General features: G+C 53.6%; 46 protein-coding genes, 2 tRNA genes and 4 pseudogenes. 19 read left to right on the top strand and 33 right to left on the bottom strand.

The window, feature by feature from the left end:
• The first annotated feature begins 316 nt into the window (after positions 1 to 316).
• The 3 genes and pseudogenes from ygjG to fusA all read left to right on the top strand — a co-directional run bounded on the left by ygjG (position 317) and on the right by fusA (position 4,625).
• Complete coding sequence (gene ygjG, locus BIY29_RS12845; RefSeq protein ID WP_205680342.1) at positions 317 to 1,735, top strand: putrescine aminotransferase; 1,419 nt, start codon at positions 317 to 319, stop codon at positions 1,733 to 1,735.
• A gap of 227 nt (positions 1,736 to 1,962) precedes the next feature.
• Positions 1,963 to 2,181: pseudogene (locus BIY29_RS12840) on the top strand (Rpn family recombination-promoting nuclease/putative transposase); the annotation flags it as partial.
• Between the two features lie 341 nt (positions 2,182 to 2,522).
• Positions 2,523 to 4,625: an elongation factor G gene (gene fusA, locus BIY29_RS12835; protein WP_121575506.1), complete on the top strand. Its 2,103-nt coding sequence runs from the start codon at positions 2,523 to 2,525 to the stop codon at positions 4,623 to 4,625.
• A gap of 17 nt (positions 4,626 to 4,642) precedes the next feature.
• Here the strand turns inward: fusA and BIY29_RS12830 are convergent, their stop codons facing one another.
• The 6 genes from BIY29_RS12830 to BIY29_RS20050 all read right to left on the bottom strand — a co-directional run bounded on the left by BIY29_RS12830 (position 4,643) and on the right by BIY29_RS20050 (position 8,801).
• The gene (locus BIY29_RS12830; RefSeq protein WP_121575505.1) at positions 4,643 to 5,527 is read right to left on the bottom strand and encodes an arginase family protein; all 885 of its coding nucleotides are present in this window, start codon (positions 5,525 to 5,527) and stop codon (positions 4,643 to 4,645) included.
• Positions 5,528 to 5,551: 24 nt separating this feature from the next.
• The gene (locus BIY29_RS12825) at positions 5,552 to 6,244 is read right to left on the bottom strand and encodes an ABC transporter permease (RefSeq protein WP_121575504.1); all 693 of its coding nucleotides are present in this window, start codon (positions 6,242 to 6,244) and stop codon (positions 5,552 to 5,554) included.
• Entirely contained in the window at positions 6,241 to 6,930 is a 690-nt protein-coding gene (locus BIY29_RS12820) for an ABC transporter permease (RefSeq protein WP_121575503.1), read from the bottom strand. Before BIY29_RS12820 ends, BIY29_RS12825 begins: the two co-directional genes overlap by 4 nt.
• Positions 6,931 to 6,935: 5 nt before the next feature.
• Positions 6,936 to 7,700: a transporter substrate-binding domain-containing protein gene (locus BIY29_RS12815; RefSeq protein WP_121575502.1), complete on the bottom strand. Its 765-nt coding sequence runs from the start codon at positions 7,698 to 7,700 to the stop codon at positions 6,936 to 6,938.
• A gap of 97 nt (positions 7,701 to 7,797) precedes the next feature.
• The gene (locus BIY29_RS12810) at positions 7,798 to 8,406 is read right to left on the bottom strand and encodes a helix-turn-helix domain-containing protein (RefSeq protein WP_121575501.1); all 609 of its coding nucleotides are present in this window, start codon (positions 8,404 to 8,406) and stop codon (positions 7,798 to 7,800) included.
• 167 nt (positions 8,407 to 8,573) lie between these two features.
• Complete coding sequence (locus BIY29_RS20050) at positions 8,574 to 8,801, bottom strand: hypothetical protein (protein ID WP_147437157.1); 228 nt, start codon at positions 8,799 to 8,801, stop codon at positions 8,574 to 8,576.
• Between the two features lie 239 nt (positions 8,802 to 9,040).
• On the opposite strand from BIY29_RS20050, the gene proP reads away from it, so the two are divergent.
• Positions 9,041 to 10,543, top strand: a complete 1,503-nt coding sequence (gene proP, locus BIY29_RS12805; protein ID WP_121575500.1) for a glycine betaine/L-proline transporter ProP — start codon at positions 9,041 to 9,043, stop codon at positions 10,541 to 10,543.
• Positions 10,544 to 10,625: 82 nt separating this feature from the next.
• Here proP and BIY29_RS12800 read toward each other — a convergent pair whose 3' ends face one another.
• The 6 genes from BIY29_RS12800 to BIY29_RS12775 form a co-directional block, all read right to left on the bottom strand.
• Positions 10,626 to 12,086 (bottom strand): AMP nucleosidase, encoded by a 1,461-nt coding sequence (locus tag BIY29_RS12800; RefSeq protein ID WP_121575499.1) that lies wholly within the window; start codon positions 12,084 to 12,086, stop codon positions 10,626 to 10,628.
• A gap of 172 nt (positions 12,087 to 12,258) precedes the next feature.
• Positions 12,259 to 14,034 carry an ABC transporter permease subunit gene (locus BIY29_RS12795; RefSeq protein WP_121575498.1) on the bottom strand — a complete coding sequence of 592 codons (1,776 nt, stop codon included), beginning with the start codon at positions 14,032 to 14,034 and terminating at the stop codon, positions 12,259 to 12,261.
• Positions 14,031 to 15,551 carry an ABC transporter substrate-binding protein gene (locus tag BIY29_RS12790; protein WP_121575497.1) on the bottom strand — a complete coding sequence of 507 codons (1,521 nt, stop codon included), beginning with the start codon at positions 15,549 to 15,551 and terminating at the stop codon, positions 14,031 to 14,033. The genes BIY29_RS12795 and BIY29_RS12790 overlap by 4 nt, the downstream gene beginning before the upstream one ends.
• A gap of 13 nt (positions 15,552 to 15,564) precedes the next feature.
• Positions 15,565 to 16,809 carry an MDR family MFS transporter gene (locus BIY29_RS12785; protein WP_121575496.1) on the bottom strand — a complete coding sequence of 415 codons (1,245 nt, stop codon included), beginning with the start codon at positions 16,807 to 16,809 and terminating at the stop codon, positions 15,565 to 15,567.
• 36 nt (positions 16,810 to 16,845) lie between these two features.
• Positions 16,846 to 17,694 carry an ABC transporter ATP-binding protein gene (locus BIY29_RS12780; RefSeq protein WP_121575495.1) on the bottom strand — a complete coding sequence of 283 codons (849 nt, stop codon included), beginning with the start codon at positions 17,692 to 17,694 and terminating at the stop codon, positions 16,846 to 16,848.
• A complete protein-coding gene (locus tag BIY29_RS12775) occupies positions 17,691 to 18,494 on the bottom strand; it encodes an ATP-binding cassette domain-containing protein (protein WP_205680341.1) in 804 nt (267 codons plus the stop codon). The genes BIY29_RS12780 and BIY29_RS12775 overlap by 4 nt, the downstream gene beginning before the upstream one ends.
• A gap of 146 nt (positions 18,495 to 18,640) precedes the next feature.
• On the opposite strand from BIY29_RS12775, the pseudogene BIY29_RS21005 reads away from it, so the two are divergent.
• The 10 genes and pseudogenes from BIY29_RS21005 to urtE all read left to right on the top strand — a co-directional run.
• Positions 18,641 to 18,733: pseudogene (locus tag BIY29_RS21005) on the top strand (hypothetical protein); the annotation flags it as partial.
• A 337-nt stretch (positions 18,734 to 19,070) separates the two neighbouring features.
• Positions 19,071 to 19,508, top strand: coding sequence for a VirK family protein (locus tag BIY29_RS12765; RefSeq protein ID WP_170158934.1), 438 nt, complete (start codon positions 19,071 to 19,073; stop codon positions 19,506 to 19,508).
• Positions 19,509 to 19,899: 391 nt separating this feature from the next.
• Complete coding sequence (gene atzF / locus BIY29_RS12760; protein WP_121575493.1) at positions 19,900 to 21,702, top strand: allophanate hydrolase; 1,803 nt, start codon at positions 19,900 to 19,902, stop codon at positions 21,700 to 21,702.
• Positions 21,695 to 25,315, top strand: a complete 3,621-nt coding sequence (gene uca / locus BIY29_RS12755; RefSeq protein ID WP_121575492.1) for an urea carboxylase — start codon at positions 21,695 to 21,697, stop codon at positions 25,313 to 25,315. Before atzF ends, uca begins: the two co-directional genes overlap by 8 nt.
• Positions 25,316 to 25,317: 2 nt before the next feature.
• Positions 25,318 to 26,049 carry a GntR family transcriptional regulator gene (locus tag BIY29_RS12750; protein WP_240630131.1) on the top strand — a complete coding sequence of 244 codons (732 nt, stop codon included), beginning with the start codon at positions 25,318 to 25,320 and terminating at the stop codon, positions 26,047 to 26,049.
• A 10-nt stretch (positions 26,050 to 26,059) separates the two neighbouring features.
• Positions 26,060 to 27,259 (top strand): annotated as a pseudogene (gene urtA, locus BIY29_RS12745) (urea ABC transporter substrate-binding protein); the annotation flags it as partial.
• A 399-nt stretch (positions 27,260 to 27,658) separates the two neighbouring features.
• The gene (gene urtB, locus BIY29_RS12740) at positions 27,659 to 29,233 is read left to right on the top strand and encodes an urea ABC transporter permease subunit UrtB (RefSeq protein ID WP_121575491.1); all 1,575 of its coding nucleotides are present in this window, start codon (positions 27,659 to 27,661) and stop codon (positions 29,231 to 29,233) included.
• Positions 29,233 to 30,309, top strand: coding sequence for an urea ABC transporter permease subunit UrtC (urtC, locus tag BIY29_RS12735; RefSeq protein ID WP_121575490.1), 1,077 nt, complete (start codon positions 29,233 to 29,235; stop codon positions 30,307 to 30,309). Before urtB ends, urtC begins: the two co-directional genes overlap by 1 nt.
• The gene (urtD, locus tag BIY29_RS12730) at positions 30,302 to 31,093 is read left to right on the top strand and encodes an urea ABC transporter ATP-binding protein UrtD (protein ID WP_121575489.1); all 792 of its coding nucleotides are present in this window, start codon (positions 30,302 to 30,304) and stop codon (positions 31,091 to 31,093) included. The genes urtC and urtD overlap by 8 nt, the downstream gene beginning before the upstream one ends.
• Complete coding sequence (gene urtE / locus BIY29_RS12725; RefSeq protein ID WP_121575488.1) at positions 31,094 to 31,792, top strand: urea ABC transporter ATP-binding subunit UrtE; 699 nt, start codon at positions 31,094 to 31,096, stop codon at positions 31,790 to 31,792. It abuts the gene before it with no gap.
• A gap of 407 nt (positions 31,793 to 32,199) precedes the next feature.
• On the opposite strand, the gene BIY29_RS12715 is transcribed toward urtE, so the two are convergent.
• Both BIY29_RS12715 and BIY29_RS12710 read right to left on the bottom strand, forming a co-directional pair.
• Complete coding sequence (locus tag BIY29_RS12715; protein WP_121575486.1) at positions 32,200 to 32,490, bottom strand: chorismate mutase; 291 nt, start codon at positions 32,488 to 32,490, stop codon at positions 32,200 to 32,202.
• Between the two features lie 68 nt (positions 32,491 to 32,558).
• Complete coding sequence (locus BIY29_RS12710) at positions 32,559 to 32,705, bottom strand: transposase (RefSeq protein ID WP_121575485.1); 147 nt, start codon at positions 32,703 to 32,705, stop codon at positions 32,559 to 32,561.
• A gap of 213 nt (positions 32,706 to 32,918) precedes the next feature.
• Between BIY29_RS12710 and BIY29_RS12705 the strand changes: the two genes are divergently transcribed.
• The gene (locus BIY29_RS12705; RefSeq protein ID WP_121575484.1) at positions 32,919 to 33,896 is read left to right on the top strand and encodes a chemotaxis protein; all 978 of its coding nucleotides are present in this window, start codon (positions 32,919 to 32,921) and stop codon (positions 33,894 to 33,896) included.
• A gap of 106 nt (positions 33,897 to 34,002) precedes the next feature.
• Here the strand turns inward: BIY29_RS12705 and BIY29_RS12700 are convergent, their stop codons facing one another.
• The 17 genes from BIY29_RS12700 to BIY29_RS12625 all read right to left on the bottom strand — a co-directional run bounded on the left by BIY29_RS12700 (position 34,003) and on the right by BIY29_RS12625 (position 52,577).
• Positions 34,003 to 35,010 carry a FecCD family ABC transporter permease gene (locus tag BIY29_RS12700; RefSeq protein WP_121575483.1) on the bottom strand — a complete coding sequence of 336 codons (1,008 nt, stop codon included), beginning with the start codon at positions 35,008 to 35,010 and terminating at the stop codon, positions 34,003 to 34,005.
• Positions 35,007 to 35,963 (bottom strand): ABC transporter substrate-binding protein, encoded by a 957-nt coding sequence (locus BIY29_RS12695; protein ID WP_121575482.1) that lies wholly within the window; start codon positions 35,961 to 35,963, stop codon positions 35,007 to 35,009. The genes BIY29_RS12700 and BIY29_RS12695 overlap by 4 nt, the downstream gene beginning before the upstream one ends.
• 25 nt (positions 35,964 to 35,988) lie before the next feature.
• Positions 35,989 to 36,768, bottom strand: coding sequence for an ABC transporter ATP-binding protein (locus BIY29_RS12690; protein ID WP_121575481.1), 780 nt, complete (start codon positions 36,766 to 36,768; stop codon positions 35,989 to 35,991).
• A 63-nt stretch (positions 36,769 to 36,831) separates the two neighbouring features.
• On the bottom strand, positions 36,832 to 38,358 hold the full coding sequence (locus BIY29_RS12685) for a sugar ABC transporter ATP-binding protein (RefSeq protein WP_170158933.1): 1,527 nt from the start codon (positions 38,356 to 38,358) through the stop codon (positions 36,832 to 36,834).
• 56 nt (positions 38,359 to 38,414) lie between these two features.
• Positions 38,415 to 39,638, bottom strand: a complete 1,224-nt coding sequence (locus BIY29_RS12680) for a sugar ABC transporter substrate-binding protein (protein WP_121575479.1) — start codon at positions 39,636 to 39,638, stop codon at positions 38,415 to 38,417.
• Between the two features lie 53 nt (positions 39,639 to 39,691).
• A complete protein-coding gene (locus BIY29_RS12675; protein ID WP_121575478.1) occupies positions 39,692 to 40,729 on the bottom strand; it encodes an ABC transporter permease in 1,038 nt (345 codons plus the stop codon).
• Positions 40,726 to 41,736 (bottom strand): ABC transporter permease, encoded by a 1,011-nt coding sequence (locus BIY29_RS12670; RefSeq protein WP_121575477.1) that lies wholly within the window; start codon positions 41,734 to 41,736, stop codon positions 40,726 to 40,728. Before BIY29_RS12670 ends, BIY29_RS12675 begins: the two co-directional genes overlap by 4 nt.
• A gap of 129 nt (positions 41,737 to 41,865) precedes the next feature.
• Complete coding sequence (locus BIY29_RS12665; RefSeq protein WP_121575476.1) at positions 41,866 to 42,351, bottom strand: nitrile hydratase accessory protein; 486 nt, start codon at positions 42,349 to 42,351, stop codon at positions 41,866 to 41,868.
• Positions 42,352 to 42,372: 21 nt separating this feature from the next.
• On the bottom strand, positions 42,373 to 42,726 hold the full coding sequence (locus BIY29_RS20870) for an SH3-like domain-containing protein (protein ID WP_276310293.1): 354 nt from the start codon (positions 42,724 to 42,726) through the stop codon (positions 42,373 to 42,375).
• The gene (locus BIY29_RS20865; RefSeq protein ID WP_276310292.1) at positions 42,723 to 43,040 is read right to left on the bottom strand and encodes an SH3-like domain-containing protein; all 318 of its coding nucleotides are present in this window, start codon (positions 43,038 to 43,040) and stop codon (positions 42,723 to 42,725) included. The genes BIY29_RS20870 and BIY29_RS20865 overlap by 4 nt, the downstream gene beginning before the upstream one ends.
• A 24-nt stretch (positions 43,041 to 43,064) precedes the next feature.
• On the bottom strand, positions 43,065 to 43,679 hold the full coding sequence (gene nthA, locus BIY29_RS12655) for a nitrile hydratase subunit alpha (protein WP_121575475.1): 615 nt from the start codon (positions 43,677 to 43,679) through the stop codon (positions 43,065 to 43,067).
• A gap of 379 nt (positions 43,680 to 44,058) precedes the next feature.
• Positions 44,059 to 44,670, bottom strand: coding sequence for an ANTAR domain-containing response regulator (locus tag BIY29_RS12650; RefSeq protein WP_147437156.1), 612 nt, complete (start codon positions 44,668 to 44,670; stop codon positions 44,059 to 44,061).
• A 20-nt stretch (positions 44,671 to 44,690) separates the two neighbouring features.
• On the bottom strand, positions 44,691 to 45,854 hold the full coding sequence (locus tag BIY29_RS12645) for a transporter substrate-binding domain-containing protein (protein WP_240630128.1): 1,164 nt from the start codon (positions 45,852 to 45,854) through the stop codon (positions 44,691 to 44,693).
• An 11-nt stretch (positions 45,855 to 45,865) separates the two neighbouring features.
• Positions 45,866 to 47,584, bottom strand: coding sequence for a nitrilase-related carbon-nitrogen hydrolase (locus BIY29_RS12640; RefSeq protein ID WP_205680340.1), 1,719 nt, complete (start codon positions 47,582 to 47,584; stop codon positions 45,866 to 45,868).
• A gap of 526 nt (positions 47,585 to 48,110) precedes the next feature.
• On the bottom strand, positions 48,111 to 49,511 hold the full coding sequence (locus BIY29_RS12635) for an amidase family protein (RefSeq protein ID WP_240630125.1): 1,401 nt from the start codon (positions 49,509 to 49,511) through the stop codon (positions 48,111 to 48,113).
• Between the two features lie 388 nt (positions 49,512 to 49,899).
• Positions 49,900 to 51,261, bottom strand: coding sequence for a type III secretion system effector XopQ (gene xopQ, locus BIY29_RS12630; RefSeq protein ID WP_240630122.1), 1,362 nt, complete (start codon positions 51,259 to 51,261; stop codon positions 49,900 to 49,902).
• 158 nt (positions 51,262 to 51,419) lie between these two features.
• Entirely contained in the window at positions 51,420 to 52,577 is a 1,158-nt protein-coding gene (locus BIY29_RS12625; protein WP_121575472.1) for a hypothetical protein, read from the bottom strand.
• A gap of 488 nt (positions 52,578 to 53,065) precedes the next feature.
• Between BIY29_RS12625 and BIY29_RS12620 the strand changes: the two genes are divergently transcribed.
• Positions 53,066 to 53,608, top strand: coding sequence for a chorismate mutase (locus BIY29_RS12620; RefSeq protein WP_121575471.1), 543 nt, complete (start codon positions 53,066 to 53,068; stop codon positions 53,606 to 53,608).
• Between the two features lie 494 nt (positions 53,609 to 54,102).
• Here BIY29_RS12620 and BIY29_RS12615 read toward each other — a convergent pair.
• Positions 54,103 to 54,178: transfer RNA gene (locus BIY29_RS12615), tRNA-Asn, on the bottom strand.
• Positions 54,179 to 54,558: 380 nt separating this feature from the next.
• Here BIY29_RS12615 and BIY29_RS12610 point away from each other — a divergent pair.
• Together BIY29_RS12610 and BIY29_RS12605 are read left to right on the top strand one after the other, a co-directional pair.
• Positions 54,559 to 54,825, top strand: a pseudogene (locus BIY29_RS12610) (LysR family transcriptional regulator); the annotation flags it as partial.
• 462 nt (positions 54,826 to 55,287) lie between these two features.
• Complete coding sequence (locus BIY29_RS12605) at positions 55,288 to 55,554, top strand: sigma-S stabilization anti-adapter protein IraP (RefSeq protein WP_121575470.1); 267 nt, start codon at positions 55,288 to 55,290, stop codon at positions 55,552 to 55,554.
• 186 nt (positions 55,555 to 55,740) lie between these two features.
• On the opposite strand, the gene cycA is transcribed toward BIY29_RS12605, so the two are convergent.
• Entirely contained in the window at positions 55,741 to 57,144 is a 1,404-nt protein-coding gene (gene cycA, locus BIY29_RS12600) for a D-serine/D-alanine/glycine transporter (protein ID WP_121575469.1), read from the bottom strand.
• 330 nt (positions 57,145 to 57,474) lie between these two features.
• On the opposite strand from cycA, the gene BIY29_RS12595 reads away from it, so the two are divergent.
• Positions 57,475 to 57,550: transfer RNA gene (locus tag BIY29_RS12595), tRNA-Lys, on the top strand.
• The last annotated feature ends 121 nt before the right edge of the window (positions 57,551 to 57,671 follow it).

Below are 57,671 nucleotides of genomic sequence, written 5' to 3'. Positions count from 1 at the left end.
CTTCCGCTGACAATTTTCCTCCCGCCGATAATATTCGCTATTTCGAAACGCTGCATCATTAAGCCTCTTTTTGCACTAAAAGAGGGCTTAATGCTCATTTTTGGTGCGTTTTTGTCTCCTTTTTTGATATTTCCTCTGAATTTATGACACTCATTGGATTTTAATTCTGAATGTAAGATTTGGTTTTTATTTTTATTTTGATTTTTTATGTTAACTCAGATTTTAATTTTTTATTGGTGCCTGGGGCTGCTAATTGGCGCGTTATGTGCATTAATTAAATTGATATCGCGTGATATCAGTTATCAAGGAGCGCATTTTGTCCAGACCAATGGTAAACCTTAACCCGCTAGAGTGTACTCAGCAGGCATTACATTTGATTAAGAGTGAAAAATTGACTACCGAAGAGTTGTCCGCATTAAATCGGGAAGTCGTGCATTGTTTTCGTGAATACGTCAATCCGGGTTTTCTTGAATACAGGAAATCCGTCACCTCCGGGGGTGAGTACGGCGCAGTTGAATGGCGCGCCAGCGGCCCAAATACACTAGTTGATACCCAGGGAAATGAATACCTGGATTGTCTGGGTGGTTTTGGTATCTTCAGTGTTGGTCATCGCAATCCCACCGTTATTGCCGCTGTTGAACAGCAACTTGCCAAGCAACCCCTGCATAGCCAGGAGCTTCTTGACCCACTGCGGGCTATGCTGGCAAAAACATTGGCGGCATTAACGCCAGGCAATCTTAAATACAGTTTTTTCTGCAATAGTGGAACAGAGTCGGTTGAAGCGGCGCTGAAGTTGGCCAAGGCCTACCAGTCCAAGCGTGGTAAATATACCTTTATCGCCGCGTCGGGCGCATTTCATGGTAAGTCTCTCGGTGCGCTGTCCGCCACCGCCAAGGCTGAATTCCGTCGTCCTTTCATGCCATTACTTCCTGGTTTTCACCATGTTCCTTTTGGCGATATCAGCGCTATAAGGAAGCAGGTTCATCAATGCCAGAAGACCGGAGATGACGTAGCCGCTATCATCCTTGAACCCATTCAGGGAGAAGGCGGTGTTATCATTCCCCCGGACAATTACTTGCCTGCAGTCAGAGCATTATGTGATGAGGTTGGGGCATTGCTGATTCTGGATGAAGTACAGACCGGCATGGGGCGGACGGGCAAGATGTTTGCCTGTGAACATTATGGTGTTCAGCCCGATATTCTTTGTTTGGCTAAAGCCCTGGGCGGCGGTGTGATGCCAATTGGCGCAACGGTGGCGACGGAAGAAGTGTTCTCCGTGCTGTTTGAAAACCCGTTCCTGCACACCACTACCTTTGGTGGTAACCCGCTGGCCTGTTCGGCGGCGCTGGCAACCATCAATGTGTTATTGACCGATAATTTACCTGAAAAGTCCGCACAGCAAGGCGCTTTCTTACTGAATGGACTGAAGCAGCTTGCCGCCAGCTATCCGGAATTGATTTCCGATGTTCGTGGTCTTGGCCTGTTGCAGGCTATCGAGTTCAAGAAAAACGAGATTGGTTATGCATTTGCGAAAGAACTTTTCCATCGTCATATCCTGGTTGCCGGTACGCTGAACAACGCTAAATCGGTACGCATCGAACCGCCGCTGACCATCACCCGCGAACAGTGCGCTCACGTGCTGAAAGAAGCGGGCGAGGTGTTAAAAAAGCTCAAGGGCATGATGGTAGAGGAAGACACGGAAGAGAATAGAATGAAGGAATTTGTCGTCGAGTAAGGCGAGTAATACCAACATACAGCATTTTCTTCACTTCATTGAAACCAGTCGGATGTTATCTGACTGGTTTTTTTATGAGCGTGTTACCCTCGCTTTTCCCTATGCTCCTTGAGCATAAAAATCGGGAATGTTTTCGAACTGCTTTCCAGTTTTCCGCTTTTCAGCTAGTTACCCGCGTCCATTCCACTACTATGCCGGGAGATAATCAGGGATGGAGAGGACAATCGATGCAAACGCATGATGCGATCTTTAAGCAATTTCTCAGTGATATTGAGGTAGCGAGGGACTTTCTCTCTATCCATCTTCCGTCGGACATTCGTGAACGCTGTGATTTCAGCACATTGCAGTTGGAGTCAGCTTCGTTTATTGACGAAAAGTTGCGCACAAGGGTATCGGATATGCTCTATTCGCTGCATACCAGAACGGGGACAGGGTATCTTTATTGCTGTCATCATGCCTGTATTAACCAGCATAATGACAGCAGTACCTGTCTAAATAACGTTAATGGGTGTTATGAACGGCCAGTTTTTCAATCAGATTCAGCCGGTTTCCCCAGGGATCGGCCTGTTCCGCTTTGCGCCAGTCTTGATTAGGCACCAGATTATGCCTGCCGGAGCCGGATTGAATAATGGCTTTGCGAAACGGTAGTCAGGAAAACCCCAGCAATTAAATAGTTCGAGTATACTCGTACAATTGTACTATACTGTTCGTCGATATCAGTACCGAGTTCTGCCGCAGACAGTTAACTGCCAGCCCCAGAATTAGTTTAACTAATTAAGGATGTTATATGGCTCGCACGACCCCTATTGAACGCTATCGTAATATTGGCATTTCGGCTCACATTGATGCCGGTAAAACCACCACAACGGAACGCATCCTGTTTTACACCGGGGTGAGTCACAAGATGGGGGAAGTCCACGATGGCGCGGCAACCACTGACTGGATGGCGCAGGAACAGGAACGCGGCATCACCATCACCTCTGCGGCGGTGACCTGTTTCTGGCAGGGGATGGACCGCCGTTATTCCCAACATCGCATTAATATTATCGATACTCCCGGCCATGTGGATTTCACCATTGAAGTCGAACGTTCAATGCGCGTGCTGGATGGCGCGGTGATGGTGTATGACTCTGTCGGCGGCGTACAGCCGCAGTCGGAGACGGTATGGCGTCAGGCCAATAAATATCATGTGCCGCGCCTGGCGTTCGTTAACAAAATGGACCGCCCCGGCGCCAACTATTTCCGTGTCTGTCAGATGATGATTGACCGGCTGAAAGCCAATCCGGTGCCAATTGTTATCCCGATAGGCAGTGAAGAAAACTTTATCGGCGTGGTTGATCTGATCAAGATGCGCGCCATTATCTGGGACGACGCCTCACAGGGAATGACCTTTAGCTATGAGGCGATCCCGGACGAGTTGCTGGCTACGGCGCAGGAATGGCGGGAGAAAATGGTCACGGCGGCGGCAGAGGCTTCCGATGAACTGATGACCAAGTATCTGGATGGCGTGGCGTTGAGTGAAGATGAGATTACCCTGGGCCTGCGCACCCGCACCATTGCCGGCGAAATTCAGCCGATGTTGTGCGGCAGCGCATTTAAAAATAAAGGCGTGCAGCGCATGTTGGACGCCATCATTGAACTGATGCCTTCTCCGCTGGATATTCCTCCGGTCAGCGGTATTGATGAAAAAGGCAATGTGTCGGTACGTCACGCCGATGACAACGATAAATTCTCGGCGCTGGCGTTCAAGTTGATGACTGATCCCTATGTCGGGCAGTTGACTTTCGTGCGGGTTTATTCTGGCGTGCTGAACAAAGGCGACAGCGTTTATAACCCGGTGCGGGGAAAAAAGGAACGTATTGGGCGTATCGTCCAGATGCACGCCAATGCCCGTCATGAAGTGGATGAAATCCGCGCCGGGGACATTGCGGCCTGCGTCGGCCTGAAAGAAGTGACCACCGGGGAAACCCTGTGCGACCCGGATGCCGTTTTGACGCTGGAACGCATGGAGTTCCCTGAACCGGTGATTTCGCTCGCCATTGAACCCAAAACCAAAGCCGATCAGGAAAGAATGGGGATCGCCCTGCAACGGCTGGCGTCGGAAGATCCGTCATTTCGGCTCAGAACGGACGAGGAATCCGGCCAGACCATCATTTCCGGCATGGGCGAGCTGCATCTGGAAATTATTGTCGATCGTATGAAGCGTGAATTCGGCGTGGCGGCTAATATCGGCAGACCGCAGGTCACCTACCGTGAAACGATACGCAGCAAAGTGACTGATGTAGAAGGGAAGTTTGTCCGTCAGTCCGGTGGTAAGGGCCAGTATGGTCACGTTGTGCTGACGGTGGCGCCCCAGGAAGCTGGCAAGGGTTTTGCTTTCGAGGATGACACCAAAGGTGGGGTGGTGCCGCGTGAGTTTATTCCGTCGGTTGAAAAAGGCGTGCGCGAAGCGATGATGACCGGCGTACTGGCGGGTTATCCGATTGTCGACGTCAAGGTCACGCTGACTTTCGGTTCCTATCATGAGGTGGATTCCTCGGAAATGGCGTTCAAGATGGCGGCGATTTTCGGCTTCCGCGATGCAATCAAACGCGCCAATCCGGTGATCCTGGAACCGGTTATGCAAGTGGAAGTTGAAACGCCGGAAGAGTATGCAGGTAGCGTAATGGGGGATTTGTCTTCCCGCCGTGGTCTGGTGCAGGGCATGGAGGAGATGATTACCGGGCGGATTATCCGCGCCGAGGTGCCTTTGTCCGAGATGTTTGGTTACTCTACCGCGCTGCGCTCGATGTCTCAGGGGCGGGCGACCTACACTATGGAGTTCAAACATTACGTGGAAGCGCCACGTAATGTGATGGAGGAAATTATTGCGGCCCGCAGTTCCCGGTAAAAATAGCGCCAGGCGGCTTATTTCGCCTGGCTACCGTAAACCGCAAAGGTAAAGGCCAGATAGGCAGCCAGCGTCGAGGTCATATCGCCGACGTCTTTGGTTGGGTTAACCTCGGTAATCGCCATCGCCGCGCAGTGCGGCGCCAGCAGTTCCACCATGTGCAGCGCCTGATCGGAGCTAATGCCGCCGGGTTCGTGCGCACCGGCGCCGGGCGCGAAGGCCGGATCGACCGAATCGATATCAAACGACAGGAACAGGTGGTCAGCCCCGGCTACCCGTTGCAGGATGCGTGCGACCGACTCTTCCGCCCCGAGGCGCAGCACGTCGCGTGCGGACAGATGCACCAGATCGTTGTCGTGCTTGAACTGGCCGGAAGCCGGAAAGTTAAAGTGACGCTCACATACCTGGATGCAGTCGGTGGGTGCGATGCGCTCCAGCTCCAGCGAGCGCCGCATACCGCTCGACTGACTGTGGCGCCCCTGTCGTTCGCTCTCATCCATCAAATCCAGATGGGCGTCGAAGTGAATGATGCCAATCCGGCCAGGCAGCGCATCATGTACGCCGCGCGCCACCGGGAAGAGCAAGCTGTCGTCGCCGCCGACCACTACCGGGACGCGCCCGTTGCCGATGGATTCCTGCACCGCCTGCGAGGTGGCGTCGAAGGTTTTCAATGTGTCGTTCAGAATCACGTTGATATCGCCTCGATCAACCAGCAACTGTTCTCCCACTTCCATCTGGCTGTCGGTTTCCAGGCAGTAGACTTTGCCCTGCTGGATACGCATATTAATCCAGCGTGCGCATTCGCGCACTCGCGCTGGCGCATAGCGAGAGCCTGGCCAGCCGAGCGAGGACTCGCCATCGAAAGGAACGCCCCATAAATCAAACTGTCTTTTGTTGTTCATACCAGCCTCTAGTACAGAAGAATATTAACCACGCGGCGACTGTAGATAACCCCCCCAACGCTGCGCGGCGTAGCGAAATAGCGTCAACATCAGCAGCGTCAGCGCCAGATAGATCAGTCCCGCAGTCACGTAGGGTTCGAACTGAATGTAGTAATTCAGACTGATGTTGCGTGCGGCGCCAGTGATTTCCATCAACGTGACGGTGCTGGCCAGCGAGGTGGCGTGCAGCATCATGATGGTTTCATTGCTATACAGTGAGAGCGAACGCGTCAGCATGGCGGGCAGCAGGATGCGTCGCACGCGAACCGGGAACGACATGCCGTAGGCTCTGGCCGCCTCAATTTCGCCGGGCGGCAAATGGCGCAGCCCGCCAGCGAAGATCACCGTGGTATAGGCGGTGGTGTTGAGCACAAAGGTCATCAACACACAGACCAACGGACTGGATAACCACGGCCACAGCAGGCTGCTGCGCAGCAACTCGAACTGAGCCAGTCCGTAATAGATCAGGAATAGCTGAACCAATAGCGGCGTGCCGCGAAAAATCAATGTATACAGTTCGATCAGCGCACGGATCGGCCTCGGCGCGTTGTTGAGCGCCAGCGCCAGCCCCAGCGACAGGAAGAAACTGATGCCCAGCGAAGCCGCCGTCAGCAGCAGCGTCAGGCGGGTGCCGTCGGCGTACATCCAGAGATTGTCGGCGATGATATCCCAGTTCATAGATCTACCTCGCGCACGCCCAGCGCATAACGTTTACTCAGCAAGCGTAGCGCCAGCACCGACAGCAGAGTGATGACCAGATAAAAAGCGCCGGCCAGCAGATAAAAGGTGAACGGCTGGCCGGTCGATTCCGCCGCGCTGCGGGTACGGAACATGATGTCCTCCAGCCCCAGCAGGGAAACCAGCGCGGTGGCTTTCATCAACACCAGCCAGTTGTTGGTGAAGCCGGGCAGCGCCAGACGGATCATTTGCGGCAGGACGATGCGGTAAAAGGTTTTGCCGGCGCTGAAGCCAAACGCCTGCGCGGCTTCAATTTCCCCGTAAGGGATGTTGGTCAGCGCATTGCGGAAAGTCTCGGTCATGTAGGCGCCAAAGATAAAACCCAACGTAACAAAGCCTGCGGTGAACGGGCTGAACTCCACGCGATACTCCCCGCCAGCCAGTTCGATCCCGTTATTGAGCAGCGCCGGCAGGCTATAAAACACCAGCAGCATCAACACCAGGTCCGGGATGCCGCGTGCCAGCAGGGTATAGGGCGCGATCAGATAGTTCAGCCAGCGGGCGCCGGATTGTTTGCCCAGCGCGCACAGCAGGCCAATCAGCACCGCCAGCAGCAGAGCGGCCAGCGCCAGTTGCAGCGTTACCCATCCCGCCCCGATCACCATGAAAAAGTAGTTACCAGACATGGCGGTCACTCGGCTGAGAAGTATTTCTTATTCAGCGCGTCCAACTGACCGTCGGCCCGGACTTTAGCCAGCCCCTGATTAATTTTCTCCAACAGAGCGGTATTCTTTTTGTTGATGGCGATCGCTACGCCTTCGCCGAACTCGGGCGCGTCTTTGCCGGTCAGGCGCGGCCCCACCAGCTCATAATCCTTGCCGCTCTCTTTTTTCAGGAAGCTATGGATAATCTGCGCCTCGTAGCTCATATGCACATCGGCGCGACCGGCGGTGAGGTCAAGATAGGGCGCGCTGCCGCCGTCATAGCGTTTGATAGTGCTCTGGCGGTAATTTTTTGACACCCAGGCATCCATCGGCGTACCGGTCTGCACCGCGATAACCTTGCCCTTCATGCCTGTCGGCGATGTGTCGGTAATCGCCCCTTTACGCGCCACGAAACGAAACACCGGACGCTCGTAGATATCGCTGAACGCCATCACCTTGCGGCGTGCGTCGGTTACCGTCAACTGCGAAATCAGCGCGTCATACTTGCCGCTGATCAGGCCGGGGATCATACCGTCCCATGCGGCGTTGATAATGTTGCAGTTAAGCTCTGCCGCCATACACACCGCTTCCGCCAGCTCAATGTCGTAGCCGACCAGCTTGCCGGAATCATCCACCGACTCAAACGGCGGGAAGGTTGCGTCGGTGGCGATAGTGATCGGCCCTTTGGCCAAAGCCGGGCCTGCCAGACTCATTGCAGCGACAGCCAGCAGCACTGTTGATATTTTTTTCATCGTTACATCCTCTGGTTGGTTAGTTTAATACGTTATCCCGCAGCAGGCTGCGACCTGCCGATATGTCGTCTGGCTCGCTATTCTCCACCGCTTGGATTCAGGTGCCCATCGGAGGCGGTACAATCACCCAGATGGCGGTGCATATCTCCGTGGCCGACGTGTTGCGCCACGTATGGGGCAGCGTGGGTTTGAAGGTCAGCGTGTCGCTTTTTTTCAGCACATAGCGCTGCTCTTCAATCACCAATTCCAGGCTGCCGCTCAGGACATGCACCATATCCACCGCCGCTTTCAGGGTATAAGGCTCGGTGCCGGAACCCCCCAGGGGATCGATCTCGGAGAACAGCACCATCATCTCTTCGTTGCCGGCGCCGCTAATCAAATACTCGCGCATGTTCTCGCCGCCGAGGCTGATCGGCGTGCCCTGGCCTGCCGGGACAAAGTTGGTTGACGGCGGATCAAACAGTTTTGACGGCGTAATGCCCACCACTTCGCACACACGCAGCAGCGTGGCGATTGACGCTTGCGTCACATTGCGTTCCAGTCGGCTGATAAACGATTTACTCACGCCGACCTTTTGCGCGACTTCTTCGATACGCATCCCTTTGGCTTTACGCAGGGCGCGCAGACGCACGCCAACGTTAAAGTCTTCGACCGCGTCGTTTTTCCTGCTACTCTCAGATTGGTCATTATGTTCTGAACGAGGCATCCTGATCCCTTTTGTTGCGTATTAGGTAACTTTAACCCTTTCATGCATCTTCCATGCCATTTCCCGAAATTCGGCGTTTTTGTCATGCGGTTGATCCGGTCTGCCAATACGATGGTCTTTGCCACAAAGCAACAAGAATCAGAATAACTACAGCTAATTAAAATTCTTCATTCGGCGAAAAGCGACGGAAAAACCAGAAAGAAAGGTAGGGAAAAAGTTGCCGTATAGTCATTTTTTTTGCAAAAAAATGACCCGATGCGACAGAGAAGGGTTGCCTGATAGTTCACTTTTCGCGGTATGCGCCGGATAATTTGCCTCATATTGGAACGGCCTGCTGCTATTTGGTGCAAAACGGGCCAGCGCATCGCGTTGTATCCGGCCTCGTCTTCCGTCATCAGCCTGTCCAGAGGGAATTTGGCGTAATGACAACCGTTGTATTTAATATGCTAATAATTGAATGTGAAATTATTAATCTGTTATTTATCCATAAAAACGTAAATCAATTTTAATTATCGGGCGTAATATGCGTTACTTTTTAAAATATCCTATAATCAAGTCGTTTCGGAAAAGTTTTATTGCAGCGGCTTTAAGTAAAGTTATTGGAGCGGTTGTTTTTAAACAGAGGAAGTCATAAATGGTATTAAAAAAGAAACGAACTGTGCCAATGGAAATACAGGATATTACCATCATTGATGATGCCAAACTAAAGAAGGCTATAACGGCGGCGGCACTTGGAAATGCCATGGAATGGTTTGATTTTGGCGTATATGGTTTCGTTGCTTATGCTCTTGGGCGGGTGTTTTTCCCTGGCGCGGACCCAGGCGTGCAAATGATTGCCGCTCTGGCGACCTTTTCCGTTCCTTTTCTTGTCAGGCCATTGGGTGGGATATTCTTTGGCGCTATGGGCGATAAATTTGGTCGCCAGAAAGTATTATCAATTACCATTATTATTATGGCGGTAAGTACTTTCTGTATTGGTTTGATCCCGTCATATGACTCGATAGGCATCTGGGCGCCGGTATTATTATTGCTGGCGAAATTGGCGCAGGGTTTTTCGGTTGGGGGCGAATACACCGGCGCGGCGGTATTTGTTGCCGAATACTCACCCGACAGAAAGCGCGGGTTTTTAGGCAGTTGGCTTGATTTTGGATCGATCGCCGGCTTTGTTTTAGGGGCGGGTGTTGTTGTTCTGATATCGTCGATTGTCGGTGAAGAGAATTTCCTTGCATGGGGATGGCGTATCCCGTTCTTTATTGCCGGGCCTTTAGGGCTGATTGGCATCTATTTGCGGCATGCGTTGGAGGAAACCCCCACCTTTCAACAACATTTTGATAAAATTGATAAAGCATCGAAAGATAGCCTACAGTCGGCCCCGAAAATTTCCGTCCGCGAAATTGCCACTACTCAGTGGAGGAGTTTAGTGCTTTGCGTCGGTATAGTCATTGTCACCAACGTCACCTACTATATGTTGCTGACGTATATGCCGAGCTATCTTTCCCACAGCCTCAATTATTCTGAAGATCATGGTGTAATGATTATTATCGCCGTGATGATTGGTATGTTATTTGTACAGCCGATAATGGGATTAATGAGTGACAGATATGGACGCAAGCCGTTTATTATCTGCGGGAGTATTGGTCTTTTTATTTTATCCATCCCAAGTTTCATGCTGATTAATAGCGGCGTGATCGGTCTGATCTTTTGCGGGCTGTTAATTCTGGCCGTTTTGCTTAACTCTTTTACTGGTGTTATGGCGTCAATTTTGCCCGCGATGTTTCCGACGCATATACGCTATAGCGCGTTGGCGACTTCATTCAATATTTCCGTTCTGGTGGCGGGTTTTACACCGACTGTGGCGGCATGGCTGGTGGAATCAACGAAGAATCTCTATATGCCAGCCTATTATTTAATGGTTGTCGCCATCATTGGTTTGATCACGGGGATGTTGATGAAAGAAACAGCCAACCGGCCATTAAAAGGCGCGACGCCTGCGGCTTCAGACCGAACTGAAGCGAAAGAACTGTTACAGGAGCACCACGACAATATTGAACAGAAAATAGAAGATATTGATGAACAAATTGCCGCGTTGCAGAAGAAAAGAAAAAACCTGATCGATCAGCATCCTGAAATAAATTAGGCCGGGAAACGAAGCCAATACCCCTGCGACTTGAATAAATATGAAATGCCGGCAGTAAGCTCGAAAGCATACTGCCGCAAGTTTAGCGGAAAGGGGGTTCGTTGAAGGTACGCAGCTTGCGTGAATGCAGACGGTCGCCTTCCGCGCGCAGCAGATCGATGGTGCAGATGCCAATTTGCAAATGCTCGGAAATCGCGCCTTCATAGAAGCGATTAGCCTGACCGGGCAGTTTGATTTCGCCGTGCAACGGCTTGTCAGAGACGCAGAGCAACGTGCCGTAAGGCACCCGGAAGCGGTAACCCTGCGCGGCAATCGTCGCGCTTTCCATATCAACGGCAACCGCACGGCTGAGATTAAAGCGCAGTGCGGAGGCAGAATATCTCAACTCCCAATTGCGATCGTCGGTGGTGACCACCGTGCCGGTGCGCAGACGCTGTTTCACTTCCTCGCCGGGCATACCGCTTACCATTTTGGTTGCGTCGTAAAGGGCGCGCTGCACTTCGGCAATGCTGGGAATAGGAATATCGGGCGGCAGCACCGAATCAAGTACATGATCGTCGCGCAGATAGGCATGGGCCAGCACATAATCGCCGATAGCCTGACTTTCACGCAGACCGCCGCAGTGGCCGATCATCAGCCAGGCGTGTGGCCGCAGCACCGCGAGGTGATCGCAGATGGTTTTGGCATTGGACGGGCCGACGCCAATGTTGACCAGCGTAATGCCTTTGCCGTGGCGTGAAATCAGATGGTAAGCCGGCATCTGGTGGTTTTTCCAGGCGAGATCGGAAACGCTTTGATCAGGATCGGATGTTTTGGCTGTGATGTAGATACCGCCTGCGCAGGAAAGAGCTTCATAGGGGCTGTCTGGATCGCAAATCTGGCTACAGGCCCAGCGCACGAATTCATCAACGTAGCGGGTATAGTTGGTGAAGAGAACGAAAGGTTGAAAATGTTCAACCGGTGTGCCGGTATAGTGGCGCAGACGCGCCAGCGAAAAGTCGGTTCTCAAGGCGTCGAAATGCGACAGCGGCGAGGTGGTAGTGGCATGAAATAACCCGTCGGCGGTTTCATCACCGATCTGAGAGAGTTCCGTGGTCGGGAAATGTTTGGCGATCCCGGCGCTCATTGAACGATCAAGAATAAGGTCTGAACCATCCAGCACGTAAGGGAAGGGGATTTCCTGCTGTGAGGGAACCACTTCAATACTGGCGGCATACTCCTCCTCAAGCAGGGCTAACTGTTCGGCCAGATAGTGACGGAAAAAGCCGGGGCGGGTAATGGTGGTGGCGTAGCTGCCCGGCCGGGTAAAGCGGCCATAGGCCCGATGTTTGGGGTGGCCTGGCGTTACGCCATCCCATTTTACGCGCAGTTCAGGATAAGCAAAGCACCCTGCGGCGCGTGCTTTTACCTCAGGCAACGTGCCGTGGCGGATGAAATCCCCTATGGCGTCACGCAGCGCTGAAACCGCGTCGTCGTACAACCCTTCCAGTTTATCAAGCGCCTCTTCGGTCGTGAGGTTTATGCTGGATCCGTTGTTATGCATACTTTTTTCTCCGTTTGCATTCTTCATTCTTTTACGGTTAACCCTGCTGTAACAGGCTAGCTGAAAATAAAAGTAAAAACGAACTTTCAAGGTTGATGACAAACCTGTAGCGGCCTCAGTACGCTGTCCTTAATATCGGACGTTGTCAACGCGGGCTGAACTTTCGGGGTTACTATTTTTCCTGACCGGACAAATTAGCGGCGCTGACGGCCAGCACCGACAGTACGCCCAACGCCGCTGCGGGAGCCAGTACGCTCCAGAATCCCCGCTCAATATACGGCATACCTTCCGCCAGAACGCGGCCCCATTCCGGTGTTGGCGGCGACGCGCCTAATCCTAAAAATCCCAGCGAGGCCAGCGCCAGCGCGATACCGGGCAGGCGCAGCATGGCATGGCGGAATAATGGCCCGATTAACGCCGGTAAAACGTAAAACAGACGACGGCGCAGGGGGCCGACACCGATCACCGGCAATATACGCACATAGGGACGCGCATCAATTTCCGCCAGCAATGCCGCAGTGTGCGCCGCCAGTGGCGCCCAACTGACTGCGGTGACGGCAGCCGCCGCGCCCATTGATGTCGGGCCATTGATTGCCGCCACCAGCAGACCGGCAATAACCGGGGGCAGGGCGTTGGTCACTTCAACCGGGCCGGTAAACAGGCGGGGGAATAGACCGATAAACAGGCCAATTGCCAGACAGGCCAGCGATATCATTAATGCCAGTATGCAAGTGTGCAGCGTACCGTGAGCGACACGCGCCAGCAGATCGCGCCCCATAGCATCGGCACCGAAAGGCAGAGTAAATGAGGGTGATTGTAAGCGTAAAAAAGCGGAAGTGTAGGGGTCGCGCGGCAGTCCGGCGATCAGTAATACCGCTAACAGCAATAGACAGCATACCGGTAGCCAGATGGCGTAGCGCGATAACGTCATCTGCGTTTCTTCCGGTACCGGCATCGTGCCGCTGTTCAGCGCTCGTCCAAGAATAAGCAGTCGCACACCACCCGCAGTCATACCGGCCAGGGAGGCGATAATCAGCAAAATGAGTACGCCAGCCTGTAACGCGGGGAGATCCTGCGCCGCCGCCGCCCCCAAAATTGCCCGGCCAAGTCCAGGTATGGCGAAGACTTTTTCCACGGCGATGGCGCCGCCCGTCAGGGAGACCAGCACCAGCCCGAACAGCGGCATTACGCCGGGTAGTGTCCGTTTCAGTACCGCCAGCGCAATATGCCGACGGCTAATACCCGCCACGCTCCAGGTGGTCAGCCAGCTTTCGCTGAATGTCGCCGACAGCGCGTCGGCGATAATCCGACCAAGATAACCGCCAGCAGGTATCCCCAACGCCAGTGAGGGCAACACGGCATAATGCGCCCCCTGCCAGCCGTAAGGCGGAAACCATTGCAGCCAGACCGCCCCGATAATCAGTAACAATGATGCCAGCAGAAATTCCGGCATGGCAGTGAACCATGCGGCAAACAAGCCGTTAGAGCGTTGCAACTGGCCGCGTAGCCCCCGCATAAAGGTGGCGGCGCACAGAGCGCTCGCCAGCGAGAATGCCACCAATGCGGAACAGAGCATCAACGTCAGCGAGACGCCGGTCGCCTGCAACATTCCTGGCAGCACCGGACGCCCGGATACCCATGACGTTCCCGCGTCGCCGCACAGCAACCCGTTAAGCCAGTTGAACAATAACTGCACCGGCCCCTGATCCAATCCCAGCGACTGGCGGATTGCATTCAATGTTTCTGCGGTGGCTTCCTGATCGCCGGAACGGGCGCGCAGCAGCGCCAGAGCCGGATCCTGGCCGGATAGCCACGGCAGCATACCAATCAAGGCGATAATCGCCGCCAGCGTCAGCAGGCGCGAAAACAGCGGGATCAGAACGCCACAGCGGGGGTAACGCTGGCGGTTGACCGTGGCGCAGGCCCGGCAATATAACGATTCGCTCATTGATGCGCGTCTGCTGCCGTAGCCCGTTTTGTCGAGGCGTTGATCAGAGCGCGTTCACGCGGATCGCGCAGCGCGCCTTGTATCTGCGCGCTTTCGCCCTGAATAACGCGTTCATGCAACATCGGGATCGCTGCGTCGCTGGCAAGAATCAGGTTTTCCGCCCGCATGATGGCTTTCCGGCGTTCATCACCAGCCGGAATAACGGCGGCCTGCTGTAATGCCTGATCGATTTCCGGGCGGCACAGTTGGGCGATGTTGAACGATCCCTCGCAGGAGAAATCACTGTAGAGATAAGCAACGGGATCGCCGGAATCCAGCACGGTCGCCCGGGATAAAATAAAAGCGTCAAATTTACCGGCCAATGCATCGGCTTCAATCTGTGCATATTCACGCACTACCTGCCGCACGGTAAAGCCCGCCGCAGTGAGTTGCTGTGCCAGATAGACCGCTACCTCTGGCAGTTCAGCGCGATCGCTGAAGGTCGCCAGGGTAATGCTGGCGCCGTTGGGAGCCGCGGCCTGCACCGGGTCGGCAACCGGCTGGCGTAACGCAGCGGCCCACGGCAGGGCGGGGCCAAGCAATCCCTGCGCAATATCCGCACGTTTCTCATAAACGTTATCCACCAGTTGTTGCCGATTAACGGCAACACGCACCGCCGCCCGCATGGCCGGGTCGGCCATTACGCCGTGTCGGGCATTGAGATACAGTGTGTTGGTGCGGGGCATCGGTACTTCATGGATCAGCTTTTGATCCAGCAACGGCGCCTGGGAAACCGGAATGGCTTCTACGATATCCGCCGCGCCGGTACGTAAAGCGGCGGCTCTGGCGGTGCCGTCCGGCACGAAGCTGACATCAATGCCGCTGGCCTGCGCTTTCTCGCCCCAGTAGCCGTCGAATCTGTCCAGTGTTGCGCCGCTGGTGCCGTTTACGCTGCGTAGCACAAAGGGGCCGCTGCCGGTATTGATCGGGTTGACGACGTCATTTTTTGCATAAGCGGCGGTGGATAAAATGGCTAATTGCGGGCTGGATAAGCGCTGTGGCAGCAGAGGGTCCGGTTTGGCGGTTGAGACAATCACCGCGTTATCGCCATCGGCGGCTACGGTCATCTGCACGCCGTCAAGAATACGCGGTTTCGGCGCCGCGTGGGCGGCGACGGTCAGCGCATTGACCACGGCGGCGGCGGTCAACACGCTGTTATCGTGAAAACGCACGCCGGGACGTAGCTCAAAGCGCCAGGCGCGATCATCAACGGGTTGCCAACCAATTGCCAGCGCTGGCCGGGTTTCGCCGAGCGGATCGAGAACCACCAGCGTTTCCGCCGTACTCCAGCGGGAAAGTTTGAACGCATCGTCGCTGAGTGGCGTCAGCCCGGAGCGTGGCGGTTGGAGCATGGCAAGTTTCAGGCGAGCATCTCCATCGTCGATCTGTTTTTGCTCAGGCTCATTGAAACAGCCTGACAGCAGCAGGGAAGCCGACAACAGGCTGGCAACAGACCAAAGGGAAATTCGCATATTCATTTGACAGTCCTTATCAGCTTTGTGAGGAACGGGAAGTAAAGGGGCGGCAAATCAGCGTCATGGCTATTGCGCTGCACAATGGCGCCGCCGCCAGCAGCAGCCAGGGGATCGCCGCTTGCGGCGACGGTGTCAGCGCCCGGTCGAGCTGCCCGCCGAGCAGGAAATTGCCGACCAGTACCGCCACGCCGCCCATCGATGCCAGCGCGCCGTAATGAGCGCCCAGATTGTGGTTGTTGGCGAAACGGGGAACCAAATCCATGCCTACCGGGACAATCAACATCTGCCCCAGCGTCAGCAGCGTAATGAGCGAAACGGCTGGCAGCAGGCGCTGCCAACCTTCCGGCGGCGTGGTGTGGGCGAACAGGGCCACACTGATGAAAGACAATGCCAGCAGCGCAAACCCCAGCGGCAGCATACGGGCCGCGCCGTGACGGCGGGCAAAACGCGCCAGCGGCAGTTGTAGGAAAATCACCAGCAGCGAAGCCAGCACAAACAGCGGGCCGAGGTCTTTTTCATCGCCTCCGGCGCGGCGCAGTTCGACCGGCAACGCCAGATAGAGCTGGTTGTAGCTGAACAAATAGGCGCTATAGGCAATGATAAACGCTACAAAGCGAGGCTGGCGGAATGTCTGCCACCACGGCGCGATGCGCAGCGCAGCATGATGACGCGGGGAGGCGGGCAGGCTGAAAAACAGGATGAACAGCGCCAGTAAAAACACACTGGCGCCAGCGAGCGCCACGCGCTGAAAACCGTATCCCACCAGCAGCGATCCCAGCAACGGCCCCAGCACCGCCCCCAATTCGCCGCAAATGGCAAACAGCGCGAACCATTCCGAACGGCTGCGTTTGCCTGCTTCCTCGCTGTGCGTACCGGCCTGCGCCATCAGCGCTTCAATGGCGGGCGAGAATAGCGCGCCGCCAATGCCGGTCAGACAGGCGCCGAGAATAATCGGCCACAGGGTATCGCCCAGCGCCAGCAGCAGGTAGCCGATGATCCGCACCACGCAGCCGCACAAAATCACGCCGCGTGCGCCAAAGCGATCGGCCAGCGCGCCGCCGACCAGAAACATGCCCTGCTGTGAAAAAGTTCTCAGGCCGATAACCAGCCCGATCGCCCAGCCGGAAAGCAACATATCGTCACGCAGGAAAATGGCCAGAAAGGGCACCACGGCATAGAAGCCAATATTGAAAACCAACTGGCTGCCCAGGAGTAACGGCGGGTAAGGCCGCAATGTACGGTCATGAGTGGGGTCTGACATAGAATTATCCATTAATTCAAATATGCCCTTCATCTTTCAAGTTGCAGCGATAGGGGCTGCGCGTTGAAATCCATTGAGCGTCGTTAAAGAAGGAATAGCCTGTAATAACCGTTGAGTGTGTATATGGTGCGGCGATGCCAGCACGTCAGCTGTTGGGCGATCTTCGATAATCCGTCCATCGTCCATGACCAGCATTCGTTCGCACAAACCGGCGATCGTTGAGATATCGTGCGACGCCATCAGCAATCCCATATTATTTTGCGCTGTCACCTGCTGTAGCAGGGTTTTTATTTGCTCTCGCAGCGGTAAATCCAGCCCGCTGGTGGGTTCGTCAGCCAGTAAAAAATCGGGACGCGTCACCAGCGCACGGGCTATCGCCACCCGTTGGGCCTGTCCGCCCGACAGCAAGCTGGCAGGCCTTGCCAATAAGCTGACGCTCAGGCCGACCTGATCCATCACGTCTCGCACGCATAATGAAATATTTTCGCCGCATCTCAAGCGTTTCAGGGGTTCCGCAATCAATGCGGCGACACACTGACGAGGATCCAGCGAGCCAGCCGGTTCCTGCGGTATGTACTGTACACGGCGGCGATACCATAACAGTGAACGTACTGAACCGGGCCGCACCAATTGGCCGTCGCAGTGTATCGTGCCGTTATCCGGCGTGTCCAATGCCAGCAGGGTTTTCAGCAACGTGGATTTACCGCAGCCGGAGGCGCCAACCAGACCAACGCATTCACCGCGTTGCAGGTTCAGTGACAGGTCGAGAAAAATGGCGCTGGCGGGATCGGCTTTTTGCCACGGGAAACGTGGTCGCTGGCGGTAAAGACTGACTCGCTCCATGCTCAGAAAAGGCGTTGATACGGCGTGCAGGCGGTGACTCATCCGGCGAGCGCTCCAACGGCGGACAGTAACAGGCTGGCATGGCGAGCCGACTTAACCAGGTTGCGGGTATACGGGTGCCGGGGAGCATTCAGTAATTGCAACATGTTGCCGGACTCAATCAAGCGGCCATTTTCCAATACCAGTCCACGCTGACAAAGCTGCGCCGCAACGGCGATATCATGAGTAATGAATAACAACGCGGGAGCTTTGGGTGTCGCACACTTTGCCTGTAACACCTGCAAAACGTGCTGTTGAGTAATAACATCAAGCGCGGTGGTCGGCTCATCGGCAACCAGCAAACGGGTGCGTCCCAGCAGCGCGAGTGTGATACAGATACGCTGGCGTTGACCGCCGGATAGCTCGGATGGAAAACGTTGTTGCAGATTGGGAATATCACCCAGCCCCATCTTTTCCAGCAGCATCGTGAGTTCATCCTGCGATGATGCGCCCAATGCCAGCGACAACTGTTTACCCAGCGTCATAAGCGGGTTGAGCGCGGTGGCGGAGTCCTGAAAAACCGCAGACACCCGCGCAGAAACTGGTCGGGCAAGGGCATTCAGATGCGTCACATCTTCACCGTTGACCCAAATTTTCCCACTTATCCGGCCGCCTGCCAGCGGCGTACCGATAACCATTTTGGCGGTTAACGATTTACCGGAACCGGAGGCGCCGATCAGACAAACTTTTTCCCCAGCACACAGGCTAAAGGTGAGGTTGCTGATTTTGATATCCGCACCGATGGACAGGCTAAGATTATCCACCGCTAATACGGTATCTGCCGGTTTGCCGCTGTTTGTCATTATCGTTGCACTGCGTTGTAGTGTTTTGTTATGTGATAACATAACAAATTGAAGCGAGATAATGCAAAGGAAATGTTTGGTGACGCGGTGGCGTTAACCTATTCCCGTCTTCTTCCTCCCCCAGCTTTAAACCGATGTCCAGGAATGGGGGTATCTCTGTTGATACCGATCGGCAAATTGCCGTTGCCAACCCGATGGCGCTGGCGTTGGTTTCCCTGTTCATCCCGCGTGGCCGGGGCGGGCAAGTAGGTTAGCCCACCATAATATATCTTTCCCTCACTGAAAATATATTGACCGCTTTATTATAAAGCGGGATGTGAAATTAATTTAGAATGAATTATTCGCTACCTATTAGATTGCTTATAATCTTTGTTAATATTATTTTTTTATTACAATCATGTTTTTGTTATATAAAATTAACTATTTAAATTATCCGTTCGACAATAAAAAACGCTTGTTTTTTATGCCGAAAGATGGAATATTTATTTTGCCATTTTTTGTTTTTCGTTTATTTACTTTCATAATGCGGAGAAAAGAAAAATGCTTTTTGCCAAATCTTTTTTTAAAGGAAACAGGATGTCCTCTTTTTTAACTGTAAGAAAAGTCATTTATACCACGCTGTTACTCAGTCTTTCCCAATACAGCTTTGCCAGTCCGCTAAGTACTTTGTCTGACGTTAAAAGCGTACTGGACAGAGGCCAGCGAATCAATCTGACGATAGATTTAACACAGTGCTCCAACCCGGACACCGGCGCCACTGGCACCATGAAAGGCGGTCTGCTGGTTAATTCCTATCTGATCAGGCCGGATGGTTCTCTGGCTTTTTCTGACACCCGTCAGACGGTGAGTAATGAAAAACCGGTGGCGCAAATTCTGCGCTATCGGTCGAAAGATGAACATACGATAACGTTTACAATGCATTTATTTTCACTGCCTGATTGGAAACCTTCCGGTAATCCCGTGCAATATGATTGCGTGATTAATCAGGGCATCATATTTTACTTGCGTGGCTGATACTGCGCTACGCACGCCACGCCTTTGTCGTGGCGTTTTATTTTCATCTCTATTCCGTTATCCGCACGCTATTCACCCGGTGTTTGTATAAATAACTGCAACGGGCACAGACGCATATGTTGCAGCACTCTGGTTTACCAGCTATTCCCGGCGGTTGTTTAATTCAGCATCAGGGGAATTCCCAGATATCCAATTTAATCCGACAAAGATTATCATGCCGCCATCGATAAGTTCTTATTATGCTCTTGCGCCTTTATGGCGCACAGTTGCCCACTGATTGTGCGCGTCTGCTTCGACAGGAAAATAAAAACAATAAAAATCAATTCATTAAAAATTGGTACGGGCTTTGCTAGTTTGAATTCATTCTTGTATACAAGTTGGAATTCAAATTATGACATCAGTGATTGGACTCACACTCTATGAGTGGCAGCACTATTATCAGCAAGACCCGCAGGCAATTTACCTAACGCTGGAAACGCATCTGGCAACCCTTTCAACCGACGATAATGCCTGGATTTATCTGGCGACGCCCGCACAGCTACGTGCGCAGATCGAACCCCTGCTGGCGCGTTATCATGAAAATCCGGCGGCGCTTCCGCTGTTCGGTGTGCCTTTCGCGGTTAAAGACAACATTGATGTGGCTGGCTGGCCGACCAGCGCCGCCTGTCCGGCATTAACCTATCTGGCGCAGACAGATGCGACGGCGGTGGCAAAACTGAAAGCGGCAGGCGCGGTGGTCATCGGCAAAACCAATCTTGACCAGTACGCCACCGGTCTGGTCGGGACGCGCTCGCCGTTCGGGGCGGTCAGCAACACCTTTAATGCTGAATATGTCAGCGGTGGTTCAAGTTCCGGTTCCGCCTCCGTGTTGGCACGCGGGTTAGTGGGTTTTTCGCTGGGTACGGATACGGCAGGTTCTGGCCGCGTACCGGCGGGTTTTAACAACATTGTTGGCCTGAAACCAACCAAAGGCTGGCTATCTGCCAGCGGCGTCGTGCCTGCCTGCCGCCTGAATGACACCATTTCGGTGTTTGCCTTAACGGTTGAAGACGCGTTCACTGTCGCTGACATTGCTGGCGGCTACGATGCTGCCGATGCCTACTCACGCGCCAATCCAGCTCTGGCGCCAGCCACGTTACCTGACGCGCCGCATTTCGCCGTGCCCGCCAATCCGGTTTTTTTTGACGACAAGCGGGCGCAGCAGGCGTGGGAAAAGGCATTAGCGGCGCTGGAAGCGGGCGGCGCGACGCTGCAACCTATTGATTTCAGTCTGTTCCAGCAGCTTGCTGAACAACTCTATTATGGTCCGTGGGTGGCTGAACGGACAGTAGCGGTCGGCGAGATGCTGCAACACCCGGACAACATGGATCCGGTGGTGTATGGCATTGTTGCCAGCGGTGAGCGCTACAGTGCGGTTGATGCCTTTAAGGCCGAATACCTGCGTGCCGGGTTGACACGGCAGATTCAGCAGACACTCAGTCAGTTCGATGCGCTGGTGGTGCCGACCTCGCCGACCATTCGCACCATCGAAGAGATGAAGCAGGAGCCGGTAAGCTATAACTCGCAATTTGGGACTTACACCAACTTCACCAACCTGGCGGATCTGGCGGCGCTGGCGCTGCCCGGCCCGTGGCGCGAAGATGGCCTGCCTGCCGGTATCACGCTGATTGCGCCAGCCTGGCATGACCGCGCACTGGCCGCTTTTGGCGTGCGCTGGCAATCGCAACTGGCATTAAGCCTGGGGGCGACCGGTAAGGATCAGCCCGCTTGCCGCCTGCCGCTGCCTGTTTCACCCCTGCATGTTCGTGTGGCGGTGGTTGGCGCACATCTGACGGGGATGCCGCTTAACCATCAGCTAACCCGCCGCGATGCGGTATGGGTGGAAGAGACCACAACGGCGGCCTGCTATCGCCTCTACGCGCTGGCTAACACCCAGCCCGCCAAACCCGGTCTGGTCAGAACGGATAGCGGAGCGGCCATTGCGGTTGAACTATGGGATATCCCACTGGCCCGATTTGGCGAATTCGTCGCGGAAATTCCGGCTCCGCTGGGAATCGGGACGCTGGAATTGGCCGATGGCCGACGGGTGAAAGGATTTATTTGCGAACCGGCCGCGTTGAGTGACGCGGTGGACATTACCGGGTTTGGCGGCTGGCGTAACTGGCTTGCCCGTCAGGAGGATGCTCATGTTTAACACCGTACTGATTGCTAACCGTGGTGAGATTGCCTGTCGCGCAATGCGGACGTTAAAACGTTTGGGCATTACCAGCGTGGCGGTTTACTCCGATGCCGATAAAAACGCGCAACACGTCAAAGATGCGGATATCGCTATTGCGATCGGCGGCGAGAAGGCCAGCGACAGCTATCTGTGTATTGACAAGATCCTGGATGCCGCCAGACAGTCCGGGGCGCAGGCGGTGTGGCCGGGCTACGGGTTCCTGTCGGAAAGTTTGCCCTTTGCCGATGCCTGCGAAAAAGCCGGTATTGTTTTTGTTGGCCCTACCGCGCAGCAGATTGGCGAGTTCGGTCTGAAACACCGGGCCCGAGAGCTGGCCGCCAGTGCGGGGGTGCCGATGACGCCAGGCACCGCGCTGCTGTCTTCACTGGAAGAGGCGCTGGCGTCGGCGGAAGAGATTGGTTATCCGGTCATGTTGAAAAGCACCGCCGGGGGCGGCGGTATTGGCCTGACGCGCTGTGCTGACGCGCTGGCGCTGCGTACCGCCTGGGAAAGCGTGCGCCGTCTGGGCGAACAGTTTTTCAGCGATGCCGGTGTATTCCTCGAACGTTGCATCGATCGCGCGCGCCACGTGGAAGTACAAATCTTCGGTGACGGTAAAGGTAACGTGATCGCGCTGGGTGAGCGTGACTGTTCGCTGCAACGCCGCAACCAGAAAGTGGTGGAGGAGACACCCGCCCCCAACCTGCCGGAAAGCACGCGCGCCGCCTTGCTGGCATCGGCGGTAAAGCTAGGGGAACTGGTCAGCTATCGCAGCGCCGGGACGGTGGAATATATCTACGATGCCGGGCGTGACGAATTCTTTTTTCTGGAAGTGAATACCCGGTTGCAGGTGGAGCATCCGGTGACCGAGTGTGTGACCGGTCTTGATTTGGTGGAGTGCATGTTGCGCGTCGCCGCCGACGAGCCGCTGGACTGGGCGCGGCTGGCGCAGGCCCCGCAAGGGGCGTCCATCGAAGTGCGTATTTACGCCGAAGATCCGCTGAAAAACTTTCAGCCAAGCCCCGGCGTGCTGACGGAAGTCCGTTTCCCGGAGAATGTGCGCGTTGACGGCTGGATCGATACCGGTACTGAGGTATCGGCGTATTACGACCCGATGGTGGCCAAGCTGATTGTTCACGCGCCGACCCGCGAGCGGGCGCTGGCGAAAATGCAGCAGGCGCTGAATGAAACGCGGCTGCACGGCATTGCCACCAATCTTGACTATCTGCGTCAGATTGTCGCCACCGACGCTTTCCGGCAAGGCAATGTCTGGACTCGGATGCTCGACGGCTTCACGCCCGCCGCGCCGGTTATCGAGGTGATTCAGCCGGGAACCTGGAGCGGCGTGCAGGATTATCCTGGGCGTCTTGGGTATTGGGATATTGGCGTGCCGCCGTCCGGGCCGATGGATGATTTCGCTTTTCGGCTGGCGAACCGCATTGTGGGTAACGCTGAAGAAGCCGCAGGGCTGGAATTCACGTTACAAGGCCCGACGCTGCGCTTCCACAGCGAGGCGCTGATTGCGCTGACCGGGGCGGATTGTCCGGCCAATCTCGATGGCGAGCCGATCGCTTACTGGCAGCCGGTGGCCGTGCAAGCGGGGCAGACGCTGACGCTGGGACGGGCGCAGTCAGGCTGCCGTACTTATCTGGCGGTGCGCAACGGTATCGATGTACCGCAATACCTCGGCAGCCGCTCGACCTTTGCCCTCGGGCAGTTCGGCGGTCACGCCGGGCGCACGTTGCGTGTGGCGGATATGCTGGCGATTTCCCAACCGCAACTGGCGGCCTGCACCACCGCCGCGCCGGTCAGCCAGCCGCAGGCGATCGATCCTTCGCTGGTGCCGACCTATGCCGACGAATGGCGGATTGGCGTACTTTACGGGCCGCACGGCGCGCCGGATTTTTTCACCCCTGAATCGATTGACGAGTTCTTTGCCAGCGAATGGCGGGTCCACTACAACGCTAACCGCCTCGGCGTCCGTCTTGTCGGGCCGAAACCCGCCTGGACCCGTGCCAACGGGGGGGAGGCGGGGCTGCATCCCTCCAATGTGCATGATTGTGAATACGCCATTGGCGCGGTGAACTTTACCGGCGATTCGCCGGTTATCCTCACCCGTGATGGCCCCAGTCTGGGGGGCTTCGTCTGTCCGGTTACTATCGCCAAAGCCGAGTTGTGGAAAGTCGGTCAGGTGAAACCGGGTGATCGCCTTCGTTTTCATCCTATCAGCTTTGACGAAGCGCTGGCGCTGGAGAAAGCCCAGGATACGGCGATAAAAACCTTAACCACCGCCCCTGCGCCAACCTTTGACGCGCCGTCACTGGCGGCAACCGAACAGGGTTCCGCTACTGTGCTGGCGGCCATCAAGGCCACCACCCGCACGCCGACCGCCATTTACCGTCAGGCGGGCGATAACTATATCCTGATTGAGTACGGCGATAACGTTCTGGATCTGGCGTTACGTTTGCGTGTGCATCTGTTGATGAACGCCATTCGTGAAGCAAATCAGCCCGGCATTGAAGAGTTGTCACCCGGTGTGCGCTCGTTACAGATCCGTTATGACAGCCTGATCATCGGCCAGCAACAACTGATGTCGCTGCTGTTGAATCTGGAGCAAAATCTTGGTGATGTCAGCCGGATGAAAGTGGCGTCGCGCATTGTGCATCTGCCGATGGCCTTTGAAGACAGCGCGACGCTGGGGGCGGTGGCGCGTTATCAGGAGACGGTGCGCGCCAGCGCCCCCTGGCTGCCCAACAACGTTGATTTTATTCAACGCATTAATGGACTGCCAACGCGTGAAGCGGTGCGCGATATCATTTTCGACGCCAGCTATTTGATCCTCGGTCTTGGCGACGTCTATCTCGGCGCGCCTTGCGCGGTGCCGATCGATCCACGCCATCGTCTGCTCAGTTCCAAATATAACCCGGCCCGCACCGTTACTGCCGAGGGTACGGTGGGTATCGGCGGTATGTATATGTGTATCTACGGCATGGATTCACCGGGCGGCTACCAACTGGTGGGCCGTACCCTGCCTATCTGGAACAAATTCCTGAAGAACGATCAGTTCGCCGCTGATGAACCCTGGCTGCTGCGCTTTTTCGACCAGGTGCGTTTTTATCCGGTGAGCGAAGCCGAACTGAATGTGCTGCGCGACGATTTTCGTGAAGGGCGCGCCACTATTGCTATTGAAGAAACCGAATTTGATTTCGCCGCCTATAGCGATTTTCTCGAGCGGCACGCGGCGTCTATCGCCGGGTTCCGTCAGCGTCAGTCCACGGCGTTTGATGCCGAAGTGGCGCGATGGCAGCAAGAGGAACAAGAGGTCTCCCCGGTTGATGAGATGGCCCCGCCCCCGGCAGAACCGGACGAGCGCGCCTTTCAGGTGAGCGCCGATATGAATGGCAACATCTGGAAAGTGCTGGTGCAGCCCGGTGATGAGGTGGCGCAGGGCCAGCCGCTGATTATTGTTGAAGCGATGAAAATGGAACTGACGATCCCTGCGCCGCGATCGGGCCGGGTGAAGCGGATAGGGTGTCAGCCCGGTCGCCCGGTAAGCCCAGGCGATCCGCTGCTGTGGCTGGAGGAGTAAGAATGCTAACAGAGATGCGCAAGAAACGCGGGAAAGGCCGCCCGGAAGCGCTGGCTGAACGGGTCTATCAGACGCTTAAAAACGATATTTTTGACTTCCGTCTGATGCCGGGCGATCGCTTTAGCGAGAGTGAAATCGCTGAACGTATGGATGTCAGCCGCACACCGGTACGTCAGGCGCTGTTCTGGCTTGAGCGGGAAGGATATGTGGAGGTCTATTTTCGCAGCGGCTGGCAGGTGAGGCCGTTCGATTTTGAATATTTCGAGGAGCTATATGACTTTCGCATCGTGTTGGAGCGCGAAGCGGTGCGCCGCCTGTGTGGGATGCCACCGGAGCGTTGTGCCGAGCTGTTAGCCGATTTGAAAGCGTTCTGGATCGATGCGCCCCCCCTTGAGGATGGCAAAACGGTGTCGCGCTATGACGAAGCGTTTCATATCACCCTGGTGGAAATGACTGGAAATAGTGAAATGGCGCGGGTTCACAGCCAATTGACAGAAAAAATCCGCATTATCCGCCGTCTTGATTTCACCCGCGAGGATCGTATCGCGGCGACCTATAGCGAACACGCCGGTATTTTGCTGGCGGTATTACAACAAAAAACCGAGGAGGCGCAGCGTATCCTGACCGATCACATCTCCATGAGTAAGGCAGAAGTCAGAAAAATAACCTTGCATAGATTGCAGCAGGCAAGGCTTAAACCCGTTCCATCTGAATCATCATTCAATACTCTTTAAGGGCTCAGAGATGAAAAGACGTTCATTGTTAAAAGTATTTGCACTCTCCGCGACGGTCGTTGGTATGGGATTGGCATGGGGGGTGCAGGCGGCGGATACCATTAAAGTGGGCATTATGCATTCGCTATCCGGCACGATGGCGATTTCTGAAACGCCGCTGAAGGATGTGGCGTTAATGACCATTGATGAGATCAACGCCAAAGGTGGCGTATTGGGTAAAAAGCTGGAGCCGGTGGTGGTCGACCCCGCGTCCAACTGGCCGCTGTTTGCCGAAAAAGCCCGTCAGTTGCTGACGCAGGACAAGGCCGCCGTGGTGTTTGGCTGCTGGACTTCCGTATCACGCAAATCGGTGTTGCCGGTGTTTGAAGAACTCAACGGGCTGCTGTTTTATCCGGTGCAGTATGAAGGCGAAGAGATGTCGCCGAACGTGTTTTATACCGGCGCCGCGCCTAATCAGCAGGCCATTCCTGCGGTGGAATATCTGATGAGCGAAGATGGCGGGGCGGCGAAACGCTACTTCCTGTTGGGTACTGACTATGTTTATCCGCGTACCACCAATAAGATCCTGCGTGCCTTCCTGCACGCGAAAGGGATTCAGGACAAAGATATCGAGGAAGTGTATACGCCGTTTGGTCACAGCGACTATCAGACCATCGTCTCCGATATCAAGAAATTCTCCACCGGGGGAAAAACGGCGGTAGTGTCCACCATCAATGGCGACTCCAACGTCCCTTTCTACAAAGAACTGGCGAATCAGGGCATCAAAGCGACCGACGTACCGGTGGTTGCCTTCTCGGTGGGTGAAGAGGAATTGCGCGGGATTGATACCAAACCGCTGGTGGGGCACCTGGCGGCATGGAACTACTTTGAGTCGGTGGACAACCCGACTAACGCGGCGTTCGTGGCGGCTTACAAAGCCTATGCCAAAGCGCGCAATCTGCCGAATGCCGATACTGTGGTCACTAACGATCCGATGGAAGCCACCTATGTCGGTATTCATATGTGGGCCCAGGCGGTTGAAAAGGCAGGCACTACCGATGTGGATAAAGTTCGTGCTGCGATGGCCGGACAAACTTTCGCCGCGCCGGACGGCTTTACGCTGACGATGGACGCCACCAATCACCATCTGCACAAACCGGTCATGATTGGTGAAATCGAAGATAACGGGCAGTTCAACGTGGTATGGCAGACCGACCAGCCGGTACGCGCCTAGCCGTGGAGCCCGTATATCCCCGGTAATGATAAGAAAGCGGATCGCCCGGTGAAAACCGCCCAGTGATTTGCCTGTTTGGCGCTTTCTTGCTGGCTGTCTCTTATACACATATGCAGGGGTTCATGACGGGTTTTGCCGTTACCCGGCATAATTTAGCCGGAAGCCTGGGGGCACGGGGCGGGCGGCGATTGCGCCGCCCCGTGTCGGGCGCGTGCTACGACACAGCATAGAAATGGCGGCATTATCGCGCACGAAACTGTCTCTGCATCTGCATGAAAATGTGACTAAGAGACCGCTTGTCGGAGAGGGTAAGGGCGCGGCGTCAATCCTCACATCTCCCCCTCGTCCCTATCCGGGGAGGGGGCATAAATTCGATCTTACATAACAGGCATTGCGATGATTATTGCTCAATTCGGTAAGTTGTTTCTGTCGCTGTGCTTAGTGGCCCCGCTGGCGGCGCTGGCCGGTCCCGCCGCTGACTTTGTCGCGGCGAATCGTACCCAGCAGGCCAAAATGCTACAGCAGTGGGCGGTTGCGCCTGATATCGGGCGTTTGCCGTTACTCCAGGCATTACGCAATGAATCGGTGGTCGTCGATCAGAATAAACAGCCATTCAGTGAGGCGCAGGGCCGGTTAACGCCGATGGAAGGCGATGCGCAACCTGCCGGTACGCCTAAAAAACTGTTTATGAATAACCGCCTGCGGGTATTGATTGCGGCGGCGCTGGCTTCTCATCAATTGGTCAGCGACGACCGGGCAACCCGGTTAAATGCGGCGCGTAGGCTGCAAAGCGCCGGAGTTGCCGAACAACTGCCGCTGTTAATGCAGCGTCTTGCCGCCGAGCAAGACAGTGAGGTTCATACCGCGTTGACGATAGCGGTAGCCAATTTACAACTGAGCGACAGTCAGCCGCAGGTGCGCCTGAGCGCGGTGCAGCGGCTGGGTGAAACCGGCGATCCGCACATGCAGGCGCGCCTGCAACCGCTGACTCTGGCGCAAAATGAACCGGATGCCGGGGTACGCGCCGCCGCTGCCGAAAGCCTGAAGCAACTCAAACAGAGCCTGATTTTGGGCGATCTGCTGGGACAGGCGTTCACCGGGTTATCGCTTGGCTCTATCTTGTTGCTGGCGGCGCTGGGACTGGCGATCACCTATGGTTTGCTGGGCGTCATCAATATGGCGCACGGTGAAATGCTGATGCTGGGAGCCTATTCCACCTGGCTGGTCCAGTCGCTGTTTCAACGGTTTGCGCCGGAGTGGCTGGCCTACTATCCGCTACTGGCGTTACCGGCGGCGTTCTTTATCACCGCGGCGATTGGCATGGCGCTGGAACGCACCGTGATCCGTCATCTCTACGGGCGTCCGCTCGAAACGCTACTCGCCACCTGGGGCATTAGTCTGATGCTTATCCAACTGGTTCGTATGTTGTTTGGCACCCAGAATCTGGAGGTGTCCAATCCGGGCTGGCTGTCCGGCGGCATAACGGTGCTGCCAAATCTGGTGCTGCCTTATAACCGTATCGCGGTGATCCTGTTTGTGATGGGCGTACTGCTGCTCACCTGGCTGTTGTTGAATAAAACCCGGCTGGGGTTGAATGTGCGGGCGGTCACCCAAAACCGGGCGATGGCGGATTGCTGCGGTGTGCCGACCGGGCGCGTTGATATGCTGGCTTTCGGGCTGGGTTCCGGTATCGCCGGTCTGGGGGGCGTGGCGCTGTCGCAACTGGGTAATGTCGGGCCGGAACTGGGACAGGGCTACATCATTGATTCCTTTCTGGTGGTGGTGCTGGGCGGTGTCGGTCAATTGGCCGGTACGGTGGCGGCGGCATTTGGCTTGGGTATTGTTAATAAAGTGCTGGAGCCGCAGATCGGCGCCGTGCTGGGCAAGATCCTGATTCTGGTCTTGATCATCTTGTTTATTCAGAAACGGCCACAGGGACTGTTTGCATTCAAAGGGCGGGTGATTGACTGATGACACGACCAATAACGTTAACCGTCGCGCAAAAAGCACCGCGACTGACGATCAGTATCGGTCTGATCGTTCTGCTGGCGCTGCTGATACTGCCGTTTCTGGCGCTTCTACCAGCCGATAACCCGCTGGCGCTTTCCACCTATACGCTGACGCTGGTTGGCAAGATCCTCTGCTATGCCATTGTCGCCGTGGCACTGGATCTGGTGTGGGGATATGCCGGATTACTGTCGCTGGGTCACGGTCTGTTCTTCGCGCTGGGGGGATATGCTATGGGCATGTACCTGATGCGGCAGGTAGCCGGGGAGGGGCTGCCCGCCTTTATGTCGTTCCTGTCGTGGAATGAACTGCCGTGGTTCTGGGCCGGCACGCAATATTTTATCTGGGCGCTGTGTCTGGTGGTGCTGGTGCCGGGATTACTGGCACTGGTCTTTGGCTGGTTCGCCTTTCGTTCCAAAATCAAAGGCGTCTATTTTTCCATTATGACGCAGGCGCTAACCTACGCCGGTATGTTGCTGTTTTTCCGCAATGAAACGGGTTTTGGCGGCAACAACGGCTTTACCGGATTCACCACGTTACTCGGCTTTCAGATAACCGCCACGGGTACGCGCATTGGCTTATTCATTGCCACCGTACTGTTGCTGATTATCAGCCTGGCCATTGGCTTTGCGCTGGCGCGCAGCAAGTTTGGCCGGGTACTGACGGCGGTGCGTGATGCGGAAAACCGGCTGATGTTTTGCGGCTATGATCCGAAAGGTTTCAAGCTATTCGTCTGGACGCTGTCTGCGGTGTTGTGTGGGCTGGCGGGGGCGCTGTATGTGCCGCAGGTGGGCATCATCAACCCCGGCGAAATGTCGCCGACCAACTCCATTGAAGCGGCTATCTGGGTGGCGCTGGGGGGCCGCGGTACGCTGGTGGGGCCGCTGCTCGGCGCCGGGATTGTCAACGGCGCCAAAAGCTGGTTCACCGTGGCATTCCCGGAATATTGGCTGTTCTTTCTCGGTCTGATGTTTATTTTGGTCACGCTGTTTCTGCCGCGTGGCGTTATCGGACTGATTCATCGGAGGAAGCATGACTGAGCCACTGTTTACTCAGCCGCATCCATCGGATCGTCATCGCCATCAGACCGATCCGGTACTGCAACTCAACCAGATTAATGTCAGTTTTGACGGCTTTCGCGCCCTGACGGATTTGTCGTTGCAGATAGGGGTTGGCGAACTCCGCTGTGTGATTGGCCCTAACGGGGCGGGTAAAACCACCCTGATGGACGTGATTACCGGTAAAACGCGCCCGGACAGCGGCAAGGTGTTTTACGATCAGGACACCGATCTCACCACGCTTTCTCCGGTGGAGATTGCCCGTGCCGGCGTGGGACGAAAATTCCAGAAACCGACGGTTTTTGAAGCCTTGACGGTTTTTGAGAACCTCGAAATCGCCTTAAAAACGGATAAGTCGGTGTGGGCCTGTTTGCACGCCAGACTCAGCGGCGAGCAGAACGATCGCATCATTGAGGTGTTGGAACTGCTGCGTTTAAGAGACGAGCGTCATCGCCTGGCCGGGCTACTGTCGCACGGACAAAAACAGTTTCTGGAGATTGGCATGTTGCTGGTGCAGGAACCGCATCTGTTACTGCTGGACGAACCGGCGGCGGGCATGACCGACGCCGAAACCGAATACACCGCCGAACTGTTTCGCCGTCTGGCGGGAAAACATTCGCTGATGGTGGTGGAGCACGATATGGGCTTTGTTGAAACCATTGCCGATCATGTCACGGTGTTGCATCAGGGGCAGGTGCTGGCGGAAGGCTCGCTGCGTGAAGTGCAGGCCAACGAGCAGGTTATTGACGTTTACTTGGGGCGCTGAATGTTACAGATATCCGAACTTAATCAATACTACGGCGGCAGCCATATTCTGCGCGGCTTATCGTTCGAGGCCAGTCCTGGGGAAATTACCTGCCTGCTGGGCCGTAACGGCGTAGGTAAAACCACCTTGCTAAAGTGTCTGATGGGCTTGATCCCGGCAAAATCGGGCACCATCCGCTGGCAAGACAAGGTGATTAATCACCGTAAGCCGCACCAGCGGGTGCAGGCCGGGATTGCCTATGTCCCGCAGGGGCGGGAAATCTTTCCGCGCTTAACCGTGGAGGAAAATCTGCTGCTGGGGTTGTCGCGTTTTTCCGGCGCCCAGGCGAAGCGCGTCCCGGATGAGATCTACCGGCTTTTCCCGGTGCTGGAAGAGATGAAGCAACGCCGGGGCGGCGATCTGTCCGGCGGTCAGCAACAGCAGTTAGCCATAGGCCGTGCGCTGGCGGGTAAACCGCAGCTTTTGATTCTGGACGAACCAACCGAAGGGATCCAGCCTTCGGTGATCAAAGAAATCGGCGCCGTCATCCGCCAGTTGGCCCAGCGCGGCGATATGGCGATTTTGCTGGTGGAACAGTTTTATGACTTTGCCGCCGAGTTGGCCGACAGCTATCTGGTGATGTCGCGCGGTGAAATTGTGCAACGTGGCTGCGGCGAGGATATGGAGAAAGACGGCGTGCGCGGCCTGGTGGCGATTTAAAGCAGACGGCTTTACTCCGGCTCTGGCCTGAATGATTCAGGGTGGCCAATGCGGCGGCAGTGACTTGTCGTACAAATACCTGTCGCCCTGAGCGCCACTAAATTAATGTTTGGTCTGTAATCACCGAAACCGCATTTTGTTTATGTGACCACTTACGTGCATGTGCAATTTTCTGCTCATCAATGAACGAAACCTCATTTTCCGGCATGATAATCTCTTCACCCGTAAAAGTGGTGTATCGTTCATCGCCATGTGTAAACGCCACTTCGAGGCCAACTTGATATTCTTTGTTGCGAGATCGGATACCTTGGCTTGAGCATCTATTCCATCGATGGCAATGCAGCATACATGCAGTTCAGGGAAGAGGGAGGTCAGCTTTTCCTGGTATATGATAGTGGTAAGCATAATCAGAATAACCCTTTTTTCTTAAGCTGCATCTCGGTAAGTTCACTGATAATTAGCTCATAAATTTTGCGTATAAATGCTTCATCGCCGTTGTTATTAGCGGCTAATTGACTCACTCTGCCAAGCACCGCCTCGACTCGGTTCTTTGCCGTTACTGCGTCTACGCTATTTTCCTTTAAATCAGCAATGGATAATGCCACGTGCATCCTTTTTACCAATAAGGTCACGAGTTGCGTATCTAATGCATTGATTTCATTTCTAAGGTCTTCGAGTGTGGCTTTAATGGCGGTCATCTAACTCTCCATGCAGTAGTTGATTGAATCTTTTAAATTTTGCTTTATGTGAATCCGGTGCGGTGAGATTAAAAACGATAGCGTTTTTTCCAGTTGTTGAGTGTGTTCTCTTTGATATCTAGCTCCTGTGCCATACGGGCAACAGACTTACCGCTTTCGAGCAGCAATGCAACGGCTCTGCGCTTGAACTCTGGAGTATATTGTTGTCTTGCCATAGTGACCTCGCTTTCGTTGATTGATTTGAAAACAAGGTGGGCGCTAAATCAAGGACAGATCATGTGTGTTTAATGGTGAATAAGATGTAAGAGTGACTTGAAGAGCGCGATTGATCGCGTACAGTGAGGGGGCAGGATGTTGGCCTTTACTTGCTCGCATCACCAATGTCGCTTTGTGACGATACATCAATAATTATTCACATTGAGGAAAGCATGGATAATTTTCAAAAAGATATAGAGGAGAGAACGAATCTCACTTCTGCTAACAAGTTTGAACTTTTATTGTTCCGGTTGGGGTCTGCACCAAATGAAGAACAATCTGAGTTGTTCGGCATCAATGTGTTTAAAGTGCGCGAAATCGTTCCGATGCAATCGTTGACCAAAGCTGCGGGTATGACATCGCCCATGCTTGGTATGGTTAATATTCGCGGGCAGATCATTCCCGTCATTGATCTCCCCGCCATAGCCGGTTGTGTGCCAGACACCGGGCTTAACATTCTGCTGGTGACGGAATATGCGCGGAGTACTCAGGCATTCGCGGTGGAATCTGTTGACGACATTGCCCGTCTTGACTGGAGCCAGGTGCTGGCCGCCGAGTCTGGTATCGGCAGCAGCTATATCACCAGTATTGCTCGCCTTGACAACGATAAAACGAGTAACCGTCTGGCCCTGGTGCTGGATGTTGAACAGATTCTGCATGACATCATCCCGGTGGATCGTGATGTTCAGATAGAGAACATGGAAGCGAAGGCTTTTCATCTGCAACCGGGGGCGGTGGCCATTGTGGCGGAAGATTCAAAAGTTGCCCGTTCGCTGCTTGAACAGGGGCTGAAGATGATGGATATTCCAGCCGTTATGCATATAACCGGACAAGAAGCCTGGAATAAAATACAGATGATGGCGCAAGAGGCGAAAGCAGAGGGCAGGCCGATTTCGGACAAGATCGCCTTTGTGCTGACCGATTTGGAAATGCCTGAGATGGATGGCTTCACCCTGACACGGAATATTAAACGCGACGATTTTCTGAAAAATATTCCCGTCATTATCCACTCTTCGCTGTCAGGCAGCGCAAATGAAGAGCATGTCCGCAAAGTGGGGGCCGATGCTTATGTAGCAAAATTCGAAATTAACGAATTGGCGACGGCTATCCACCATGCGCTTGATGGAGCCAAACCGGCTCATTCCCGGTGATCCCCCATTTTCTTTCAGTGGCCCCTGCCTGTTCGATTCCGCGATGCGGCAAGGGGCCGACAACTCCCCCGGATATTCAGTAACTCCAATGACGGCATCCATCGGGCTATCCCTCTCTGCGCATAAGGTGCGCCAGTACGAAAATCGCGCCAACTCCGGCGGTAATGATACCGATAGGCAGCTCCTGAGGGGCCAGCAGACAGCGGCTCAATAAGTCGCCGCCAGACATCAGCAGGGCGCCGAGTATCGCGACCAGCGGCAATAAACATCGGTGGCGGACACCAGATAGCGGCCTTGCCAGATGCGGCACCATCAGACCAATAAAGCCGATGACGCCGGTCAATGAGACGAAAAGCGCCGTGGCGAAAGCGCAACATAAAAACACTTCGATACGTAATACGGTGACGTTAACGCCCAGCGATACCGCGCTCTGTTCTCCGGCCAGCAAGGCATCCAGTGAGCGCCAGCGCAGCGCGACCAGCGCGCCCAGCAGCAATACGCCCGCCAGTGCAAAGCCGATATTGTCCCAGCGTGCCAGCCCCAGCCCGCCCAGCGACCAGAACAGGATAGAACTGGCCGCCCGCTGGTCGCCGGAGAACACCAGATAGTTGGTCAGGGCGCTGAACAGGAACGAGACGGCCAGACCGGACACCACCAACCGCGCTGCGCCGCGTGACCGCTGCTGCAAAAATAATAAAATTACCGCGACAGCCGACAGCACGCCGCCCACGAAGGCCGCGACTGGCAAAGCCCAGTCCCCCAGCCGTTCACCCAGACGGGTAATCACCGCCACCGCCCCGGCGGAAGCCCCGGAAGAGAGGCCAAATAAAAAGGGATCGGCCAAATCGTTGCGGGTGGCCGTCTGCAACAAGGCGCCGACCATTGCCAGCCCGGCGCCCGTCAACATTGCCAGCAAACTGCGTGGCAGACGAACTTCCAGAACGATGCGCTCGACCATAGGTCTGACTTCACCGGCCTGTAACCCCAGCGCCACCAGAACCTCGTCGGGATGTAATGTGGTGCTGCCAAACACCACATTGGCGATCCCCGCCAGTAACAATGCCAGCACTGCTGCCGCGATGATCAGCGGAAATCGGTAACGGCTTTCGTTCATCGAAAAACATCCGGATACAGTGCATGAGCCAGCCGGTCGATGGCATCTATGTTCGCGGGGCCGGGGGTAAGCTGCGCATATTGCAACTTAAGATAACGGCGATTGACTACCGCTGGCGTGTACTTCATCAACGGATGGTTTTCAAGAAACGTCTGTAACCCATCGGCGCCGCTTCCGGTCTGGTAATCCAGCAGGATAATCAGGTCTGGTTCAGCGGTCGCCACACTTTCCCAGGAGGTGGTGCCCCAACTGATATCCAGCGTGTCCATCACGTTGCGTCCTCCCGCCGCGGCGATCAACGCGGTCGGCATGGCATAACGGCCACTGGTAAAGGGTTTATCTTCGCCGGAATCGTAGACGAACACCTTTAATGGCGGACGCTGACCGATTTTTTCCCGAATGGCGGCGAGCTGCTTTTTCCAGCCGTCAATCAGCGATTCCGCCTGTTCCGCTTTGCCGAAAATTTTTCCCAGCTTCAGTATATCGCCGTACAGAAGTTCCATACTGGCGGTCTGTTTTTGCTTGCCAATCTGCGCGCAGCTTTCACTCAATACCAGCGTCGGTATTTGATAGCGGGCCAGCGATTGCGGCGTCACCTCACCCCCCACTTTCATGCCATAGTTCCAGCCGGCAAAAAAGAAATCGGGATCGACCGCCAGCAGATTTTCCAGTGTGGGATATTTAGCGGCCAATTCCGGGATGCTGCCACGCTGGCGGGTAAACTCCGCTGTCGCTTTATACCAGCCGCTGATGCCGGTCACGCCACGGATATGAGATTGCAGCCCCAATGCAAATGCCATTTCTGTCATGTTCAAGTCATGGATAACCGCTCGTTGCGGCGCTTGAGTAAAGGTAAGCGGCTGCTCGCAACTGTACACGGTGACCGGGAAATCCGATGCCTGCGCCGATATTGCCGATAGCGCCAGAAAACCACCAAATAAAACATTTTTCATTGTAATCCTCTTAAAAAGGGTTTTATTAACGGAATGCTGGCTCGAAAACCCGTAACGGTTGCCCGGTTGAGGGGTGGTGCACGGTAAAACTCTGCATACCGAATACCGGTTCGAGACAAGACGAATTCAGCGCCCGTTCCGGTTTTTCACAACACACCAGATGCCCTTGTTGCAGCACCGCCACCTGATCGGCAAAGGATTCGATAAGCGTTAAATCATGCAGTACGGCAATGGTGGCGACACCCCGAGCCCGCACCAGCCGGAGTAGTTGCGCCCTGGCCAACGGATCGAGATGATTGGTTGGTTCATCCAGCAACAGCAGCCGGGGGGATTGCGCAAAGGCCCGCGCCAGACCGGCTCGTTGCAATTCACCGCCTGAGAGCGTACCCAGCCTGCGCTGGCGCAGCGCCTGCAAACCGGTGTCTGTGATCGCCTGATTAATGATCGCGGCATGTTGCTGCGCACTATGCTGTGCGTAATGGGGCAGTCGTCCCAGCCCGACATATTCGATGACAGTCAGCCGCAAGTCGGGCGTGTCGTTTTGCGACAGCAGCGCGAGGTTCTGCGCCCGTACTTGCCGGGAAAGCTGGCTGACAGGCCGCCCCTCAAGCAACAGTTGTCCCGACGTGAGCGCGATTTCGCCAATGATGGTTCTCAGCAGGGTAGATTTACCGCTGCCGTTGGGGCCAATCACCGCCAGACACTGATGATCGTCCAGCGTCAAGGTGATGCCCTTGATCAGCGACGGCAGGCCATGCGCGCCAGCGGTCATCCCCTGTAGCTGGAGCAAAGGAGCATTCTTCATTGTTTCTGACCTCTTCCCCATTGGGTTCATTTCGGGACACCGGATGATACGCGGTGCAGTATGTTATCCGACAGCGTTACCCGTCATCAGTCCCACTATCTCACCTTCATCCAGTTTGTCTCGCGGCAAATCAGCCACGATACGCCCCTCATACATCACCAGACAGCGATCGACCAGCACCTGCAACTCGGCCAGATCGGTGGAGTAGATCAACACCGCACCGCCATTATCCACAAAATGATTAATTGCCTGATATATGATTTCCTTGGTGCCGACATCCACCCCGCGAGTGGGATCATACAGCAGCAGAGTACTGGCACCGGTGAGCAGGGCGCGGGCAATCAGCGCTTTCTGCTGGTTTCCGCCGGAGAGATTGCTGATTTTGAAATGCAGATAACGCTCCCCCAGCTCTACCTGTGGCGCGACGCTATTGATGGCTTTTTTTTCTTTGTCCCGACGGATCAGTCCGAGCTGGCTAAAACGGTGCAACATGGATTGCGTAATATTGGCCCCGGCTGACATCGTGGGGAAAATACCCTCGCTTTTACGATCTTCCGGCACAAAGGCGATACCGCCATGTTTACGCAGCGCATCACGGGGGTTACGTAATATCACTTCCTGATCGTGCAGCAGCATCTGCCCGCCGCTATGGCGCATCAGACCGGCCAGGGTGCGAAACAGTTCCCGCTGCCCCTGACCTTCCAGACCGGCCACGCCCAGAATTTCTCCCCGCCGGAGCTGAAAAGAGACGTCGCTGAAGTTGTGGCCGCTCAGATCGTTGGCCACCAGCGTGGCGCTTTTCTGACGCAATGACGCACTGTGCTGACGCTCCTGTTGTTGTGTCGAACGGCGTCCTACCATCATTTCGAAGATGTCGGCGTTGCTCACTTGGTTCAGATCCACTGTGGAGATGGTTTTACCGCTGCGCAATACCGTGGCGTGGCTGGCGATTTCCCGGATTTCCGCCAGCCGATGGGAGATGTAGAGCACCGACGTACCCCTGGCGGTGAGGCGGCGCACCAGACGAAACAGCCAGTCGACATCTGCGAGGGCGCCGGTAGGTTCATCCAGAATCAGCAGTTTGGGGTGATAATGCATGGCGCGCACGATTTCAATCCGCTGGCGGGCGGCCAGAGACAGGGTATCGACGCTGGCATGGGGAGAGATGTCCTGTACCTCGTGATCGGCCAGAATCGCTGCGGCGCGGCGCGCCATCTGCGCCGGCGAGGTTAACATGACCTGCTGTTTCAGGGAGTGCGGCAAAAAGAAATTCTGGGCGACGCTGAGATTCGGCAACAGGCTGAGTTCCTGAAACGCCGTACTGACGCCGATGTGGCGGGCCTGAAGCAAGGAACGTGGTGCATAGGCTTCCCCCTCCAGCGTCATGGCGCCGGTATTGGGCGTCACCACCCCTGAGAGAATTTTCACCAGCGTGGATTTTCCAGCGCCGTTTTCCCCCAGAATGGCTTGCACCTGTCCGGGTTCGATAGTCAAAGAAACGCTTTCGAGCGCCACGGTGGCGCCATAGGACTTGGACACCGAAGAAAGGTGCATCCCTTCCGACATAGATTGCGATAGTGATGGTTGCATGGCCTGCGCTCTCCGCGCCCGATGGCGGTCAGCCATCGGGACGCACTGGTGATATCTTAAGGTTGAACCGTCGGCTGCACTTTGGTCAGCTTGTACTGATCCGGCGCCGCCTGACAGCGATCGCAGTTAATGCCGGGTTCATCCGCCGCTTTGGTGATTTCCGCTGGCAGCGGCTGGATGGTGGTTCCCGGCGTAGGAATGCCCTTGAGCGCGGAATCCAGAGAGATTTCCGGCAGCAGTACCGGGTGATAAATCTCGGTGGAGAAGCCTTCCGGCACCAGATTGGCGGCGAAAACGTTGCAGCCATCAGCAATGGCGCCGCCCTGACAGAGCTTGATCTGATCGGCGGTGACCCACGGCAGCGGATATTCGATATTGGTCGGCTCCAGATCTCGTTGACCGGTCAGTACCTCCATCATCAGCTTGAAAGCATAGCCAGCGGTGGCCGGGGGCGAACCGGCGGAAACGCCGCTCAGACCGCGCTGACGGTAATCGGCATTGAGGAAGCCGAGCCGAAAACCGTTCATGTTTTCCCCCATAATCGGCACCATCCGGCTTTTGCGGTCGGCCACCGCGTTTAGCACACCGGCTTCGCCCAGTTCAGACCAGATGCCATCCACGTCGGGATGGGCCGCCAGCGCTTTGGCGGTTTCCCGTTGGCTGATGCGGTCATCCCAATAGCCGTAATATTCCGAGGCCACTTTAATCCCCGGATATTGGGAGAAAATATGCATGGCGCCGTCGTAATGGCGTTTATCTACCGAGGTGCCGGGTACGCCGCGGTTCATAAATATTTTCCCTTTTCCGTTCAGTTCATTCACTAATTGCTGGGCCATATTTTCTCCGGCCCCGGCGGAAATATAGCTGATGTTATAAGCGCATTTTTCCGTCACCGTGGAATCGAACATGAAAAATTTAACGCCCTGACTACAACCGCGCCGAATAACACGGTTTAAGGCGGTGGGAGAAATAGGAAAGCTGATAATACCGTCCGCTTTGGCGGCAATCATACTTTCATAAGCCGATATTTGCGCTTGCGGATCGGTGCCGGAAATCACCTCTTCCAATTCCACCATCTTGTCGTAAGGCGGTGTTTTCGCCAGCGAGCGGATAATATTCGCTGTTTCGCTCATCCAGTTATTTCCGCTATAACTCAGGCTAAGAAATATTTTATATTTTTTTGCTTCATCCTCCGCGTGCGCCGCAGAAAAATAACCTGATAACCCCAGTATAGCGACGGCTATGGCCGCACCTCTTTTAAGACGTGTTTGTGTAGACATATTAACTCCCGATCTGGTGGTGATGGTGAAGGTTGCTATAACGTGTTTGCTTTTTATTGGCGTTTAAATATGGCCTGGGTTTTTCCTGATAATAGAATGAGAGAATTCATCGAACCTGATTGAAATAGCAGGGCGATGGTAATAATGGCGCCGGAAACAATCAGCCTCCAGCCTTGATCAAGACCAGTAGCGGCAATGACCGAGTCCACGGTAATTAAAAACAGCGATCCGGCAATGGTGCCGAAAAAGGTGCCTTTACCTCCCAGAATGGAAGAACCGCCGACGACCACTGCCGCAATGGAGGGGAGCAAATAGGGATCTCCCATACGCAGGGTGGCGCCATCGGAATAGCCGGTCAGCAACGCTCCGCCGAGGGCGGCGCACAGCGCGCTCAGAGCATAGGCCGTCACAGTGACCGCCCCGACCGGAATACCGCTGACTTTCGCCGCGCCCGGACTGCCCCCCAGCGCATACAGATTGCGTCCGAATACCGTGCGCGTCTGGATCGCCATTCCCAGTATGCTGAAAACCAGGAAAAACAGGACGATGCAGGGAATACCGGCCAGATTGCCTTTGACGATCTCTGCCAGCAGTTTGGGCGACGCACCGAGCGTGCTGCCACGGGTGGCCCCCAGCGCCAATGATGCGACGATGATCCCAGTTCCCATCGTCATGATAAACGGCGGAATGCGCAGCAGCGTAATCCCCAGTCCGCTGACGGCGCCGATGGCCGCGGCGGAAAGCAGGATCAGGGGCAGCATGTAGGCGATATTGTCGCCGGAAGCGCCGATTATGCCTGCCGACATCACGCCGCCATACATGAACAGGGAGGCCACCGATAGATCCATGCCGCCTGAGAGAATGACCAACCCCTGACCGAATGCCATCACCAGAAGAAAGGAGGTCAGGGTAATGATCATCAGTACCTGCGCCCAGGAACCCAGCGACGGGCTGATCAGGCGGGAGGCAAGGATCATGATAACCGTCAGCCCCAGCAATAATAGCGGCGCGATAGCGTCAGGATTCATGCGGCTACTGGCGCGCTGGTCGATACGTTCGGCGTCTGTCGCCACGGCGGGGATTCTGCTCATGAGTGCACTCCGCTACGTGGCGAACGATTGAGTAACTTCTCGCAGACGATGGCGAGGATCAGCAATACGCCCTGAAAGAAACCGATATAGAAGGAGGAGACGCCAATAGCGAACAGCATCTTCTGCATCAGCAGCAGCACCGCCGCACCCACCATAGAACCGAACGCGCCGCCGCGGCCCCCGCTGAGACTGGTGCCGCCCAGCGCTACCGCCGCAAAGGAGAGCAACAGAAAGGGCAGCCCGGAGTTAGGATCGCCGGTGGCGGTTTGGGCACTGAGCATAAATCCCGCCGCGCCGTAGAAGCACCCGGCCAGGATAAACGCTTTGCAGCGTACCCACTTGACGGCGATACCGGACAGCCCGGCAGCGGTTTCATCCGCTCCCACCGCGTAGAAGGCGACGCCGGTATCGGTACGCTTGATTAGCATCCACACCAGAGCGAAAATCGCCAGCACCAGCGCCGACACCGGAATGGTTTGCCACAGCATATCCGTCAGGCTATCGCTGATAAACTCGGACACCGAACCGCCGGGAACCGGTAGCAGCAGTAGTGCAATGCCTTGACCGATAATCATCGTGCCCAGCGTGGCGGCAATGCTCTGAATGCCGCGATAGGCCACCAGATAACCGTTCAGCAGGCCGAACAGCGCCCCGGCGCCCATGCAGAGCAATAGGCTGAACAGCGCGCCGCCCGGCCCGTCGAACGGGAGGATGGCGGTCAGGGCGTTGGCAATGGAAATAACGCCCACCAGCGATAAATCGAAGCCTCTGGTCAGCACCACCAGCGTTTGACCTGCGGCGGCCAGCGCCAGAGGCGCGGCGTTATTGATCAGGTCGGTGATGGCGTAGGCGCTGAACGCGCCAGGCTCCGACCAACCGTACAGCAGGTACATGAGCAGATACACCACGACCGCCAGCGTGGCGCCCCTTAGCGCCGGGAGAGGACTTTTTCCGGGCCGAGGGGAACCCGGGGGCTTCTGATGAAGACCCTGTGATACATAACTCATAGTCGAGCTTCCTGTGTTGGTGTCGTCTGGATGGCAGTAAGGCCGGAGGCGTCAAACCCGCCCGAATCAGGCCGCTATATCATCATCTTTTCATGCGCTTAACGCCGTTCCCTGGCGTACAGACCGCGATCAGACTACTCCCGGAACCACCACGATCGGCGTGGGGGCTATCCGGCCTTCATGCGTGTGGCTGTGATGGTGATGTGCCGGATGCGTCTCCCCGACCCGGTCAAGGGTGACGCAGGGATCGGCGATATGCGCCACGCGATGCAGAGATACGGGCTGCCCGTGCGGCGTATGCAGATAGGCCAGGTGCCACAATGCCTGACGCGTTTCGACATCCTCGCCGGATAACAGCGATTTCTGTTGCAGCAGCGTTTCCAGCGCGGTCAGCCACTGACGATAGTAGGCTTGCGCCGCTGTCTCGTCCGTCCGTTGCGGCTGCTCTCTGATGGAGGCGGAAAATACCTGCACCCATTCGCTCCAGCCATAGAGGCCATTGCGCGACAGTTGCAGGGCGGTGGCGAAGACTTCCGCCTGCCAGGGTTCGCCAAACGCCATTTCCGGCTCGTCCTGAACGGGCAGGGGGGACGGCGTTGTAGTCAGGGTGGTCATGCTGTTCTCCTCTCAGGTTACTCAGGTTGCCGGAGTGATATAGTCATCCCAGAGATCGAGATAAACCGCAGTGTTCTCCTTAACCTCTTCCCCCCACAGCTCCTGCGCTTCGAAGCGCACACTGTAGACATGCTGCGGATTTTCCCCTTTGCCGTGGGCGTAGGTATCGGGAAAGACAAACGAACCGTGGTGACGGATGACGGTGCCCACTTTGCCTCGGACATAACGTGGCAGGCGGGTATGGCCGAGCGGATTGATGTTTTTGGCCTGAACCTTATCGCCTGCGGCAAAACGTATCGGCAAGTCGGTGGGGCGCACGTAGACCGGGTTGGTTTGCACCGCAGGGTAAACCTGATCTTTTTCCAGGATATTCATGATGCTTTCTCCAGTTGTGCCAACTGTTGTACCTTCTGTTCCAACTCTTCACGGGTGAACAGTCCGTTGTCGATGCCCAGCGTTTCCATCGCGTGATACCAGTGCACGTAATAAGGCGTACTGAGGTATTCGGCGGGATCCATCACTTCAATCGCGTGACGGAATTCGTCGATAGGGCAGAGTCCGCCGGCAAAATAGAGGCCGATGGTGGAAAAGACCTGCTTTTCCCATTCCGCTTTGAATACCGGCTCGTCGGGATTGATCGCCACCGGGCCGAGGTTATGCATACCACCTACATCATGAATCGAATTCATCTTTCTCTCCTGTTCGGGCTTGGGTTATCGGGCCTGGCTTACCGGGGCAAGCAGGGCGGTGCCGATCATCGAGTCGCGGGTAACCAGGGCGGCCAGTTCATCCTCGCTCATGTTTTCGCTGCCGACCGGGCGTTGCGGCAGGATCATATAGCGGATTTCCGCGTTGCTGTCCCACACCCGGATTTCAACGCTGTCCGGTAAGTGCACATTGAATTCCGCCAGCACCGCCCGTGGCTCGATCACCGCCCGTGAACGGTACTGCGGCGCTTTATACCAGGTGGGCGGCAGGCCCAGCGTCGGCCACGGATAGCAGGAACAGAGGGTGCATACCACCATGTTATGGATCTGGTCGGTATTTTCGGCCACAAACATGTGGGCGCCTTCCAGCCCGGTAAAACCCAGTTCCGCAATGGCCGACGTGGCGTCATCCAGCAGCCGTTGTTTATAGGACGGATCGCTCCAGGCTTTGGCTACTACTTTGGCGCCATTCTTCGGGCCGAAACGATGTTCAAAAATGTCGATGATTTCATCCACCGCTTCCGCTTTGAGATAGCCTTTTTCTATCAATAAAGATTGAATGGCTTTAATCCGTAAAGTCGGAATATTCGGCGGTGTTGTGGGTTCCAGAATATCGCTCATGCTCTTTCCTCTTTCCTGGTGTTGGCGCCAGATAATGCACGCTGGCTGCTGAAAGCCGTGCAAAAAAAAAAGCCCCGGCAACTCTGGTGAGCTGCGAGGGCATCTTTGCCGACGTTATGTTTACACTAACTGGTGATAAAGCAGGTCCGTCCAAAATAACGCTTTACATGATAACTATGTTAAGCAAAATGGGTGCCAATGTTTTTTATGTGTTATTTATTGCTTAATGCATTGAATTTAAACTGACTTTCCCCTGTGGTGCAGATAATCATTCCTGAATTAATCGGGGTGGATGTTCTGTTTAAGTGCGCCGCCATCACTATTCTGGTGCATGATATCCGTATCTACGCAGTACTCAGACGCGCCCATTGCCGTGCTGTCACACCTGGCGCGATTTTAACATTACGAGCCATTCCTGTTGGCGCGATAAAAAAATAATGCAGAACTCTTCTACCGTTTGCTGCTGTTCGGTCGCCAGACGCCGCAATAGGTCATAGGACTGCTGTTCACTGTAATTTAACTCCTTGATTAATAATAACTGTGCCGATAACAGGAACCGCCGTGAACGAATACGGATCTCCTGTTGCCTGAGCATGTCCTGATGCGCCTGATGGCGTTCAAAGTGATGCCGGGCAAGAATGATGGTGGACAAAATGCCATCGGTTTTGACCGGCTTACGCAGGCAGCCATCTACGTCCTGATCGATGACCCATGACAGCCGCGATGGCGTTTCCAGTCCCATCAGGGCGATTTTGGGCAACGACGGCCAACTACCCTGACTGATTTGTTTAATCAGCACACTGTTGTCTGAATCAAAAATCACACTGTCATAGCGATCGCGAAACACGTCATCATGATAATCCACGAAGCTACTACCCTGAATGCCAAGACGCTGAAACTGCGATAGCAGATTCTTTTCATCACGAGGTGAACAGCCGAAAAGCGCAATTTTCAATCCTCGCACTATCAGTCGTTTTTTTGTCGCTTGCACCTTACACCTCGCACCGCTTGCTATAGCGAAAAGTCAGACCAGGTTAACCAGGGATCAGGGGTGACCGGCCCCGGCGACTGCCAAAGAATCTGGAAGCGCCCGTCTTTGCCTAGCCGGGCCAGACGCGGTGTCAGGCTGGCATGATTGTTTTCCCGGTTAATGCAGGTCACGCCGTTCGGCGCCGACAGACTTTCGGCGTACACGGCTTCACGCACCTGTGATGTTTCGTCGCTGCCGCAGCGGTTAATCGCCTTGGCTAAAAAATGCCCGCACATCCAGGCGGCTTCCGCGTCCACCGTGGTGGTGGCGTTCTCGCCGAAACGACGGCGATAGCGTTGGATAAACTGGCTGTTCTGCTCGTTTTCGATACTCTGGAAGTAGACGGCGGAAACCAGATAGCCTTCCAGCGCATCGGCGCCGACCAGCGCCACTTCCGACTCGCACAGCGTCAGACTAAGCCGCACGATGGATTGTGAGCGCAGGAATTCATAATCTTGCTCCATCGTTTTCCAAACGCGGTAGAACCGGTAGGCCGAGATGCCGACCAGCGTCACCAGAATCACCGGCGGCCGCCGATGGATAATATCCAGAATAACCTGCTCTACCTCGGTGTCCCCCAGCGCCAGAAACTGGCTGTGGATCATGGCGCCACCCTGGGTTTCCAGCGCGTCGCGGATGATACGGTCAATTTCTTCCGACCAGATGTAGTTCGAGCCGACATGGTAGATCTCGGCAGGATAGTGATTGATAACGTAGGACAGCATCGGCAAGACGTGCTGGTTAGGCACTGCGCCCAGATACATGACATTGTTGCTGCTTTCAAATCCCTCATAGCGGGCGGTATGCCAGAGCAGGGCGTTTGCTCCTTCGACCAGCGGCAAAATCAGCTTGCGTGAGGCGGAGGTGTAGCAACCGACGATGTGTTTGACCCCGTGCCGGTATAACAGGTCATGACAATAGCGGTAGTAGTTGTCCAGATTACAGGCCGGATCGTAGACCACCGGCGCCAGCGTAAAATTGAAGCGGCGGCTGGCATTCACTTCTTCAATGGCCAGCATAATGCCGTTGAGCATTTCGCGTCCGATGCCGCCATACTGGCCGGATACCGAATAGAGTATGCCTACGGGGATCGTGGCTTTGGCGCGGCGATCACCCGGCATAATGTAGCTGTCTGCTGAAAACATAGTCACCCCGCTTAATCTCTTGCACTGACCACGGCGTTAATCAACGGCTGGTAATAATGCGGCTGGCGCATGGCGATCAAATCTTTGCGGCGCACCACATTGGTGGGATACACCGAATCCAGATTACTGGTATCGATCTCCAGCACCGCCAGATCCTGTGGCTCAATGACCAGCGCCTCCCGCCGCGGCCAGACAAAGGTATCCGGCCCGAATATGCCGCTAAGTCCAGAGGGATTGGCATTGGCATAGCTGAGATAGACATTATTCTCCCCGGCCCGCACTCTGGTGAGCAGCCAGTGATAGCGGGATGCGCCGGTGGCAATGGGATAGTCGTGTGGCACGCGGGTGCCGGGATGATCCGTCGGCCCTGGCAGATCGAGCGCCGCCGGACAGGCGATAATGTCGCAGCCCCGCATTGCCAGTATGCGTCCGGCCTCGGGGAAATTGATATCGTGACCAATCAGCAGCCCGATGCGTCCACAGGGAATATCGAAAGTTTTCCATTCGTGACCTGCGGTGGCCCAGCATTTGTCTTCTTCGGTCAAGTGGATTTTCCGGTACACGCCCGGCAGGCCGTCCGGGCCGATAAGTACCGCCGAGTTATAACGGCGACCGTCGCTGGCTTCCTCCGCCATACCCGCCAACAGATACAGCCGCAAGTGCGCACTCAGATCCATCAGGAAAGCAATAGATGGATGGTGCAGGCCGATGGCGTCCGCCGGGGAGTGATAGCGCCCGGTGAGGCAAAGTTCGGGCAACGTCAGTAATTCAGCGCCTTGCGCTTTTGCCCTGACAGCCAGTTGCTCAATCTGCTGTAGATTGGCGGAGATATCGTTCTGTGGTTCGAATTGCCCGACGGCAATGTGCGAATGTTTGCCTGCGGGTAAGGGTTTGGTGGCGTACAGACCGAAGAAATCCAGAGGATTCCACATAAAAGTATGGGTCATCAGCTCTTTATAGAGTTCCGGTCGCCGTTCAGACAGGAAACCGCGCTGCCGATCACCGGGGTACAACTGGCCGTAGACGATGCCGTCGCCAGTGTCGCGCCAGGACTGGATGTGGCCGTTGGGATCAATGATGCAACTGCCGCCGCTGAACTGAACGCCGCGTTCCCGCCCCCAGCGGTTGCTTTCGATAAGATAGCAGTCATTTTCATAAGCGCGGTTAATCCAGTAAGGGGCGGGAGTCCGCTCGGCCAGCCAGTTGCTGATATGGCAAATAACGTCTGCATCCTGCAATCCGGCCAGACGGGCGGTTTCAATAAAATGGATATCCATGCAGATCAGCAGTGCAATATTGCCCAGCGGGGTGGTAAACACCTGATGGCCTAAATCACCGTTCGCCGCCCATTTGGGTTCCGATATATAAGGATGGGTTTTGCGGTGTTTGCCGATGATCCCTTCGGGGCCGATCAGTACCGCGCAGTTATAATAGAGTCCACTTTGCGCATCGACTTCCGGCAAGCCGACGACCAGATAACATTGATGGTCTGCCGCAATCTTGCCGAAGCGCTCGGTGGTGGCGCCGGGTACGGTTTCAACATAGTCGGCCACTTCTTCCCGATCCATCCAGCAATAGCCTGTGGTGCTCATTTCAGGCATAACAATAAGCCGTGCGCCATGCGCCGCAGCGTCTTCAGTGAGTGCAAGAAGCCTGAGAATATTTTCTTCTTTACGAAATTGGGTGGGTTCAAACTGAATTGCAGCGACGGAAACAGGTTCTTTGATCATTCTCACGCGCTCCTTGGGTAAAAAAAAAGCCCCATCAACGGTTACGTTGACAGGGCATCTTTGCCAGATTTCTGTGTTATGACGCCCTGGGTTCCGCTATAGGGGTGAGAGAGGCGTCCATTGATGTCTATCATTCAAGCAAAACACATGCCAGATGAATTATTTTTTTTAAAATTGATTCAGATCAAAATATTAACAACAACAGCTAGCCCAATCCGGCTAAGGGCACCGGGTGATATTTCCCCGTGGCGGTGCGCTTTAGTGGTGCAGGCGCGCTCACCATGCACTTTTATGGTGTCGTGGATCGGATAGTGGGGCCAGCTAACGTGCAACGGTTATCCTCGATAGTAAGGGGAGGTCGGTGTGGGTAATCCCGCCCCTTTAACCTCCGAGGGCGGGATTGCAGGCCACTTTTCCGAAGTAATCGCCAAACCGGTGTTTCATCGATGTGGCGTTGAGCTACCACGACAACAAAGCGGATTTTGCGGTAGCCCCGGCGATGATAAAGTTGGCAGTTATTGCTTCGCTAATGTGAGTGTTTTTCAAAGGAGTAAGCCAGTTTCAGCACCTTTTCATCCTCTCCCGCCAGACCAAGAAAAGAGACTCCCACCGGCATATTTGCGGTTGCTCTGCCTGCGGGTACGGTTACTTCAGGAAAACCCGTGGAAGATGCAATATAAGACGCCGCATAAGCATCGGACGATTTGCAAATATAAGAAGGATCGCTTTTTCCATTAACAACAGAGCCGGGGCAACTCATAGTAGGAAAAAAGAATGCATCATATTGTCCTTTCGTCATAATCGCGGTTAATTCAGCTCTCAGCTTCGGAATGGTATTGCTGAGTATGCTGATATATTCCGGTGAGTCGGTTGTTTTCGAGTTGGCGCTTTCCTGTAGCCCTTTGTATCGGGCGGGATTTATTTTCAGAGTGCCATTATCTGTCATGGAACTGAGGCGCTTCATGAACTCGCTGGTATTTTGGGGTTGTCCGTCAGGAAGTGATGCCAGATAGGCATCAAACTGCGGTCGGAACTCTGCCGTACCAACCGGCCCCAGCACCAGCCCCCAGAGGTTTTCATACTCTTTCGGCAGGGTGATATGGGTGATTTTTGCCCCGGCTTGCTCAAGCGTTTGTTCAGCCTGTTTCTTAATGTTATCGACGTCCGGGTTGCCTCCGTCAAAATTATCCACGACGGCTATTCGTTTTCCTTTCAGATAGCTGCTATTCAGATCCAGGGCGAATGGCTTGTCAGCGCGCTTGACCTGGAGAGTGGCGGCATCGGCTTTGTCCTCGCCCTGGATGGCATCAAGCACGATGGCTTGATCCTGAACGGTGCGCGTGATGACGCCCGCGTTATCCGAGGTAAGCGAAAGCGGGATAATCCCAGAACGGCTGGTGAGCCCGAGGGTCGGGCGTAGACCCACATTACCTGTCACACTGGCCGGGCCACGGATAGAACCACTGGTGTCGGTGCCAAGCGCAAAGGGAGCGAAATTAGCCGTCACCGCCGCTGCCGATCCGCTGCTGGAGCCTGACGCATCCCGAAGCGTATTTAGCGGATTAAGCGTCTGGCCGCCGAAAGAACTGTATCCTAACCAGCCGTATGAGGCCGACAGTTCAGACATATTTGTTTTGCCAAGAAGAATGGCTCCCTCGTCCAGCAGTTTCTGTACAACAAACGCGTTACTGTCCGGCTTGGATGTTTCCAGCGCTACAGAACCCCCGGTTGTTAAAATACCTTTGGTGTTGAAGTTGTCTTTTACCAGGAAGGGTATTCCTGCCAGCGGAGGATTTTTTTTCTGCCCCTTATTTTGCTCATCCCACGTCCTGGCTTCCGTTAAGGCTTGTTCATTCATGGTTATAACGGCATTGATGTTTTGGTTCTGGTGATTGTTTTCAGTAATTTTTTTTATATAGGCGTTCAAAATTTCTTCTGATGTGATTTCCTTGCGATCTAATGCGGTTCTCAGTTGCTGAAGATCCATTTTTATAATCTGAGCGTCAGTTACCGCTGCACTAACTGTAAAAGAAGAAAGCAGGACTGCCAACGCAACCCCTGCTGATGCGTGTCGAACTCTGAACATATCTTTCTCCGGTGTGAAATAATAAAAAAACTGCCAGCGATCACTACCAAGCAAAAACCATACCATGACATATATTTGTGTGTTGTGTATTCAGGCCGGGTGTTGACTATGCACCTTAAAGCGAGGCTGCACTTAAATAGTACCCTGAAAAGAGGAGTTCCGCTCCGCCGGCAAACACTGACCAATAGCGGGGGGAACAGGCGCTTTCAAACTCGTGTTGTTTGCCGTTTTATAGGCGCATACTGGCGTCGTGTGATTGTGGCGCGGGATCAGGAGTCTGCAACGCGGTTTTTGCCAAAGCCGTCAGTAATAAACGTGCTTTTTCCGGTTCACGGATTTCATCAGAACTCACAAGTTCAACCCTGCTTTTTCCTGTGTCAGGCAAAACTTTCGGCGTCATCAGCAAATCAGTCGATGCATCAACCGTAGCAAGCAATGTCAGTGGATCATAGAGGTTAAGGCGAGTCACGTTTGGCCAAATATCTTCGAAGGATGCCGGTTCCTCTGAAGGAAGATCATCTTTTTCTGAGATAAAAGTATGGAAAAACCATTCACGTGATAACCCAGGCAACAGCCCTGCATTAACGCCTTCCCATAACCCTTTCAGAGCATTTTTCTGCACATCTTTCAGGTAATCGCCAACAGGGTGATGATTAACTGCCATCGCTTCATAAAAAGAAGGGGGAACCGCGGTTTTATAAGCGGCTTCTTTACTGATAATGCGCAGAGGAATACCCAATTCTTGCACCCGGAGGTAAAACGTCTCTGCGGCATGTTGATCAGCAGTATTATTATATGCCCGCTTGTCTGGCTGAACGTGTTCGTTTAAATTCCTGTCATTACTTATTCCCCCCATCACCGTCACCATATCTACCTTTTTTTTCATAAGGTCGGGATGATTTTCTACTAAAGCCGCTGCATCCGTCATTCCGGCGATAACCACGAGCCGTACCGGCTTTTGGGCTGAAGCAAGCCTTAGCTCAAGGGCTTTAACTGACTCTTCACCCTTTCCGCTAATCATCCTGTCAGGTGCACGTAATTTCAGGCCTTCGGGTAAAAATTTTGAATGGTCCTTTATTTGCTTATCATCCATCGGGTAATCTTTACCCATATATACATTCACCCCCCGCATTCCCAGAGAGTTAAACACCCCTTTCGCCATTTGCGCCCTGGCTTCACGGACATTCGGAGAACCAAGAGTAATAATGGCATCCCTAACCCTGACAAATCCCATCGACTGCAGTTGTTTTGCAATAGTAAATGTCACTACATCATCAGGATCTTTATTGGGATCGGAAAAAAGAATTATATTGTGGGGAACCGCAGGTCTTTTAATCGATAATTCTGCCAATACGCTTTTTTCTGTCGCGCTTAAAGCTGCCTGTCCGTGACTGCCGAGTTGCAACATTAAATTATTTCTTTGATGCTGCGTCGGGAGAGAATGGCTACGTCTGAGCGGATGATTACCGTTAGCTTCACTTATATCAGCATTGTGGGAAAGCGGTTCCTGAATGCTCGAAACCTGAGCGTCGTAAGACCCTCTTTCGTATTGTGCAATAGAAAGGGAGCGAGTGTCTGATATTTTAGTCATTAGTAATAACCAGCCTGTTTATTAAATCATCCGAAAGACATTTTCATAGCAATCGATTAATCAGAGGATAAATATAAAGATTAAAAAACTTTTTCATTGTTTTTTCACCTGCGACGATCCATAAAAATAAGTGGTAAATACAGATGCTTAGTTCCTAATCAATTTTCGTCTTGTGGTGCCTGATCGATCGAAATATGTCCGCCGCCGCCCCCCGTTGGAACCGCATTTTGCCCCTGAAGTACAGGTGTCGAAACAATGACGTTGGGTGTTGGCCGGATGGAATCGCCCGAAATTCCTCCGCGACCATGTACCAGCGTGGTTACGCCATTCTCATTTCGTAGGCCAAGGTACGTCGAACCGCCGCCATCTAAGGCGAGCGTGGACGTATTGCCTCCCATCCCACTCGAATGAGCATAACCTTGAGCGGAGATTGCGCCGATCTGGGTAAGTTTTTGCCAAACTGCCATCGTGGCGCCATTTTTTCGGCTTCCTCCGGCGGTTAGCGTATGCATGATGACATCACCACCTGTTCCCGTTTCGGATCTGTTAACACTAATCGCTGATCGCTCGATCGGGTCACCCGATGGCGTCATAGACCCGCCATATTTGTTAAGCTCGTTTTCATTCTTCCCGTCTGGCCGATATAGAAATTTATGGTCTCCGAAGGGGATGGCTTCCAGCTTTCCGTTTCGAGCTAGCAGAGGCCCGCTGCACAAACCGGTCTCGCCATTAATCTTGATTTGTCCGTAGTACTGCTTCCAGATCTTGGAGATAGGTTGATGATCCCCCCGGTGCGACGTTGGGCCGATCGGCGCGCCGATGTCGGTGATTTGTTTTCCATCGTCACCTATCAAGCCTGCCCTGTGTATGAAATATCCGCCGTTGACAATAGCCGAAGGGACGGGCGTATTTTTGGTTAACTCCTCGGGGTGCTCCGGCAAACCACCTTCTTTGGTGCCAATCACATTTGTCGCCGGGGCACCACCTACCACAGTCAGACGGGTATACACAGATTGCTCTTTCAAAAAGTTTTGAATGCGTGTAAGCGGCGCATTATCGCTGGCAAGAGATGCTTCACCTTGCTTTAACGGTTTTAATGTCGTCTGGATTATTCCTGGTGCGACTGATTGCACACGAACTTGTTCGCGAACGCGCTCCCCATAGGTGATTGCTTTAGCGCGGGCGGATGCCAAGTTGTATAACTCGTTCAACTGGTCAGGAGAACGGCTTGGCGCCACTGTAATTTGGTCGGCACTCGTTGGCGGTGTATCAAGTGGGTTATTGGTGACTGCGGAAAAGGTGTTGTTGATTCTCATGCGTATCCTTCAAGTAAAGTTTTGGGGTTAGTTTCACTAAGGGTTTAACACTGAGTAGAGCGAAAACTCACGTTAAGGTTTTTCCTTATGAACATTACTTGAATATGAAACTGGCAAGTATAGTTCCCTTGCCTGGTTTAAAATTAATTGGCTTACAATGACTCATGCATGTGATTAGCGTATTTTCGCGTTGAAAAAGGACATGTGGTGGTGTGATGGACGCCCATTCCTAATGTAGGCTACCGCCCCTGTAACAGCCTGAAGTTGACCAGGGGAATCGTATACCGGTGTAGTGATAAGGAAACAGGGTTCGGATAACATAATGGCGCAGGTAACTTTACCTACTTATGACGCCGGATATATGGTCGCAAACCGTATCGAACCAGTACTTGTAACACAGGGCGCTATTATGTCAGGGAATAACTTTATGTGAAATTTGGTTTTGATTATATATGTGAACCGACTAATTGAAAAAGAGGTGGCTTTAAATGGGAAGTAAAGCATCTGGAGGACTGCTGCTTTTGGCTGGATTATTTTTTTCTGCGACCGCTATGGCGAGGCTAACACAAAATGACGAAGTGGCCTCATTGATTAACAAGCGTTTGTCTTACATGAAGGATGTCGCAGGCTACAAAGCGAACAATCATCTTGCCATTGAAGATTTACCTCAGGAAGCCAGAGTATTGTCCAGCTCAGTGCTCGAGGCAGAAAAGTTGAGGTTAGAGGGTGAGTCAGTAAAACCCTTCATACAAGCGCAAATGGATGCTGCCAAGGCGATTCAATATCGCTACCGTGCTGACTGGCTATCTGTGCCGGAAAAAGGTTGGCAACCTGCCTCTCTGGAGCAGGTAAGATCAAAAATTAGCGTCTTAAACACCGACATTCTTACCGATGTTAGTACCAAATTATCTAAGGGTGAGCGATTTAACGACAAAACCAGCTTTATCCAACAGCTTGACCAGACTCACTTAAAAGCTAGCGATAAAGAACGCTTGTGGTATTCATTGAAACAAATTACGTTGAAAAAATAGCCTTTATAAAAGAATGAATACACTCACCGAACTGCAACATACTGATTAAATTGTCACCGATGATGAAAAAAGACCTACTCCAAAGCTGATTTCTGCCTGTAAGTTTTTATTTTCAGCTATTTTGGGTTGGCAAAAATGGAATGCAGGTCGGTGGAGATGAATGCAGGTTTATTTGCAGGTATCGTGGGTTTAGTACCTGCGCTGGTTGCAGCTAATGGGGGCTGAAAAGTGCGATAAATGCAGGTTTGACCATTTATAAACGCAGGTCACTACACCGATCAAAGATATAAGGTTTCGAGTCGTGTCCATACAGAACGCTGATAATCTTCTGACCATGTGGTTTTAGTAGTAAACCAGCTTTACCCGTATTTTTACCAGCAAAAGGGTATGGCTTCGAGTGGTTTTTAGTGGACGAGAGTAAACCTGAAGAAGAGGATAACCAACTGATTAAATGCAAAAAAGCAGACGTCTGTGAACGTCTGCTTTCTCTAAAATGGCTCCTCTGACTGGACTCGAACCAGTGACATACGGATTAACAGTCCGCCGTTCTACCGACTGAACTACAGAGGAATCGGTTAACTGCGGGGGATAATAACGAGAGCATTTCACCTTGTCAAAGGCTGTTATGCTTTATGGCGACTGATTGCTGAAGTAATAATCAACATATTGAAATTAGTGCGCAAGTTGCGTGTGGATTTGATGTGACTGCTTTACTTTTGTATCAGAACCTGCACCTTAAGATAGCAATAGTTGCATTGGCGTGGTGCATACCCAGATGGAGAGAAATCGATATTTTTCACTTCCAGCTAGTTTGGTTTGATCAGTGAACCATTCCTTTTCCTTATTTTACCCGTGGCTTATCAACCATGTATCAGGTTTTCATCGATACGCGTTCACAATATGGCGCGGATCTTGCTACCTTTTTTGGGGTAACTACTCAGGAGGCAGAAATGAATCTTAGACGGCTCAAATATTTTGTTAAAATCGTTGATATCGGTAGCCTGACCCAGGCTGCTGAGTTGTTGCACATTGCGCAACCGGCGCTGAGCCAGCAGGTCGCTACGCTGGAGAGTGAGCTTGAAAAACAGTTGCTGGTACGTAGCAGACGTGGAGTTACTCCCACAGAAGCGGGGAAAATTCTTTATTCGCACGCACAAACTATTTTGTACCAATGCGAGCAGGCCAAAAGTGCAGTGAACGGGGCCAGGCAGTCGGTAAACGTATAAATTTTAAGTAGCCAGTCATTGCGTGATGGCTGGCTATACCCGTCATCTTTCAAGTGCAAGGGTATTGGCTTTCATGCTTTACCTGGGCTTCGAACTTGTGGCGATGCAAGCAGCCTTCAAATCTGTTTTGGGCAGATTTGTCATCCCGTCCACGTAGTAACTTTAACTCCTGATGAGTTGTTCACTTACCGCATTCCTGCATATTGAAATCGCTTGGATCTATTTAAAATAAAAAGGATTTTTAAAAATACTATTTTGTTTATCTATTTCATCTTTCCTCGTTTTATCGTCATCCTATGAATGTGATGATACCAAAGTTGCGATATACTCTAGCAGTAGCACTGGTTTAAGTGTTACATTAATCCCTGTAATGATTTCTCTTATCCCATTACTGGCGTCCTGTTGGTGCCTATCGGGATGTATGGCAGTTATTTCTTTGATTAAGGAGTTCAAATGAATAATCTTCTCTCTCAACTCTTAATAAGACTGGCAGAAAAAGAGGTCGGGGAAAAAGAACTTCATGCCAAAATCGAATCGTTAGAAATGCTAGTGTTTGCCATTGTTTCAATGCTAGACGATAATGAAATGAATACATTAACAAAAAAGGTGGAGGGCGTATTAGCAGAAGTGACTCAAAGTAAAGGTGAAGATACTTACTTAGCAGTCGAATTATTAACTCGCAATATTAACCGGTTTACTACCACTTCATTAAGAAATTAATTCTATTGTATTATTATCTTAGTTGCATTAATTAGCGGGTGTTATAGTTTTTATTCCCGTTTTTTATAATAATAACCCATCTCATATATTGATAAGATTAATGTATTCTATACGAATTGTTAAAAAGTCAAGACGCTGATTTTTTTGACCAGCGTCCTTTGTGTGTTGTAATGGTTATTATTTATCTTATGCCTGCTGTTTTTTCTTCCGAATAACCTGATAGGCTATCGCCAGAATAACAAACCATAATGGTGTTACAACCAGCGCCTGTAGGGTATCAGGCTGTAGAGTTAACAGAACGATCACAAAGGCAAAAAATGCCAGACAAATCCAGCACATAAAAATACCCCAAGGCATTTTATATTGGGAGTTTGCATGTAACTGAGGTCTTTTTCTGCGATATACCAAGTATGAGCAGAGAATAATGCTCCAGATGAACATGAACAGAATAGCTGAAACGGTTGTTACCAGGGTAAATACCGTCATCACATTTGGGATCAGGTAAATTAATATCACACCGAATAACAGGCAGGTACAGGAAAACAGTAGTCCTGCAGAAGGGACTGCGCGTTTAGACAGCATACTGAAACGTTTTGGCGCATCTCCTTGTTTAGCTAACCCAAACAGCATCCGGCTGGTGGAGAACACGCCGCTGTTGGCTGACGATGCAGCAGATGTCAGTACCACAAAGTTAATCACGCTGGCTGCGGCGGGAAACCCGACCAATATAAACATTTCAACAAAGGGGCTGCGATCTGCGGCTATCGCGCTCCACGGCGTAACAGACATGATCATGATTAATGAAAAAACATAGAACATGATGATACGAAGCGGTATCGCGTTGATCGCACGGGGAAGCACGACGCTTGGGTTCTTCGTTTCCGCAGCTGTTGTTCCTACCAGTTCAATCCCAACGAAAGCGAATACGGCTATCTGGAATCCGGCAAAAAATCCTCCGATGCCTTTGGGAAACATACCGCCATCGTTCCATAAGTTATTAAACGAGGCGACTGATCCTGACGGTGAAGGAAACTTCATCATTACCAACGCCACACCAATAATAATTAAGGCAACGATGGCTACAATTTTGATCATCGCAAACCAGAATTCCATTTCACCAAACAGTTTTACTGTTGCCAGATTAAGTGTGAGTAATAATAGAACACAGAGTAATGAAGATACCCACTGTGACAGGTCGGGAAACCAGAACTGTGCATAAGCACTGATAGCCACCACATCGGCGATACCGGTAACAACCCAGCAGAACCAGTAGGTCCAGCCGGTAAAAAAACCAGCCCAGGGGCCGAGCAGGTCGGCAGCAAAATCACTGAATGATTTATAATTCAGATTAGAAAGCAGCAACTCCCCCATCGCCCGCATAACGAAAAATAGCATAAAGCCAATGATCATATAGACGAAGATGATCGACGGCCCGGCCAGGCTGATGGTTTTTCCTGACCCCATAAATAACCCGGTACCAATGGCTCCTCCAATGGCGATGAGCTGAATGTGACGGTTAGTCAGGTTTCGCCGTAGCCCGTCACCTCCAGACCCTGTAAGGTCTGCCACCTCTTTTGATTGATTTACCATTTAATACAATTTCCTTCTTTATGTGATGTGGGTTTGAGCTTTTGAACGGCTCCGTCATTTACTAATATGGGCACGGATAAACTAGCGCAACTTCTGTACAGATTTAAGGCGCGGCTGGTGTAAATACGATGAATAAGGGCATGTGTAATTCTGTATGTTTTTTGCCCTGAGTAAATAGCATATTGTAATATGAAGGGAACAGACGAAGCGGACTTAAGACTAGCAAAATTGCACATTGCTCACAATATAATTTTAGAATGTAAAAAATAAGAAAAAAACCAATGTCAATATTTGACACTTGCCGCTAAGTGGAGAATAATCCACGCCGTTGGGTCGTTAGCTCAGTCGGTAGAGCAGTTGACTCTTAATCAATTGGTCCGGGGTTCGAGCCCCCGACGACCCACCAACATTTCAATGAATTACATCGTTTTTACTCTTTTCTGCCGCTTCTGACCTATGACTTTCTCAATTGGTACGGTTATTCTTCTATTGAGATCATTAAAGTGCATATAACATAAAAACTATCC

The organism is Brenneria alni (assembly GCF_003666245.1).
GTDB lineage: Bacteria > Pseudomonadota > Gammaproteobacteria > Enterobacterales > Enterobacteriaceae > Brenneria > Brenneria alni.
Note: the sequence above shows the minus strand (reverse complement) of the source record. Positions and strands in the feature narration are given on the sequence as shown.

What these genes read in the sequence shown, in the direction of transcription:
- BIY29_RS20865 (WP_276310292.1), bottom strand. Translation starts at nt 43,040, where the DNA reads ATGAATTCGATTCATGATGTAGGTGGTATGCATAACCTCGGCCCGGTG.
- urtC (WP_121575490.1), top strand. Translation starts at nt 29,233, where the DNA reads ATGACACGACCAATAACGTTAACCGTCGCGCAAAAAGCACCGCGACTG.
- BIY29_RS12625 (WP_121575472.1), bottom strand. Translation starts at nt 52,577, where the DNA reads ATGAGAATCAACAACACCTTTTCCGCAGTCACCAATAACCCACTTGAT.
- urtD (WP_121575489.1), top strand. Translation starts at nt 30,302, where the DNA reads ATGACTGAGCCACTGTTTACTCAGCCGCATCCATCGGATCGTCATCGC.
- cycA (WP_121575469.1), bottom strand. Translation starts at nt 57,144, where the DNA reads ATGGTAAATCAATCAAAAGAGGTGGCAGACCTTACAGGGTCTGGAGGT.
- atzF (WP_121575493.1), top strand. Translation starts at nt 19,900, where the DNA reads ATGACATCAGTGATTGGACTCACACTCTATGAGTGGCAGCACTATTAT.
- BIY29_RS12820 (WP_121575503.1), bottom strand. Translation starts at nt 6,930, where the DNA reads ATGTCTGGTAACTACTTTTTCATGGTGATCGGGGCGGGATGGGTAACG.
- BIY29_RS12695 (WP_121575482.1), bottom strand. Translation starts at nt 35,963, where the DNA reads ATGAAAAATGTTTTATTTGGTGGTTTTCTGGCGCTATCGGCAATATCG.
- BIY29_RS12670 (WP_121575477.1), bottom strand. Translation starts at nt 41,736, where the DNA reads ATGAGTTATGTATCACAGGGTCTTCATCAGAAGCCCCCGGGTTCCCCT.
- BIY29_RS12790 (WP_121575497.1), bottom strand. Translation starts at nt 15,551, where the DNA reads ATGAATATGCGAATTTCCCTTTGGTCTGTTGCCAGCCTGTTGTCGGCT.
- uca (WP_121575492.1), top strand. Translation starts at nt 21,695, where the DNA reads ATGTTTAACACCGTACTGATTGCTAACCGTGGTGAGATTGCCTGTCGC.
- proP (WP_121575500.1), top strand. Translation starts at nt 9,041, where the DNA reads ATGGTATTAAAAAAGAAACGAACTGTGCCAATGGAAATACAGGATATT.
- BIY29_RS12640 (WP_205680340.1), bottom strand. Translation starts at nt 47,584, where the DNA reads ATGATCAAAGAACCTGTTTCCGTCGCTGCAATTCAGTTTGAACCCACC.
- BIY29_RS12680 (WP_121575479.1), bottom strand. Translation starts at nt 39,638, where the DNA reads ATGTCTACACAAACACGTCTTAAAAGAGGTGCGGCCATAGCCGTCGCT.
- BIY29_RS12785 (WP_121575496.1), bottom strand. Translation starts at nt 16,809, where the DNA reads ATGTCAGACCCCACTCATGACCGTACATTGCGGCCTTACCCGCCGTTA.
- BIY29_RS12605 (WP_121575470.1), top strand. Translation starts at nt 55,288, where the DNA reads ATGAATAATCTTCTCTCTCAACTCTTAATAAGACTGGCAGAAAAAGAG.
- BIY29_RS20050 (WP_147437157.1), bottom strand. Translation starts at nt 8,801, where the DNA reads ATGACGGAAGACGAGGCCGGATACAACGCGATGCGCTGGCCCGTTTTG.
- urtB (WP_121575491.1), top strand. Translation starts at nt 27,659, where the DNA reads ATGATTATTGCTCAATTCGGTAAGTTGTTTCTGTCGCTGTGCTTAGTG.
- BIY29_RS12700 (WP_121575483.1), bottom strand. Translation starts at nt 35,010, where the DNA reads ATGAACGAAAGCCGTTACCGATTTCCGCTGATCATCGCGGCAGCAGTG.
- BIY29_RS12780 (WP_121575495.1), bottom strand. Translation starts at nt 17,694, where the DNA reads ATGAGTCACCGCCTGCACGCCGTATCAACGCCTTTTCTGAGCATGGAG.
- fusA (WP_121575506.1), top strand. Translation starts at nt 2,523, where the DNA reads ATGGCTCGCACGACCCCTATTGAACGCTATCGTAATATTGGCATTTCG.
- urtE (WP_121575488.1), top strand. Translation starts at nt 31,094, where the DNA reads ATGTTACAGATATCCGAACTTAATCAATACTACGGCGGCAGCCATATT.
- BIY29_RS12830 (WP_121575505.1), bottom strand. Translation starts at nt 5,527, where the DNA reads ATGAACAACAAAAGACAGTTTGATTTATGGGGCGTTCCTTTCGATGGC.
- xopQ (WP_240630122.1), bottom strand. Translation starts at nt 51,261, where the DNA reads ATGACTAAAATATCAGACACTCGCTCCCTTTCTATTGCACAATACGAA.
- BIY29_RS12825 (WP_121575504.1), bottom strand. Translation starts at nt 6,244, where the DNA reads ATGAACTGGGATATCATCGCCGACAATCTCTGGATGTACGCCGACGGC.
- BIY29_RS12800 (WP_121575499.1), bottom strand. Translation starts at nt 12,086, where the DNA reads ATGCATAACAACGGATCCAGCATAAACCTCACGACCGAAGAGGCGCTT.
- BIY29_RS12675 (WP_121575478.1), bottom strand. Translation starts at nt 40,729, where the DNA reads ATGAGCAGAATCCCCGCCGTGGCGACAGACGCCGAACGTATCGACCAG.
- BIY29_RS12750 (WP_240630131.1), top strand. Translation starts at nt 25,318, where the DNA reads ATGCTAACAGAGATGCGCAAGAAACGCGGGAAAGGCCGCCCGGAAGCG.
- BIY29_RS12795 (WP_121575498.1), bottom strand. Translation starts at nt 14,034, where the DNA reads ATGAGCGAATCGTTATATTGCCGGGCCTGCGCCACGGTCAACCGCCAG.
- BIY29_RS12645 (WP_240630128.1), bottom strand. Translation starts at nt 45,854, where the DNA reads ATGTTTTCAGCAGACAGCTACATTATGCCGGGTGATCGCCGCGCCAAA.
- BIY29_RS12690 (WP_121575481.1), bottom strand. Translation starts at nt 36,768, where the DNA reads ATGAAGAATGCTCCTTTGCTCCAGCTACAGGGGATGACCGCTGGCGCG.
- BIY29_RS12775 (WP_205680341.1), bottom strand. Translation starts at nt 18,494, where the DNA reads ATGACAAACAGCGGCAAACCGGCAGATACCGTATTAGCGGTGGATAAT.
- BIY29_RS12710 (WP_121575485.1), bottom strand. Translation starts at nt 32,705, where the DNA reads ATGGCAAGACAACAATATACTCCAGAGTTCAAGCGCAGAGCCGTTGCA.
- BIY29_RS12810 (WP_121575501.1), bottom strand. Translation starts at nt 8,406, where the DNA reads ATGCCTCGTTCAGAACATAATGACCAATCTGAGAGTAGCAGGAAAAAC.
- BIY29_RS12665 (WP_121575476.1), bottom strand. Translation starts at nt 42,351, where the DNA reads ATGACCACCCTGACTACAACGCCGTCCCCCCTGCCCGTTCAGGACGAG.
- nthA (WP_121575475.1), bottom strand. Translation starts at nt 43,679, where the DNA reads ATGAGCGATATTCTGGAACCCACAACACCGCCGAATATTCCGACTTTA.
- BIY29_RS12815 (WP_121575502.1), bottom strand. Translation starts at nt 7,700, where the DNA reads ATGAAAAAAATATCAACAGTGCTGCTGGCTGTCGCTGCAATGAGTCTG.
- BIY29_RS12685 (WP_170158933.1), bottom strand. Translation starts at nt 38,358, where the DNA reads ATGCAACCATCACTATCGCAATCTATGTCGGAAGGGATGCACCTTTCT.
- BIY29_RS20870 (WP_276310293.1), bottom strand. Translation starts at nt 42,726, where the DNA reads ATGAATATCCTGGAAAAAGATCAGGTTTACCCTGCGGTGCAAACCAAC.
- BIY29_RS12715 (WP_121575486.1), bottom strand. Translation starts at nt 32,490, where the DNA reads ATGACCGCCATTAAAGCCACACTCGAAGACCTTAGAAATGAAATCAAT.
- BIY29_RS12620 (WP_121575471.1), top strand. Translation starts at nt 53,066, where the DNA reads ATGGGAAGTAAAGCATCTGGAGGACTGCTGCTTTTGGCTGGATTATTT.
- BIY29_RS12705 (WP_121575484.1), top strand. Translation starts at nt 32,919, where the DNA reads ATGGATAATTTTCAAAAAGATATAGAGGAGAGAACGAATCTCACTTCT.
- BIY29_RS12765 (WP_170158934.1), top strand. Translation starts at nt 19,071, where the DNA reads ATGTCCTCTTTTTTAACTGTAAGAAAAGTCATTTATACCACGCTGTTA.